The organism is Janthinobacterium sp. BCJ23, assembly GCF_059617945.1.
Genome location: NZ_JCAQAW010000005.1, coordinates 396,415 through 443,318, shown reverse-complemented (window position 1 = coordinate 443,318; position 46,904 = coordinate 396,415). Strand labels below are relative to the sequence as shown.

Genomic DNA, 46,904 nt, shown 5'->3' with positions numbered 1-46,904 from the left:
TTCGCCACTCGCCACCAGAGCAAGCTCCGTGCTGCCGTTCGACTTGCATGTGTAAGGCATGCCGCCAGCGTTCAATCTGAGCCAGGATCAAACTCTTCAGTTTAATCTCTGTTACTTTGCCGTTTTACCGGCACCATCATTGCTGATGGGTCGCTCACTCAAAAAACTGACAGGCCACTACTTTCGTAGCGCCTATTTCATTATTTCTTGTGAACATTTGATATTTTAAGTTTTACGACAATCCGAAGATCATCGCTGCACTTACATCAAATGCCCACACTTATCGACTGTTAATTGTTAAAGAACTGTATTCGGTACTGCTTTCGCGCTATCGACAAAGCGTTGTGTTTGTCAGCTGCGAAGAAGGAAGAGTATGAAGCATTTCGCTAAATCCGTCAACTCCTTCTTTTTACTGCATCGCCGTTTCCGGTGATCCTCAACTGCCGCATTTGATTGCGTCTCATTGGGGAGGCGAACTATAGCAAAGGGCCCCGGGAGTAGCAAGGCTTTTCCCGGGTATTTGCGGCCAACTGCTACAATTTCGCCCCCTCAGCGCAAATTCGCGTCCCACATAGAAGATTCACCATGAAACAACAAGCTCAAGGATCAGGCCTGACCCTGAAACGGGCTGGCTTTACCACTGGCTTCGGCGTACTCGCCGCCACCCTCGGTTCCGCAGTCGGTCTCGGCAACATCTGGAAGTTCCCCTATCTGACAGGCGCCAATGGCGGCGCCGGCTTCCTGCTCATCTATCTGCTCGCTACCTTATTAGTGGGACTGCCTGTGATGATCGCGGAAATCACTCTCGGACGTCGGGCCAAGGTCAATCCCATCTCGACCATGGAGCAGCTGGCACCGAAGGGCAAGCCCTGGTGGCTGGTCGGCGTCATCGGCATGATCGCCGCCTTCCTGATCGTCGCGTTCTATTCGGAAGTGGTGGGCTGGGTGTTCGCCTATATTGCCAAGGCCATCGATGGCTCCATTCTCAGCAGCGACAAACTGGTGACGGAAGCGGCCTTCGCCTCCCTGATCAGCAATCCCCTCCAATCGCTGTTGTGGCAATGGGGCGTGCTGCTGTTTATCGGCGGCATATTGATGCTGGGCGTAACCAAGGGTATCGAGGCGATCGCCAAGAAACTCATGCCGCTGCTGTTCCTGTTACTCCTCCTGCTCTGCGCGGTCAGCCTGTCGCTCGATAAGGCGGGCGAAGGCCTGGCATTCCTGTTCCGTCCTGATTTTTCCAAGCTGACAGCTTCCGTCGTGCTGACAGCCATGGGCCTGGCCTTCTTTAAATTGTCTGTCGGCATGGGCACGATGATGACCTACGGCAGCTATTTCCGCGACGACCAGAATATCCCCGTCACGACCTTGCGCGTGATGGCGGCCGACCTCGGTGTATCGATGCTGGCCGGCATCGCCATCTTCCCCGCCGTGTTCACATTTGGCTTCGCACCCAGTGCGGGACCGTCGCTGGTATTCATCACCATTCCCGCCGTGTTTTCGCAGATTCCCATGGGGCAAGTCCTGATGGTGGTGTTCTTCATCCTGGCCGCCGTCGCCGCCACGGGGGCGATGCTGTCGCTGATGGAAGTGCCCGTGGTGATTTTCCATGAACGCTTTGGCTGGACACGCACCAAGGCCACCATCGTGACCATGCTGCTGCTGGCCGTGCTCGGTTCCGTGTGCGCGCTGAGTAACAGCACTCTGGCGGACTTCAAGCTGTTTGATTTGAATATGTTTGATCTGTTCGACTTCGTCTCATCGAATATCTTCCTGCCCGTAGGCGGCATCGCGATTGCCTTGTTTACAGGCTGGGCCTGGGGCAAGCAGCATTTCATCGATGCGATCAGCAATCACGGCCAGTTGCAGAACAGGCAACTGGCACATGTGCTGCTGTTCCTGCTGCGCTTTATCTCGCCCGTCTTGATCCTGATCGTGATGCTGAAGGGTTTGAAAGTCTTTTAATCAGAGTACCCGGGTGTAGGTCTGGCGCACCAGCACCCGGTCGCCGCAATCGAAATGCCACCATTCGCTGTTGATGCCAAAGAAGCCCGCCTGGAACATGGCGTCGCGCAACAATCGGCGATTGTCCACTTGCTGCTCCGTAATTTCTCCCCTTTCCCGCATCACCAGTTCCAGTGCCGGATGCGAGCGCTCACTCAGGTCATCAAAACCCGTGCCCATGTCCAGTTCCTGCCCATCCGGGCCGACGATGGTGATGTCGAGCGCCATGCCGAACGAGTGGATCGAGCCACGCGATGGCTCGGCGATGTAGCCGAGCAACTCCGTTCCCTGCAGCGCATCCCATAGTTGCTGCTGCACCCGCTGCGGGCGCAGGGCGTCGAGCACCAGCAGATGATGATCGGGCCGCCGCTCGGCCAGCCACGCCACGGCTTTCTCCAGCGCCACTGCCGCATCGCGATGCAGCCAGGCGCAATCGATGGGGCTGTATAAGTCGCGGCCGACAAAATTGTCGGGCGTGGCATAGCGCAAGTCGACGGCGATGCCGGCGATGCTGCTCAGGTGGCGAAATTGCGGATCATTACTCACCGCTTCCAATTGCAGACTTGCAACAGACATCAGACTCCTCTTTCCAGGCAATTGCGCGCCGCCACGCCGATGCTGTCGGCCAGGCGCCGCGCGCCATGCGACAGCGGCGAATGGCTCGCCGTCAATAAATACAGTTGGATCGGTATCGTGGGCGCCCAGGGACGGCGCTGCAGCCGCTCGGGCGAGCCGGACGCGGCCGTAAACGGATCGACCACGGCCATGCCGGCGCCCGCTTCCACCAGCGAACGGGCGATTTGATAAGTTTGCACTACGGTGGAAAACACGGGGTGGATATCCTGCGCCTCGCAGGCGGCGATCACCAATTCGCCTAGCGGATCGTTGTCCGTATGGCCGATCAGCTCGCCGTTCAGGCCATGCGCCGTCAACGGGGTGCCGCAATCGGCCGCGCGCCAGGTGCCGGCCGGCGCGATCACCGTCATGACGCCCTGCGCGATCGGTTCGGCCACGATGCCCGGATGGCGCGGGTCTTGCAGCGACACGGCCAGGTCCGCTTCACCGAGGCGCAAGGTATTGACGATCTCTCCCGTGTGATGTGTGGCCAGCTGGCAACGCGTGTGGGGAAAGTCGCGCCGCCATTCCGTCATGGCGAACGGCAAGACGCTGATGGCAATCGTCGGCGTGGAGACCAGGCGGATGGTTTCCACCGCATGGCCCTTCAGGCTGGCCGCCAGGCGGCGGATGCCCAATAAATCGCGATTAAGCTTTTCTGTTTCTACAAACAAACGGTGCGCCTCGGGTTTCGGGTACAGCTTGCCCCGCACGCGCTCGAACAGCGGCATGCCCAGTTGCAATTCGCAATGCTGCAAGACCTTGGTCACGGCCGGCTGCGAGATATGCAGCACCTGGGCGGCGCCGCTGATGGTGCCAACTTGCATGATGGCGTGAAACACTTCGATATGACGCAGCCGCATGAGCTATTCCTTTACCTTGCCGTGGCCGCCTGGGCCGTCAACGTTCAGCATATAAGAAAAAGTCATGGGCTGGAACGGCTATGCTACTTTGCAACAACAGCTGGCACCGGCGTCGTCAATACTTCCAGCAGGGCCGCCGTTTCGCCGTCGGGTGTGCCGTCAAACAAGGTGTTGCGATATTTCATCTGGAAGGCGATCAGCACATTGCGCGTCGCCTCATCGAACACGCCCGTATTCGGCGTGGCATAGCCGTGCTGGGCCAGCTTTTTCTGGAACCAGACGGCGTCCGGTACTTGCTGCTCAAAAATGAGGCGCTGCGCAGCGACACGGTTCGCATCGGGCCAGACGATCAGGCCCGCATCGGCCAGCTGGCGCCATGGAAACAGCGGACCCGGGTCCTGCTTGCGCTGCGGCGCGATCTCGTTATGGCCGAGGATATTTTCCGGCGCGATGTTGTAGCGGGCCTGGATATCTTTCAACAGTGGAATCAACTCATCGATCTGTGCCTGGGGAAACGGATACCAGAGGCGGCCTTCCGGCGTGTCTTTGTAGCCGGGGTTGACGATTTCGATACCGATCGAGCTGACATTCAACTGTGTATAAGTCTTCCAGTTACTCACACCCGCGTGATTGGCCTGGCGCGATTCGTCGACCAGCACGTAAAACTTCGGCTTGTCCGTGTCCGTCAGCAAATAATGGCTGCTGACCACTTGTTCCGTCAGGATCTTGATCGAACGGGGCAGGTCGCTGACCGTGTAATGGATGACGATGAATTTCACGCGCGGGCTCTGGCTGCGCGCATTCAAACTATGGTCGAGGTGCGGCGCGGGCGTGGTACAGGCGGAAAGCAGGGCCACCAGCAGGGCGAGGGCGATTTTTTTCATGAAAGATCCGTGTTCGGGTTAATAAAATGTTCAGTATTGGCCTGTGTATTGACCGCCGCCTTGACGGCTATCCTGGCCGCCGCGTCATGTGGACGGGCAACTTTCTGTTCCATCGTCAACGATACAGGCAAAGCGGCGCGCATGGCTGACGCGATGGCCGGGTGCAACTGCGCCGCGCGGCCGGCCAGCACCACGGGACGCGGACCATGGCGCGATACCAGCGCCAGGGCCAGGCGCGCCAGTTCCTGTCCCGCGCGCTGCAAGATGTCCAGCGCCAACGGGTCGGCATCGGCACTGGCGGCCACGGCCAGCGCCAGCCGGCCGATGGCGCCCCGGTCCTGGCCATACATGAAGGCGCGCGACAATGACCAGTCGCTGCCGCCCAGTTGCGCAAACACGGCCTCGGCCATGGGCGACGCTTGCCAGCTGCCGGGCGCCTCGTCTTCGCGGCGCCAGATGTGGCGCAAAGCTTCGCGCGCGATCCAGTAACCGCCGCCGCCATCGTCGAGCAGCACGCCGCGACCGCCCGCGCGGTGAAACACGCCATCCGCATCGATCCAGGCCGCAATCGAGCCCGTGCCAGCGTAGACCAGATAGCCTTCGCCGGGTTCAAAACTGTCGCGATAGGCGATGTCGATATCATTGCCCAAGCGGACGTCGACGGCGTCCAGCGCCAGCAACTCCGCCAGCATGTGCGCCAGCGTCACATCGTCGCCGCCAAAGCCCGTCAAGCCAGCCACCACGGCGCGCGGCTGGCCAATGGCCAGCACAGCCTGAGACAATTTCGCAAACGTGGCGTGCACAGCTGCGCGGCCCGCATCGCTGCTCATTTGCAAGGCAGACAAGCCTTCCACGGCCCCGTCCGCCACGATGGCGCCATCCGCGCCGGCCAAAGCCCAGCGTGTTTGCGTGCCGCCCGCGTCGATGCCCAGCCCGAGTACGGCCATGTCAGTATTGATTGCAGGGAAGGAAATCATGGCATGAGTGTAAAGCCAAGCGGAGCTTGCAGGCATGAAAGCTTGCGCATGTTTCATGCCTGCAGGTTATGGATTGCCGGTAAACCGGCAAAATTACTTGGCGACGACCGTAAACGGTGCGCGCACGGTGACGCGGGGGCTTTCATTGCCGAGGCGGTCCACGGCGCTGACCACCACCGCATTGACTTTACCAATGGCATCGTCGACCAGGGTCAGTTCGCCTTGCACGCCCGTGACCACGGTAAAGCGCCAGTCTTCGCCGTAGCGGGCCCAGACCGCGTACTGCGCCACGGGTTTGCCGCCGCCCGCCGTCAATTTGATGTTCAGGCTGGTGGAATCGCGGCGCAGAGCCAGCACGGGCGTACCCGGTGCTTCCTTGCCCAGCCATGGCGTGGCGGGAATCAGGGCAGGGCTTTGATACACGCTCGCCTTGAGTTGCTCGCTGACACCCTTGCGGTTCTGCATCAGGGGCACCATGCTGAAATGCACTTGTCCATTCGCGCCGGGGCGCGTGCGCGTCACTTCGATCTGCTTGATGATCTCTTGCGGCGTGAAGGACTTGGCGGAATTGTCGATACGGCTCGTGTACAGGCCAGGCCAAACATGGCGGCCATACGGGTTTTGCGCCAGCCAGTAGTCGAGCAATACGCCAAACGCTTGCGGCGCCTGCGCCACGGGCCAGTACAGCTGCGGCGACAGATAATCGAGCCAGCCCTTGGCCAGCCACAATTCCGCATCCGCATACAATTTATCGTACTGGCTGAAGCCGACGATGCCGGCAGGGCGGCGGTCCGGGCGGCCGATGCCGAACGGGCTGATGCCGAAGCGCACCCAGCTCTTTTCACGGTGGATGCCTGTATATAAAGCTTCGATCAGCTGGTTGACGTTCTGGCGGCGCCAGGAAGGGCGGTCCAGCTGGCCGCCGGCCAGCAGATATTGCTGCCAGGAAGGCTCATCGGGAAACGGCAGTTCGCGCTTGGCGCCGCCATTGCCCGCGTCCAGCGCGGCTGTTTCGGCCCCCGCACCGGCGCCAGGCGCGTCGATCGGGTACGGATAAAAGTAATCGTCGATGTGCACGCCATCGATATCGTAGCGGCGCACCACGTCGAGCACCACGTCCGTCGTGTGCTTGGAGGCGGCGGCGTCGCCCGGATCCATCCACAGGTAGCGGCCGTATTGCTTGACGGATGCCGGGTTGGTGGAAGCGAAACTGTCGCGCGCCAGCGGCGACTTGGCCGTCGCGTGACGGGCCCGGTAGGGATTGAACCAGGCATGCAATTCCAGGCCGCGCGCATGCGCCTGGGCCACCCAGAAGGCCAGCGGGTCATACAGGGGCAATGGCGGCTGGCCTTGCTTGCCGGTCAGGTATTCCGACCACGGCTCCAGCTGCGACGGGTAAATCGTGTCGGCACTAGGGCGCACTTGCAGCACAATCGCGTTCAGATTCAGGGACTTGGCACGGTCGAGAATGGCCAGCGCTTCCGCTTGCTGCTTGGCGACCGGTAAATTGCTGCGGCTGGGCCAGTCGATATTGGCAACCGTCGAGACCCAGGCGGCGCGGAATTCGCGCGGCGCCGGCGGCGGCACTTCACCCGTGATGTGCTGCACGGGCGGCACGGCCGGCAAACCCGCTTCGCCCGGCGTCGCTGCGGAGGGGATCCTGGTGCTGGTACAGCTGCTGAGCAATGTGGCGGTGGCCAGCGCGGCCAATACGCCGGCGCTGGCGCTCAGGCGTTTTTTAAAAGTAGACAACAAAACAATTCCTTGCAGTGGTGAAGCGCAGGTCTATCGGTGCGGGCATTTTACTGTGCGCCCGCCATCCATGCGGGCGCACGGTTCAAAAGAATCAGGCCTCGGCCTTCTTGCCGAATTCGGGATCGATCTTGACCAGCGCAGCCATGATGAAAGCAGGAATGGTGGCGATGCAGACCCAGATAAAGAAGTGCTGGTAGCCGAGCATTTGCTGGATCCAGCCGCTGGCCATGCCCGGCAACATCATGCCCAGGGCCATGAAACCCGTGCAGATCGCGTAATGGGCCGTTTTATGCGCGCCATCGGAGACCATGATCATGTACAACATATAGGATGCGAAACCGAAGCCATAGCCAAATTGCTCTAACGCAATGCCACCGGCGATCACATAGATACTGCTGGGCAAGGCGCTGGCCAAGTAGACGAAGACCAAGTCGGGCAGGTGGACGGACAGCACCATGATCCACAAACAGCGTTTCAAGCCGAAGCGGGAAATGATGAATCCGCCCAGCAAACCGCCCAAGGTCAGGGCGATCACGCCGATGGTGCCATAGACGAGGCCCACCTGTTCCGTGCTGAGGCCCAGGCCGCCCTTGGCGACGGGGTCGAGCAGGAAAGGCGCGGCCAATTTGAGCAGTTGCGCTTCGCCGAGGCGGAACAGCAGCAAAAAGCCGAGGATGACGACAATGTCCTTTTTCTTGAAGAAGGAAGCAAAGGTGGCGACGAATTCTTGCAACGGGGAAACACCGGCGCCCTGGATGCTGGGGCGGTCATCTTTCGGTTTCGGCAAGACAAAATAGTGGTACAGGAAGAGGGCGATGAACAGGCCCGCCAGAATGGCGAACACGACGGACCAGGCCAGCTGCACATTGCCCGTCGCATGCGTCAGATAGCCGGCCAGATACACGAGGCCGCCCTGGCCAGCGATCATCGCCAGGCGGTAAAACGTGCTGCGCACGCCGACAAAGGCCGCCTGCTGGTGCTCTTCCAGGCCCAGCATATAAAAGCCATCAGCGGCGATGTCATGCGTGGCGGAACTGAAAGCCATCAGCCAGAAGATGGCCAGGCTGATCTGGAAGAAGTGCGGCAAGGAGGTCGTCAGGGCCACCAGCGCCAGCGCGGCGCCGATCACCAGCTGCAAGCCGACGATCCAGAAGCGCTTGGTGCGGTACATATCGATGAAGGGCGACCACAGCGGCTTGATGACCCACGGCAAGTACAACCAACTCGTATACAGCGCGATATCGGTATTACTGAAACCGTAGTTCTTGTACATGATCACGGACAAGGTCATGACCACTACATAGGGGATGCCCTGGCCGAAATACAGGGAAGGGATCCACAGCCACGGCTTATTTGCGCGCGCCGCGGCGGTTTGTTTCACTAGCTCCATACATCCTTCGTTGTCTCCCAGACAGAAGAATGCCGCGCCATCGGATCACGCCGCCAGTGCCGCCCGCACACTGCCGTTCGCGCCGGCCAACAATGCCTGTGCCTGGTTTGTGTTGATTTTTTTGATCAAGGCAACAATCGCCACCTTGACGTGATAGTGGCATTGCTCCAGCACGGTTCTGGCCTGCACTTCGCTGGCGCCGGTGGCGTGCATGGTCAGACGCACCGCCCGCCAGATCAGTTTGGCGTTGGTCGGCTTCAAGTCTACCATCAAGTTTCCGTAAGTTTTATGCAAACCGACCATCAGGGCGCTGGAAATCGTGTTCAGGGTGATTTTTTGCGCCGTGCCCGCTTTCAGGCGCGTGCTGCCGGATATGACTTCCGTACCCGTGTCGAGCACGATGCCGCATTGCGCCTCGTGCGCCACGGGGGCGTCCACATTATTGGCGATGCCTATCGTCAAGGCGCCCGCCTGGCGCGCGGCCAGCAAGGCGCCCAGCACATACGGCGTGGCGCCGGAAGCGGCCAGCAAGATCACCACGTCGTTGACGTGCGGCTGCAAGGCCAGTAAATCCGCCTCGCCTTGCTGCAAATCGTCTTCCGCGCCTTCCACAGCCGTAAACATGGCGCCCGCGCCGCCGGCCAGGATGGCGACGGCCCGCTCGGGCGGCCAGGAAAACGTGGGATTCAATTCAACGCTGTCGAGCACGCCCAGGCGTCCCGACGTGCCCGCACCCACGTACAGCAGCCGTCCACCGGCCGCGATGCGGGGCAGGGCGGCCGTGATGGCGGCGGCGATGTCGGGCGACGCCAGCCGTACGGCCTCGACGGCCCAGAACTGATCATCGACCAGCGCCGCCACCAGCTGCTCCACCGGATACAGGTCCAGATCCGGATGCCGCCGGCTCGGGGTTTCAGTTTTCAACATGATTTTAGAACATGGTTGAAGGTGAAACCAGTTTAATACCAACGAGCAATATCAGCCATGAAAGGTTGGCGGGCGGGCATAACGGGAGTTTATGGCTGGTGCAGGAACGGCGGGTACTACTTGTACTTCGATACGGTTCCGTTTGTGTCTATACTTGGGTTCGACGCCAACATCAACGACATCCCCATGATCGCTCGCCAATTGCTGTTCCTGTTTAGCGCCCTTGGCGCCATCAACGGCATTTTTCTGGCCGTCTATTTTTTCAGCCGCCGGCCTCGCTGCCTCGCCGGCTGCCTGCTCGGTGCATTGCTGCTGGCCGTCGGGGTGCGCACCGCCAAATCCGCCTTCCTCTTCTTCAACCCGGCGATCGCACTCGAATTCCGCCAACTGGGTCTGTCGGCCTGCCTGCTGATCGGTCCCTTGACCTATCTGTATGTGCGCGCTTTTCTGGCCGGGCTCGGACAATTGCCTGCTGGACAACAATGGCGATGGCATCTCGGCTTGTCCTGCCTGCTCATTGGCATTGGCGTTGCCTTTCCGTATGCCGCTTATCGTTCTGTGTGGAACCTGTCGAGTCATGCCATTCATGTGTTCTGGCTATGCTACCTACTGGCGGCCGCCCGGCTGCTCTGGCAAAGCCGCCGCGCATGGTGGAACGACGGACAGCGGATGGCGACCAGCAACGTGCTCCTGCTGAGCGTCTTTGCAGGCAGCTGTGTCATGCTGGCGGCGTACGCGAGCACGCCGTTCACGTCCTATATCGTCGGTGCCTTGTCGTTCACCTTCTCGCTGCATGTCGCGGTCATGGTTTTTCTGCTGAGAAAAGAAACCTCGACGCCTGCCGAGCCAAAACAGAAGTACCAGCATAGCCGCCTGACGCACGACGATGCGCTTGCCGTGCTCGCTGCGCTGGAACAACAGATGAGCGGGCAGAAATCCTATCTGAATCCGAATCTGACCCTGGCCCAACTGGCCAAGCGGGCCGGATGCACGCAGGCGCAGGTGTCGCAGGTACTCAATGACAAGCTGGGCAAGAGCTTCACTACCTACGTCAACGAATACCGTATCGCCGAGGCGAAACAGGTATTGACGGGCGAGCCACAACTGAACATGGATACCGTTGCCGAGCGCTGCGGGTTCAATTCCAGTTCCACCTTCTACTCGACCTTCAAGAAAGTGGCTGGGCAGACTCCCGCCAGCTTCCGGGCTCAATCCAGCCAGGCGGTCCCGGCCATTTCCGCATGAAACCGCTCCGGAATCGCCATTCCGGAGTCTGACATCCTGTTTGGCGACATCAAGTCCCCTGCGCTTCGATAAATTATCGACCACCAGCGATCTGAAATAGTCGTTGCTCCGATAAACGAAATTCTTCATGCAGGGTAAAACCATGATCCAGTTTTTAGTACGAACCGTACTCGCCTGTTGCCTGCTTGGCATCACCGCCGTCAGCACCGCCGCCACCGCGGACCAGGACGAACATGCCATCCAGGAAACCGTGCACTTGTATCTGCATGGCACCAGCTTCAATGTGCAGGGCGAGATCAACCAGGCCTTCCATGCCAGCGCCCGCCTTTACCTGGACGGCAAAGACGATACGGAATGGGAGTTGAGCGGTCCGGAATACGCCAAACTCTTTAGCGATGAGAAAAAAGGGCAATTCAATGGGCGCCACGGGCGGCTGATCAATGTAGAGGTGAACGGCAAGGTGGCCACGGCCAAGGCCGAGATCCACATTCCCCGACAAGGGGTCCGCTATGTGGATGTATTCCTTTTGAAAAAGATCGCCGGCAACTGGAAGATCGTCAGCAAGTCGGCCGATCGCGAGCCAGCCGCGCGGCACGCACGCAAGGTGTTGCTGGTCGTGTCGAATGTGCATCAATATCCCGGCACAAAAGTTAACGCAGGCAATAATTTCCCCGAGCTTGCCTATACCTATGATGCATTTCGCAAAGCAGGGTACGCGGTCGACTTCGTCAGTCCCGAGGGTGGCGCCGTTCCGTTGGAAATGATCGTCACGTCGGACGAGTTGCTCAAGAAGCATCTGTACGACAGTGATTTCATGTGGGCACTGGCCCATACCAAACCCGTCGCCGAGGTCAAGGCAGACGAGTATGCGGGCATGGCTTTCGTCGGCGGCGGCGCGGCCATCGTCGGCATCCCGGACAACAAGCCGCTGCAGGACATCGCCTTGCGTATCTACGAACAGCAAGGCGGGGTGATCGCGGCCATCTGCCATGGCACCGAGGGCATCAAGAACCTGAAGCTCAGCGACGGTACTTTCCTCATCCAGGGCAAGGTGCTCACCTCGTTCCCCGATGCGTTTCTCAACAAGGAATCGCCGATCTACAAGGCCTATCCCTTTTCGGCGGAAGGCAGCATCAAGCGCCAGGGCGGCATTTTCAGGCACGGCGCCAACGGACAGAGCCACGTCGAGGTCGATGGCCGGCTGGTGACCGGCATGAGCTGGGAGTCGTCCGTCGGCGTAGCGGAATCCATGATCCGCCTGATCGAGCAGTAAGTTTATGGGGCTCGGCGCATTTCCGCCACAAAGTCGTAATGGTCGCTGCGGCAATACGAATGCGTGAGTTCCACCGCTTCGCCCGTCTCCAGGTAGGCGATGCGCGTGATGAACAGCACGGCCTGGCCATCGGGGATGCCCAGTTGCTTGGCCAGCACGTCCGTCGCATTCATGGCGCGGATGTGCTGCAAGGCGCGCACGGGGGCCTTCTTGATGCTGCTCAAGTATTCATACAGCGAGTCGCCCATGGCGTCCGGGTCCGGCACCACGCTGAAGGGCAGCACGCTCACTTCATACGCCATCACCACATCGTCGGCCAGGCGCAAGCGCTCGAGGCGCGCCACTTTCGTGTTCTGCGCCAGGCCCAGGCTCAGCTGTTCATCGCTGCTGGCGATGACGACTTCGCGCTTGAGCCAGCGCGAGCCGGGGCGGTAGCCGCGCTGCTGCAGCTGCTCGGAAAAGCTCGACAGGTTCGACAGCGGCTGCTCGATGCGCGGAGCAATATAGTTGCCCGAACCACGGCGGCGCACGACGAGGCCTTGCTCGACGAGCTGGTCGATGGCCTTGCGGGCAGTCACGCGCGATACGTCGAGCAGTTCGGACAGGGTACGTTCGGATGGCAGGGCCTGGTCTACCTGGTAGCGGCCGTTGCGTACGTCATCGCTCAGCTTGCGGGCGATCTGCATATATAAAGGCGAATTGTCATTTAAATCGACCTTGAGTTCTACGCTGGTCTGGCTCATACAGTTCTCCTTGTCCTCCTAGTGTAATAGCGATGGCGCTTGTGCGTAGCCCGTCCACCCATGAATAAATGGAAAATGGCCATAAATAACGGTTATACACTTAAAAAAACAATGTTTTACCGTACGTATAGCTTTGCATTATAGATAAATAAGCAATTTTCATTGGCGTCGTGAAGCATCCCGCCCTATGCTGGCGATGCCTCCACTACGCCGTGAACAGGGAAACATGCACAATAAAATGACGGGTTTGCTGGGCTTGCTGCTGCTGGGCACGACCTGGAGCGCACTGGCCGCCCCGCCCGGTGGCGGCAACGACCAGCAGCGCGCGCTCGATGCCACGCTATCGGCCATCGTCGATGATCCGCTCCACCCGCTGGCCAGCCTGTCCGTGCTGGCCATACGCCACGGCAAGGTGTCGTATGAGCAACAATTTGGCTACCGGCACATCGGCGCCACGCCGGCGGACAGCTTGCCCGTGACGCCGGCCACCCTGTTCCGCATCGCCTCGGTTTCGAAGATGATGACCACCTTGGGCCTGATGCGGCTGGTCGAGCAGGGCAAGCTGAGCCTGGACCAGGATGTCGGCATCTATCTGGGCTTTTCCCTGCGCAACCCGCATTTCCCCCAACAAGCGTTGACCTTGCGCAGCCTGCTCAGCCATACCTCCTCGCTGCGCGACGCGGGCGGCTATGCCTGGGGGCCGGAACGCAGCCTGCGCGACGTGTTTACGGCCGGCGGCGACAGCATGTGGGACAAACAAACGGCGCCGGGCCGCTATTTCACGTACGCCAACCTGAACTGGGGCGTGATCGGCACCGTGATGGAAAAAGTCACGGGCGAGCGCTTCGACTTGCTGATGCGGCGCTTGCTGCTCGATCCCCTCGATGTGCGCGGCGGCTATCATCCGGCGGCATTTTCTACGGCAGACGTGGCGAACACGGCCACCCTGTACCGCAAGCGCACCTTGGACACGGAAACCTGGCAGCCGCAAGGGCCGTGGATCGCGCAAGCCGACGATTTTCATGCACGCCCGCCGTCTGGCCTGGCCAATTATGTGATCGGCAGCAATGCCACCGTCTTCAGTCCCACGGGCGGCTTGCGCATTTCCGCCGCGGGACTGGGCAAGGTCATGCAGATGCTGCTCGACGGTGGACGCTATCAACATCAGCAACTGTTGCAGCCGGCCAGCATCGCCCTGATGTTTGGCCGCCAATGGCAGCTGGCGCCCGATGGCGGCAATGGCGACAGCGAACGGGGGCTGTACCGCGCCTGGGGCCTGGGCAACCAGCAGTTCGATGCGGTGGCGGGGCAGGGCAACCATCTGGTCGAGGGCGCCAGCTTCATGGCCGTGGGCCATTTGGGCGACGCGTATGGGCTCGTCTCCGCCTTCGTGCTCGATTTCCAGAACAAAAACGGCATGGTGATGCTGGTGGGCGGCACGGGCAGCGATCCCGAACAGTACCCTGGCACGTATTCCGCCATGGGGCGCAGCGAGGAACGGATACTCACCACCCTATACCGTGGTGCGATGGACAACAATCAATCCTTGCATTGAAATGGTGCATTCCTGAAAGTTATGGCTGCACCATGATGTTTCATTGGCTGCGTCGGCGGCCAGCCTCTAAGCTCTTCCCGAATGCTCCCGCACCATGGGAGCGCAACGCAGCGAGGCAACATGCAGCAACAAGTCATCATCATCGGCGGCGGCGTCGTCGGTCTGACATCGGCCTGGTGGCTGGCCGAGGCCGGCTACAAGGTCACTTTACTGGAACGCAATGAACAGGTGGCGATCGCCGCCAGCTACCGCAACGGCGGCCAGCTCAGCTATCGTTATGTGGCACCGCTGGCGGACGCGGGCGTGCCTTTCAAGGCCCTGCAATGGCTGCTGCAGAAAGATGGCCCGCTGCGCTTCCGTCCCGAGGCCGACTGGCGCCAATGGCGCTGGATGGCCAGTTTCCTGCGCAATTGCAACAGCGCCAGCAACGCCCGCACGACGGCCAAACTGCTGCAACTGGGAGAATGGAGCCGCGCCGGCATGGCGCAACTGGAATTGACCGTGCCGCCGGAAGCGTATGCGCGCCGCGATGCGGGTAAACTCATCGTCTACCGCTCGCCCGCCATCTTCCAGCGTGCCGTGGCGCGGCCCGAATCGGAAGAGGCGCGTGTCGTCTTGTCGCCGCTGGAAGCCGTGCAGCGCGAACCGGCGCTGGCCGCCTTGCGGGGTTCCCTGGCGGGCGGCATCTTTACACAGGGCGAAGCGGTGGCCGATTGCCACGCCTTTTGCCTGGCGCTGGAAGCGCGCCTGCTGCAGCACCCGAATTGTTCGCTCTTGTTAAAAGGCGAGGCGCGCCGCCTCGTCACGCACAAGGGCAGGATCACGGGCGTCGACACCAGCCTGGGCCTGTTGCAAGCGGACCATTACGTGCTGGCGGCCGGCATCCAGAGCCGCGACCTGGCCGCCACGGCAGGCATTTACCTGCCCCTGTACCCGCTGAAGGGCTACAGCCTGACGGCGCCCATCCGCGCCCAGCACCGTGCGCCCGAGATCAGCATCACGGATTTCGAGCGCAAGGTACTGTATGCGCGCATTGGTGGCGACCTGCGCGTGGCCGCCATGGTCGACATGGTGGGCGCCGACAACAGTATCGACTGGGGCCGCATCGCCGGCCTGACGCGGCTGGCGCGCGAAGCCATGCCGCACGGCGCCGACTACGACCAAGCCACGGCCTGGGCCGGCCTGCGCCCCGCCACGCCGAACAGCGCGCCGCTGGTGGGCGCCAGCAAAGTGGCAAACTTGTGGCTGAACGTGGGCCATGGCCCGCTGGGCTTTACCTTTGCCGCCGGCACGGCGCGCATCCTGGCCGACCTGATGGCCGGCAAGGCGCCGCCGTTCGCGCTGGACTTCCTCGCGCCTCAAAAATAGGCGGACTGGCGGCAGCGGCGACCGGCGCCGCCGTTATGGCGGATAATTGCGGAACTTTTCCGTTCCCCTATTTGCCAGCGCATGCCCACACTCTCGACATCTGCCGCCTGCCCCTGTGGCGGCGCCTCCTACGCCAGCTGCTGCGGCCCGTATATCGCGGGCGACGCCTTGCCGCCGACGGCCGAAACGCTGATGCGTTCGCGCTACACGGCGTTTACCTTGCGCGACGAGCCGTATCTGCTTGCCACCTGGCATGCCAGCACCCGTCCCACCGACGCTTTATTTGCCGAAGAAGAAAAAGTCCACTGGCTGGGACTTGAGGTAAAATCTGCTTTACGTTTACGTCAACGTAAAGCAGTATCAGCAGATCAAGCCGAAGAGATACACCGCGACAGCGTCGAATTCGTGGCCCGCTACAAGGTCAACGGCCGCGCGCACCGCCTGCATGAAGTGAGCCGCTTCGTGCGCGAGGCGGACAAGAGCGGTGATGGCGCCCTGCGCTGGTTTTATCTCGACGGCAGTTTTCCCGAATAGCGCGACCCGAGAGACCGGGCGATAATAAAAAGGAACCGCAATGCCGCACATCGAAAGCAAACTCAATCCGCGCAGTGAAGATTTCAAGGCCAATGCCGCGGCCATGCAAGCCATCGTCGACGATTTGCGCGACAAGGTGGAAAAGATCGCGGCCGGCGGCGGCGAAGCGGCTGCCGCCAAGCACCTGGCGCGCGGCAAACTGCTGCCGCGCGACAGAGTGCAGATGCTGCTCGATCCCGGCACGCCCTTCCTCGAATTTTCCCAGATGGCGGCCTACGCCATGTACCAGGACGCCAAGGGCGTCGATGCGGCGCCCGCCGCCGGCATCATCACCGGCATCGGCAGGGTCTCGGGCCAGGAATGCGTCATCGTCTGTAACGACGCTACAGTCAAGGGCGGCACGTATTACCCGATGACGGTGAAAAAGCATTTGCGCGCCCAGGAAATCGCCGACCAGAACAACCTGCCGTGCATCTACCTGGTCGACTCGGGCGGCGCCAATCTGCCGAACCAGGACGACGTCTTCCCCGACCGCGACCATTTCGGCCGCATCTTCTACAATCAAGCGAATCTGTCGGCCAAGGGCATCCCGCAGATCGCCGTCGTGATGGGCTCTTGCACGGCCGGCGGCGCCTACGTGCCAGCCATGAGCGATGAATCGATCATCGTCAAGGAGCAGGGCACGATTTTCCTCGGCGGCCCGCCGCTGGTGAAAGCGGCCACCGGTGAAGTGGTGACGGCCGAAGACCTGGGCGGCGGCGACGTGCACACGCGCTTGTCCGGCGTGGTCGACCACCTGGCGCAGAACGATCTGCATGCGCTGTCGCTGGCGCGCACCATCGTCTCAAACCTGAACCGCACCAAGCCGCAGCAGATGGCGCTGCGCGAGTCCATCGAGCCGAAATACCCGACGCAGGAACTGTATGGCGTGATCCCCGTCGATACGCGCAAACCGTTCGACGTGAGGGAGGTGATCGCGCGCATCGTCGACGGCAGCGATTTCGACGAATTCAAGGCCCGCTACGGCACCACGCTGATCTGCGGCTTTGCGCATATCTATGGGGTCAAAGTCGGCATCATCGCCAACAACGGCATCTTGTTCTCGGAATCGGCGCTGAAAGGCACGCATTTCATCGAATTGTGCTGCCAGCGCAAGATCCCGCTGGTGTTTTTGCAAAATATCACGGGCTTCATGGTGGGCCGCAAATACGAAAACGAGGGCATCGCCCGCAACGGCGCCAAGATGGTGACGGCTGTCGCGACGGCCGCCGTGCCGAAATTCACGGTGATCATCGGCGGCAGCTTCGGCGCCGGCAACTACGGCATGTGCGGCCGCGCGTTTTCCCCGCGTTTCATGTGGATGTGGCCCAATGCGCGCATCTCCGTCATGGGCGGCGACCAGGCCGCTTCCGTGCTGGCGACGGTCAAGCGCGACGGCATCGAAGGCAAGGGCGGGCAGTGGAGCGCGGACGAGGAAGCGGCCTTCAAGCAGCCGATCAAGGATCAATACGAACACCAAGGCCACCCCTACTATGCCACCGCGCGCCTGTGGGACGATGGCGTGATCGACCCGGCCGACACCCGCATGGTACTGGGCCTGGGCCTGTCGGCCGCGCTCAACGCCGAGATTCCGGACACGAAGTTCGGCGTATTCCGCATGTAACGGGCAATAAGGAGAGAAGACCATGGAATTTGAAACCTTAAAGCTGGTCATCGAGGGCAATGTCGCCACCGTGACCCTGAACCGTCCCGACGTGCGCAATGCCTTCAACGAGACGACGATCGCCGAACTGGCGCGCGCCTTCGAGGGCCTGGGACGCAGCGACATGGTGCGCGCCATCGTCCTGGCGGCGAATGGCGCGGCCTTTTGCGCCGGTGCGGACCTGAACTGGATGAAGAAGATGGCAGGCTACACGCATGCCGAAAACCAGGCCGACGCGCTGCAGCTGGCGCAGATGCTGCGCACGATTTACCTGTGTCCCAAGCCCGTCGTGGCGAAGATCCAGGGCGACTGTTATGCGGGCGGCATGGGCCTGGTCGCCGCATGCGATATCATTCTGGCTGCGGAAGACGTGCATTTCTGCCTGAGCGAGGTGCGCCTGGGACTGATCCCGGCCACTATTTCACCGTATGTCATCAAGGCCATGGGCGAAAACGCGGCACGCCGCTATTTCCTGACCGCGGAGCGATTCTCCGCGCAAGAGGCGCTGCGCATCGGCTTTGCCCACGAGGTAGTCGAGGCAAGCGCGCTGGACGCGAAAACGGCCGAGGTGCTCAAAGCGCTGACGGGCAACAGCCCGCACGCTGTGGCGCAAGCGAAAACGCTGGTGCGCGAGATCGTCGGCCAGCCGGTCGACGACGCGCTGCTGGCCGACACGGCCGAGCGCATCGCGCAAATCCGCGCCTCGGAGCAGGGACGCGAAGGCGTGCAATCGTTCCTCGACAAGCGCAAGCCGAGTTGGCTCATGGGCTAGTTAATAGTCTAAAGCCCATGGTCTAAGAATATCATTGGAGCAGTTTTGAAAGCAGAAAAACAATCGGGCTGGGTCGAACGCAGTCTGCGCAGCGTGTGGCATCCGTGCACGCAAATGCAGCACCACGAGACTGTACCGCTCATCCCCGTCAGCCATGGCCGCGGCGCCTGGCTGTACGACCACGAAGGCCGACGCTACCTGGACGCCATCAGCTCCTGGTGGGTGAACCTGTTCGGCCATGCGAATCCGCGCATCAATGCGGAACTCAAGGACCAGCTGGACCGCCTCGAACACGCCATGCTGGCCGGCTTCACGCATGAACCGGTGATCGAGCTGTCAGAAAAACTCTCCGCATTAACTGGCGGCGTGCTTGGCCACAGCTTTTACGCGTCCGATGGTGCATCGGCCGTGGAAATCGCCCTGAAAATGAGTTTTCACGCATGGCGCAACAGCGGCAAGAGCGAAAAACAGGAATTCGTCTGCCTGAAAGGCAGCTACCACGGCGAAACCATCGGCGCCCTCGCCGTCACCGATGTCGCCCTGTTCAAGGATGCCTACGGCCCCCTGCTGCGCGCCACGCAGACGGTGATGTCGCCCGACTTTCGCCAGGCAGCCGAGGGCGAGACCGCCGAGGACGTGGCGCGCCGCGCGGCCGCCGAAATCGAGCAGCTGTTCCAGCAAAAAGCGGACAAGATCGCCGCCATCATCATCGAACCGCTGGTGCAGTGCGCGACCGGCATGGCCATGCACGACCCGCTGTACCTGTCCCTGGTGCGCGCCCTGTGCGACCGCCATCAAGTCCATTTGATCCTCGATGAAATCGCGGTCGGCTGCGGCCGCACGGGCACCTTCTTTGCGTGCGAGCAGGCCGGCATCTGGCCCGATTTCGTCTGTCTCTCCAAGGGCATCAGCGGCGGCTATCTGCCGCTGTCCCTCGTGATGACGCGCGAAGATATCTACCAGGCGTTCTACAGCACCGACGTGCGCCGCGGCTTTTTGCATTCGCATTCGTACACGGGCAACCCGCTGGCCTGCCGCGCCGCGCTGGCGACCCTGTCGATTTTCGAGGAAGACGATGTGCTGGCGGCCAACCACGCACGCGCTGAAAAAATCACGCGCGCCCTGGCGCCGCTGGCGCAGCACGAGCGCGTAAAACACTTCCGCCAGCAGGGCATGATCTGGGCCTTCGATGCGGTGGACGCTGCCCCGGATTTTTCGCGCCGCTTCTTCAGCACGGCGCTGGAACACGAACTGCTGATGCGCCCCATCGGTTCCACCGTCTACCTGATGCCGCCGTACATCCTCGACGACGAAGAAATCGCGGGCCTGGGCCAGCAGACGCTGGCCGTCTTCAACCATGTGATCGGGACCTGAGATGGAACTGATCGCGCGATTACAACAGCAGCTGCAAGGGCTGGAAGAGCGTAGCCTGATTCGCCGCCGCCGCACCGTCGACACGCCGTGCGCGCCGCGCCTGACGGTGGATGGGCGCGAGATGCTGGCCTTTTGCAGCAATGACTACCTGGGCCTGGCCGCGCATCCGCGCATCGTCGCCGCGCTGAAAGAGGGCGCCGACCTGTATGGCGCCGGCAGCGGCGCTTCGCACCTGATCAGTGGCCACAGCCGCGCCCACGCGCAGCTGGAAGAACGCCTGGCCGCTTTCGTGGGCGCCAACCTGGAACAAGCGCGTGCCCTGTATTTCTGTACAGGCTACATGGCGAATTTAGCTGTGCTGACGGCCCTGTCGGCCGGCGATCCGGACGCCGAGATTTTTTCGGAAGCGCTGAACCACGCCTCGCTGATTGACGGCACGCGCCTGGCCCGCGTCAAGACGCGCGTGTATCCGCACGCCGACCTCGATGCCCTGGCGGCCCTGCTGGCGGCCAGCACGGCACAGACGAAAATCGTCGTCACCGACAGCGTCTTCAGCATGGATGGCGACCTGGCGCCGCTGCCCGCGCTGCTGGCCCTGTGCGAGCGCTATGGCGCCTGGCTGGTGGTCGACGATGCGCACGGCTTCGGCGCGCTGGGAGCCGCTGGCCGTGGCGCGCTCGAACATTTCAATCTGCATTCGCCCTACCTCGTGTATGTGGGAACATTAGGAAAATCGGCTGGCGTGGGCGGCGCCTTTGTGTGCGCGCACGAAGCCGTGATCGACACCCTGATCCAGAAGGCGCGTCCTTACATCTTCACCACGGCGGCCCCGCCCGCGCTCGCGCATGCGCTGCTGGCCAGCCTGGACATCATCGCCGGGGAAGAAGGAAAACAACGCCGGGCTCACCTGGCGGCGCTGGTGGCGCAATGGAATGACGGCTTGCAGCTGCGGCGCTGGCAAGCCTTGCCATCGCTCTCCGCCATCCAGCCCGTCATCATCGGCGAGAATGCGGACATGCTGGCCGTCGCCGCCCAACTGTACCAGCAGGGACTGTGGGTCGGCGCGATCCGCCCGCCCACCGTGCCAGCTGGCACGGCGCGCCTGCGCGTGACCCTGTCGGCCGGCCACACGGCGCAGGAAGTGGCGCAATTGATCAATGCAGTCAACATCCTGGAAAGGACTCGCCATGAGCCTTGATGATCCTATCGTGGCGGACGTGCTGGCGGATCTGGCGCCGGCCGTGCAGCCTTCGCCGGCGGCCACCGGCCTGCCATCGCGCTTTGCCTGTTTCGTTACCGGCACCGACACGGAAATCGGCAAGACCCTGACCTCGTCGGCCCTGCTGCACGCGCTGGTCGCGCGCGGCGTGCGCGCCTGCGGCATGAAGCCAGTGGCCGCCGGCGCCGAAATGCGCGACGGCGAACTGCATAATGAAGACGCCGACAGCCTGATCGCCGCCGGCAACGTCACCATGCTGCGCAGCCTGACGACACCCTATATGCTGAAGGAACCGGCTGCACCGCACATTGCCGCCGCGCTCGAAGGCGTGAGCATCGAGTCCGTGCCGATCCTGGCCGCCTACCTGGAAATCGCCGCCGCCTCGGACGCTGTCGTGGTCGAAGGCGTGGGCGGTTTCCGCGTGCCGCTGTCCAGCGATTTCGATTCGGCCGACCTGGCGCAGCAGCTCGATTTGCCCGTGATCCTCGTCGTCGGCATGCGCCTGGGCTGCATCAGCCAGGCCTTGCTGACGGTGGAAGCCATCGAAGCGCGCGGCTTGACGGTGATCGGCTGGGTCGCCAACACCCTGGAAGTGGAAATGCGCTTCTTCGACGAAAATATCGATGCGCTGATCGAGCGCATCCCGGCACCGCTGCTGGGCAGGGTGCCGCGCCTGGCGCAGCCGAGCGCGGAAGCGGCGGCCGCATATCTCGATTTCACCGGCTTGCCCAACTGGCCGGCGCAGCAGAATTAAACCGAACACTTAACGTAGCTAAAAAATAGAAGCGAAGGAATCACCATGTCCGTAGTCCAAGAAGCAGCAAAAACCGTCGAACTGCACCGCCCCGCGGCGCGCATCACCCTGCCCGAAGCGGCCACCTGGCCCATCGATGATGTGCTGGCCCTGTTCGACTTGCCTTTCAATGACCTGATGTTCAAGGCCCAGCAAACCCACCGCGTCAACTTCCCCGACGGCGACGTGGAACTGGCGACCCTGTTGTCGATCAAGACGGGCGGCTGCGAGGAAGACTGCGGCTACTGCCCGCAGGCGGCCCGCTACGACACGGGTGTGGAAGCGAAAAAAATCCTCGACATCGACACGGTGCTCGACGCGGCCCGCCAGGCGAAAGCCAATGGCGCCACGCGCTTCTGCATGGGCGCCGCCTGGCGTGGCCCGAAAGACCGTGACATGGACAAAGTCGAAGAGATGGTCAGCAAAGTCAAAGCGCTGGGCCTGGAAACGTGCGCCACCCTGGGCATGCTGGAAGAGGGACAAGCGGACCGCCTGAAGAACGCGGGCCTGGACTTCTACAACCACAACCTCGATACGGCGCCCGAGTTCTACGACAACGTCATCTCCACGCGTGAATACCAGGACCGCCTGGATACCCTGGGCCGCGTGCGCGAAGCAGGCTTGAAAGTATGCTGCGGCGGCATCGTCGGCATGGGCGAGACGCGTCTGCAACGCGCGGGGCTGATCGCCCAGTTGGCCAATCTGAATCCGTATCCGGAATCGGTGCCCGTGAACCACCTGGTGCAGGTCGAAGGCACGCCGTTGTTTGGCCTGGAAGCGCTGGACCCGTTCGAATTCGTGCGCACGATCGCCGTGGCCCGCATCACCATGCCGAAAGCGCGCGTGCGCTTGTCGGCCGGCCGCCGCCAGATGGGCGAAGCCGTGCAAGCGATGTGCTTCCTGGCTGGCGCCAACTCGATCTTCTACGGCGACAAGCTGCTCACCACCGACAACCCGGAAGCGGAAGACGACCGCGTCTTGCTCGGCAAACTGGGCTTGCAGACGCGCGGCGCCATGCTTGAATCGGTACAGAAAGAGAAGTGCGGCTGCTGATGACAGCCTTGTCGGGTGACGCCGTGCCGGCTAACCCGATCTACGAATACCGCCTCACCATGCGTAGGTCGGCTTAGCGCAAAGCGCGTAAGCCGACACGCCAGCACACAACGTCCATAACAAGAGACAGCTGCCCCTTTTTGAGAGAATAGAGAGAGACCATGTTCACTAAAATCCTGATCGCCAACCGCGGCGAAATCGCTTGCCGTGTCGCCGCCACCGCGCGCCGCATGGGCATCCAGACCGTCGCCGTGTATTCGGAAGCGGACGCCAATGCCAAGCACGTCGCCGTGTGCGACGAAGCCGTATTGATCGGCCCCGCGCCGGCCAAGGAAAGCTATCTGTGCGGCGACAAGATCATCGCCGTGGCGCTGGCGACAGGTGCGCAGGCGATCCACCCAGGCTATGGTTTCCTGTCCGAGAACGCCGACTTTGCCGACGCCTGCCACGCTGCGGGCCTCGTCTTCATCGGCCCGCCGGCATCGGCCATGCGCGCCATGGGTTCCAAGTCGGCCGCCAAGTCGCTGATGGAAAAAGCCAATGTACCGCTGGTACCCGGCTACCACGGCGAAGAACAGGATGCGGACTTCCTGCACGGGCAGGCCGACAAGATCGGCTACCCCGTGCTGCTGAAAGCCTCGGCCGGTGGCGGCGGCAAGGGCATGAGAGTCATCGAGCATTCCGATGACTTCAAGGCCGCGCTGGCCTCGTGCAAGCGCGAAGCGATCAGCTCTTTCGGCGACGACAAGGTGCTGGCCGAGAAATACCTGTCGCGCCCGCGGCATATCGAAATCCAGGTGTTCGCCGATACACTCGGTAACTGCATTTATTTGTTCGAGCGCGATTGTTCGGTGCAGCGCCGTCACCAAAAGGTGCTGGAAGAAGCCCCGGCGCCGGGCATGCCAGCCGAACGCCGCGCCGCCATGGGCGAAGCGGCCGTCGCCGCCGCCAAGGCCGTCGGCTACGTCGGTGCGGGCACGGTGGAATTCATCGCCAACCAGGATGGCTCGTTCTACTTCATGGAGATGAACACGCGCCTGCAGGTCGAGCACCCGGTGACAGAAATGATCACCGGCACGGACCTGGTGGAATGGCAGTTGCGCGTCGCCTTTGGCGAACCGCTGCCGAAAAAACAGAGCGAATTGACGATCCACGGCCACGCCATCGAAGCGCGCATCTATGCGGAAAATCCGGAGAAGGGCTTTTTGCCATCGATCGGCACCCTGCGCCACATGCAGTCGCCATCGGCCGTCACGTTCGAACTCGGTGGCACGGTGGTGCCGGCGTCCGTGCGCATCGATTCGGGCGTGCGCGAAGGCGACGCGATCTCGCCATTCTATGATCCGATGATCGCCAAGCTGATCGTCTGGGGCGCGGACCGCCGCGAAGCGCTGGCGCGCATGGCGCAGGCACTGGCCGACTACCAGATCGTGGGCCTGGCCAGCAATATCGCCTTTTTGAAACGCCTCGTTGAAGGCCAGGCATTCAGCTCTGCCGATCTCGACACGGGCCTCATCGAGCGCAATCAGGCATCGCTGTTCCCCGCCTTGCAAGCGGCGCCCGACACGGCCCTGGCGCTGGCGTCCGTCGCCCTGCTGCTGGAAGAAAAAGCGGCGGCCGAAACGCAATCGGCCAACCGCGCCGACCCGTGGGGCAATGCCCTGGGCTGGCGTCTGAACAGCACCCTGGGTCGCAGCCTGTCGTTCGCCGATGAATTCACCTTGGCTGGCGAGGGCAAGGCCTACGCGGCACGCGTTGCCTACAAGACGGATGGCTGGCTGTTCAACGGCCATCCCTTGAGCCTGACGGCGCACACAGGCAACGAACTGCACATCAAGCTCGGCGAGCGTGCCGTGCATGGCACCGTGCTGCGCGACGGCGAACAGTTCCACGTATTTACCAACGGCTTGCACTACACCCTGCACTACAACGATCCGATGGCGCATGCGGGCGAAGTGGAAGCGGAGGGCGGGCGCCTGACGGCGCCGATGCCGGGCAAGGTCGTCGCCGTACTGGTGAACAAGGGCCAGGACGTCAAGAAGGGCGAGCCTCTGGTCATCATGGAAGCGATGAAGATGGAACACACGATCGCCGCGCCGCACGACGGCCTGGTGGAAGACGTGCTGTATGCGGTCGGCGACCAGGTGGCCGATGGCGCACCGCTGCTGGCCTTCAAGGCAGCCGCATAGAGGTAAGCACATGCGCATCCTGTTACAACGTTCGGACGGCAAGGAAGCGGCGTGGATCAGCGACTTCCGCGACTTGCTGCCCGAAGCCGACATTTTCTTCTGGCGCGAAGGCGAAGCGGTTGAACCATGCGACTATGCCGTCGTGTGGCAGCCGCCCGCCGCCATGCTGCCCGAGCTGGCCCACGTCAAAGCCATCTTCAACACGGGCGCCGGCGTCGACGCGCTGTTGAAGTTTGGCGACGCGCTGCCCGCCCACGTTCCACTGGTCCGTCTCGATGACGCGGGCATGGGCGTGCAGATGGCCGAATATGTGAGCCACGCCGTGCTGCGCCACTTCCGCCGTTTCGACGATTACGAGGCGCAGGGCCGCGCCGGCATCTGGCAGCCGCTGCCTGCGTTCGACAAGGCGGACTTTCCTATCGGCGTGCTGGGCATGGGCGTGCTGGGCACGCGCGTGCTCGAAGCGCTGGCGCAGTTCGAGTTCCCGCTGCGTGGATGGAGCCGCAGCCCAAAACATGCCGATGGCGTGGCGTGCTTTGCGGGCGAAGAGGGGCTCGAAGCATTTTTGCGCGGCACGCGCGTGCTCGTGTGCATGCTGCCGCTCACGCCAGAGACGCACAACCTGCTCGACCGCGCACGCCTGTCGATGCTGCTGCCGGGCGCCTACGTCGTCAACGTGGCGCGCGGCGCGCATATCGCCGAACCGGATTTGCTGACGCTGATCCGCTCCGGGCATATCGCGGGCGCGACCCTGGACGTGTTCCGCAACGAGCCGCTGCCGCAGCAGCACCCGTTCTGGCAAGAACCCCGCATCACCATCACGCCGCATATTTCGGCCGCCACCCTGCGCCGCGAAAGCGTGGCGCAGATCGCCGCCAAGATGCGCCGCCTGCAAGCCGGAGACTCTGTCGCCGGCATCGTCAACCGTTTGCAAGGATATTGAGATGAACCCTACTACCAGTCTGCCCAAGCAGGTCAAGATCGTCGAAGTGGGTCCGCGCGACGGCCTGCAAAACGAAAAGGAAACCATCAGCGCCGCCGTCAAGATCGAACTGGTCGACCGCCTGACGCAGGCCGGCTTCGTCAACATCGAGGCGGCGTCCTTCGTCTCGCCGAAATGGGTGCCGCAGATGGCCACCAGCGCGGAAGTGATGGACAAGATCGCGCGCCGCGCCGGCACGATTTATTCGGCGCTGACGCCAAACATGCAAGGCTTTGACGCAGCGCTGGCGGCGAAGGCCGATGAAGTGGTGATCTTCGGTTCCGCGTCCGAAGCGTTCTCGCAAAAGAACATCAATTGCTCGATCGCCGAATCGATCGCCCGCTTCGAAGGCGTGGCGAAAGCGGCCAAGGAACACGGCCTGCGCCTGCGCGGCAGCATCAGCTGCGCCTTCGGCTGCCCCTACCAGGGAGACGTGCCGCTGGACGCCGTGGCCGACGTGGTGGGCCGCATGCGCGACCTCGGTTGCGACGAGATCGACATCGCCGACACCATCGGCGTGGCCACGCCGCGCAAGACGCAGGCGGTGATGGAGCGCGCGATTGCCGCCTTCCATGTGGGCGGGCTGTCCGGCCACTTCCACGACACCTACGGCCAGGCGCTGGCGAATATCTACGCCAGCCTGGAAACGGGCATCGCGATCTATCACTCGTCCGTCTCGGGCCTGGGCGGCTGCCCGTACGCCAAGGGCGCCACCGGCAACGTGGCCACCGAGGATGTGCTGTACATGATGCAGGGGCTGGGCATCGCCACCGGCATCGACCTGGACCTGGTGGTGGACGCTGGGCAGTTCATCTCGCAGCAGCTGGGCCGCAAGGGTTCGAGCCGTGCGGGCAATGCGATCGCGGCGAAGCGCGCAGGCTGAAATTTGGGGTCAGACCCTCAATGCCGCTGGCGTCAAGCTCAGTGCCAACACATCCGGGGGTCTGACCCCGGCAGTGAAGACTCCTGCAGTGTGAATGCAGTGCTCCGTACAGGCGAAAAAAAACCCAAGAGCCTAAACTCTTGGGTTTTTTTCTACAAATTTGGTCGGAGTACAAGGATTCGAACCTTGGACCCCCTGGTCCCAAACCAGGTGCGCTACCGGGCTGCGCCACACTCCGAAGACCAAGATAATACAGGCCGTATCGACTTCGGTCAAGGGTCAGGTGAAACTCTCTGTAAATTATTTACGCGCGGCACTGAGACCCATGTATTTTTCAACATGCCGGAAATATGCGACACTGGCTTGGCAAGTTTTCCCGATCAGACATGAAGGCGACGACGGCAATGGAGTTCAGGATAGAAAGAAGCGGCGGCGGCCAGCCCATGCCGAGCCGCCGCGGCATCGTGCTGGGCATCGCCGTGTCCTTGCTGCTGCATGGCGCATTGATCACTCTGTGGCGCCATGTGCAGCCAGCCGCGCCACCGGACACGGCCCCGCGCGTGGAGTCGATCGCCGTGTGGATACGTCCGCTGGCCGCCAAGCCGCCCCCGCCGCCCGTCGAAGTCGTCAAGCCGAAGCGCGAACCAAAACCCATCAGCAAGCCGAAACTCGCCACGACCCGGGAAACGCCGGCGGCGCCCACGGCGCCAACATCGAGCCCGCAATCCGTCACGGTCGTGCCGGCATCACCGGCCACGCCGGCGGCCAGTCCCGATACCGTCAGGCAAGAAACGCCGGAAACGCCAAAGTTCGACATGGAAGCGGCCAGGAAAACGGCGCGCAAGATGGCCGGCGAGCGCGATCCATCCAAGGTGGGTACGGCCGTGGGGCAAATCCCCGACAAGCCGCTGCAAACGGAAACCCAGCTGGCGCGCGACATTGCGCAGGGCAAGCGCGGCGATTGCCGCACCGCCTATTCAGGCGCAGGCTTGCTGGCCCCCGTGTTGATGTTGTTGGACAAGAAGGATAGCGGCTGCAAGTGGTGAGGGTTGACTTGACTATACCCATATTGGGTACTAACATACCCAATATGGGTATTTATGCAGACACATTGTTTTCCAAGACACAGCAGCGCGTGCTGGCCTTGCTCTTTGGCCAGGCACAACGTTCTTTCTATGCGAATGAAATCATTGCCTTCGCGGCTATCGGCTCCGGCGCCGTGCAACGCGAGCTGGCCAAGCTGGTGAAATCGGCCCTGGTCACGGTGAAAAAAGTAGGCAACCAGAAGCATTACCAGGCAAATCACGATGCGCCGATATTCGATGAGCTGCGCAGCATCGTACTGAAAACCTTCGGCGTGGCAGATGTGCTGCGCGTCGCGCTGCAGCCGCATTGGCAGGAAATCGACTTGGCTTTCGTGTACGGTTCGATGGCCAAGGGCACGGAACAGGCGCACAGCGATATCGACCTGATGCTGATTGGCAGCATGGCGTCGAACGCCCAGTTGCTGGAAGCACTGCAGCCAGCACAGCAGCAGCTGGGGCGCAGCATCAACCCGACCTTGTACACGCCAGAAGAATGGCGGCAAAGAATAGACGAGGGCAAGTTGTTCGTCGTGCGCGTCCTCGAACAGCCCAAGATTTTTGTCAAAGGGGGCGACGATGAATTTATCAAGCTTGCAGGCGCTGGCGAATCTGACGCGCATCGGCCAGCTCAAGGCTGAGCCACCCGACGCACGCGAACGGGCCGGCTTACTGCGCTCGGCCAGCGTGCGCCTGCACGATGCCAGGCAAGTGATACTGTCGCTGGAAAGCCGCTTCGATCTGGCGTATAACGCGGCGCATGCGGCCGCCTTGTCTGCACTGCGTCAACATGGTTATCGCAGCGATAACCGCTATCTGGTCTTTCAAAGCCTGGAACACACGCTGGGGTTCACGCCACAGCAGTGGCTGCTGTTAAACCAGGCGCACAAGAAGCGCAACCTGGCCGAATATGAGGGCGAACTGGATGTCACGGCAGGCTTTGTCGATGAACTGATCGAACATGTGGAACGGTTACTCGCGGCGGCAAAGGTACTGGATGTCCCGCCGCCATTGTAACTTCCTTATTCCTGCCCCTTCAACTGCAACGCCCGCTCATACAGGGCATTCTTCTTGCGGCCCGTGATCTGCGCCGTCAGATTCGCTGCCTGCTTGACGCTGCATTCGGCCAGCAGGATATTGAGGATGCGCTCCGCTTCCACGTCTTCCGCGTCCTGCGCTTGCGTCGCGCCTTCGAGCAGGACGACGAATTCTCCCTTTTCGCGGTGCGCGTCAGCACGTATCCACGCTTCCGCCTCGGACAGGGGGCAGCGGTGGATTTCCTCGAACAGTTTCGTCAGTTCGCGCGCGAACACCACCTGGCGCGTCGGTTCGAACGCTTCCACCAAGGCCGTGGCGCAATCGAGGATGCGGTGCGGCGCCTCATAGAACACCATGGTGGCCGTCACGCCGCGCAGGCTGTGCAGCATGTTTTCGCGCTGCTTGGCTTTCGCGGGCAGGAAGCCGACAAAGTAGAACTGGTCGTTCAACAGGCCGCTGGCGGAAATGGCGGTGATCGCCGCCGACGGGCCGGGCAGGGGCAGCACGCGCAAGCCGGCCGCGCGCACGGCATCGACGATGCGCGCGCCCGGGTCGGACACGGCGGGCGTGCCGGCGTCGGAAACGAGGGCGATGCGCTCGCCGGCGTGCAGGCGGGCGATCAGGGTCTGCGCCACTTCGCGTTCGTTATGTTGATGCGCCGCAATCAGGGGCTTGTTCAAGCCAAAGCGCGTCAGCAGGTGCGCCGTGTTGCGCGTATCTTCACAGGCGACGGCGTCGGCAAGGCTCAGCAGATGCAGCGCGCGAAGGCTGATATCGGTCACATTACCGATCGGCGTGGCCACTATATACAATGTTGCGATAGGATAGACCTGGTGCGCCGCCTCTGTCATGATGGGCAGGCTGGCGATGGAACTGATTTCTTGTACGGTCATTTTGGAGGTTAAATGCTTGCTAATAGTGTGAAGTTACTGCTTGTTTGTGCCGCGACCGGCATGCTGAGCGCTTGCAGCACGCCTTGCGACGCGCCCGGGCAATTGTGCGCGCCTATTGAATCTAACACAAGGGCGCTGCCGCCACCGAAGCCGCTGCCACCGCCCGTGCCGCCCAAGCCGCCCGCGCCCGAACCGGTGACGTTTGCCGTGGCCGTACCCGATATTACCGCCTACGACGGCAATGGCGCGCCGCTGGCGCCCATCAATACCAAGCCGGCGACCGGCACGCCGCAGGACATGCCGGCCGCCACAGCGCCGGCGTCGTCGGACGGCAAGGTCCACCACATCGGCCTGCTGCTACCGCTGCGCTCCGCTTCCCTGGGCCCGGCCGCCGAACTGCTGCGCGCCGGTTTCATGGCCGCGTATGAGCGCGACCGCAGCGGCTTTGAAGTGACGGTGATCGACACGGGCGACGGCAGCAGCGACGTGCTGAACAAGTTTGCGCAAGCACAGGAAGAACAGGACATCGTCGTCGGGCCTTTGTCGCGCTCGGCCGTCACGGCCGTGGCGAACAGCGACCTGGTACGCAAGCCGACGATCGCCCTGAACCACCCCGACAACCGCGGCGAGGCGCGCCTGCCGGCCAAGCTGCTGGTGATGGGCTTGTCGATCGAGGCGGAAGCGCGCCAGGTCGCCGCCTGGGCCGCCAGCGAACAGCCGGGCGCCAGCGCACTGGTCCTGTCGGCCGGCTCGCCCTCGCAGCGCCGCATCAGCGCCGCCTTCAAGCAGGAATGGCTGCGCCAGGGCGGCAAGATCGAGACGATGGACTTGACGGCCACGAATGGCTACCTGAGCGATGCCGAGCTGGTGCAGCTGCGCGCGCGCCTGGCCGCCACGCCGCCGGGCCTGCTGTTTGCCGCGCTCGACGCCGACCAGGCGCGCCAGCTGCGCGTGGCCATCGGCAGCGATCTGCCCCTGTATGGCACCTCGTCCTTGAATCCCGGCGCCGGGCGCGGCGCCAGCGGCCCCGAGCTCGACGGCGCGCGCTTGCTGGACCTGCCATGGCAAGTGCAGCGCGAGCATCCGCAAGTCATGGTGTATCCGCAGCCGCCGCAACCGGCCGACGCCCGCCTGACGGCCGACATGGAACGCCTGTACGCGCTGGGCATCGATGCCTTCCGCGTGGCGCGCGAAGTGGCGCTGCGGCCGAACGCGCCATTTACCCTTGATGGCGTGACGGGCCGCCTGGCCGTGCGCTTCGAGAACGATCAAAGCGTATTCGAACGCACGGAACAGGCCGCCACCTATCAGCAGGGCGTGCTGGGCACCTGGCCACCGGCCGCGCCGGCGCCTGCCGCCGTACCGCCGGCCCAATAAGGACACGCCATGCCACCCCTGCCTTTCCAGAATAAACAGGCACGGGGACGGCAAGGGGAAGACGATGCGCTCGCGTATCTGCTGCTGCAAGGCCTGGTGCTGCTGGAGCGTAACTATCTGTGCAAGGGGGGCGAGCTGGACCTGATCATGCGCGATGGCGCATCGGTCGTCTTCGTCGAAGTGCGGCTACGCAGCAGTGCAGCCTTCGGCGGCGCCCTGGCCAGCATCACGCCAGCCAAGCAGCGGCGCATGACGGTGGCCGCGCAAACCTGGCTGCTGGGGCAAAAGACCGTGCCGCCGTGCCGTTTTGACGCGCTGGCCATCGATGGCGGGCGCATCAGCTGGCTAAAGAACATCCTCGATATGTAAGCATTTTTAACAGTGCTTGTCCGCCATGCCGCGCGCCTGCACTATAATCGGCAGACTATGAATAATCAACGCATCCTCTCGCACTTCCACGAAAGTGCCGAACTCAAGATCCAGGCCGCCACCGTACTGGCGCAACCCATTGCGCAGGCGATCGACCTGATGTTTTATGCATTGTCCAACGGCAACAAGATTCTCGCCTGCGGCAACGGCGGTTCCGCCGCCGACTGCCAGCATTTCGCAGCCGAGCTGGTGGGGCGCTTCGAACGCGAGCGCTTTCCGCTGCCGGCCCTGGCGCTGACGACGGATACGTCGATCCTGACGGCCGTGGCCAACGACTACAGCTACCGCGAGATCTTCTCGAAGCAGGTGCAGGCCTTCGGCCAGGCCGGCGACATCTTGCTGGCCATTTCCACGTCGGGCAATTCGGCCAACGTGATGGCCGCCGTGGAAGCGGCGCTCGAGCGCGAAATGCGCGTCGTGGCGCTGACGGGCAAGGACGGCGGCGCCATCGGCAAGATGCTGACGGACGCCGACGTGCATATCTGCGTGCCGGCCGAGCGCACGGCGCGCATCCAGGAAGTCCACCTGACCACCATACATTGCATCTGCGACGGCATCGACGTCGCGCTATTCGGAGGAGACGTGAATGACTAAATTCGGTACTGGCCCAGGCTGGAAACGCGTACAACGCCCGCTGGCCACCGCACTGCTGTGCGGCGCCATGCTCACCTCGCTCACCGGCTGCATCGAATTGATGGTCGGCGGCGCGGTGATGGGCGGCGTTGCCGCAGCGGACCGCCGCACCCTGGGCGCCCAGACCGAAGACAAGTCGATCGCCGTCAAAGGCGAGTCGCGCATCCCCTCGATCACCGGCGACGTGGGCCATGTGAACGTCACCAGCTTCAACCGCCGCGTCCTGCTGACGGGCGAAGTGCGCGACGAGGCGATGAAAAATGCCGTCGAGCGCGAAGTGCGCAATATCGAAGGCGTGGAATCGGTGGCCAATGAATTGATCATCGCCGGTCCGGCCAGCTACACCTCGCGCTCGAACGACGCGCTGATCACCACCAAGGTCAAGGCCAGCCTGGTCGACATGAAAACCATCTCGGCCGCCTCGTTCAAGGTCGTCACGGAAAACGCCACCGTCTTCCTGATGGGCCGGGTCACCCAGCGCGAAGGCACGGTCGCGGCCGACGTGGCGCGCGGCGTGGGCGGCGTGCAGAAAGTAGTCAAGCTGTTCGACTACATTTCGGAATCGGAACTGAAGCAGTTGCAGCCCGATCCGGCGCCAGCACGCACCACCAGCACTGGCGACACGGCGCAGCAATAAACGCCTCCTCCGTTTGACCTACGGCTTTGATGCGGCGATATGGCTATAATGGCCCATCGCCGCGCTTTTCAAGTAAAAACCATGTCAACTTTGCCATCCGCAAGCAAGTCCTGGGTCAAGCCAGCCCTGATCGCCGTCTTCGTGGCGGGCGTGGCCGCCGCCGCTTATCTGTCGCTCAATGACAAGCAAAGCGCACCGGACGTGACCTTCCACGGCATCCATGGCGAAAAAATCACGTCGGCCAGCCTGCGCGGCAAGGTCGTGATGGTCAATTTCTGGGCCACCTCGTGCACCACCTGCGTGGCGGAAATGCCGGACATGGTCGACACCTACAACAAGTACAAGGGGCAGGGACTGGAATTCGTGGCCGTGGCCATGAAATACGATCCGGCCAACTACGTGCTGAACTTCGCCGAAACGCGCCAGCTGCCGTTCAAGGTGGCGCTCGACGTGACGGGCGAGGCGGCCAAGGCCTATGGCGACGTGGCCCTCACGCCCACCACCTTCGTGCTCGACAAGCAGGGCAAGATCCTCAAGCGCTACGTGGGCAAGCCGGAATTCGCCGAACTGCACAAGCTGCTGGAAACCGCCATCGCCGGTTAAGGCTCGGCACCGCACAAAACCTTGTTGCCAAGTGTTATCAACCTGTTATAACCTTCCCAGGCGTGATCCCACTCCCCTTGTGAAGGCCAGCCGTGCCCCTAGCCGCTCAATCGCTCGACCCGCAGCAACTGAAAACCTGGCTGCTCGCCACCGGCAACAAGGACGCCTCCGCGTTCCGCCAGCTATATAACTCCACCTCATCGAAACTGTTTGGCTTCGCGCTGCGTATATTGCATAAGCAAGAGCTCGCAGAAGAAGCCTTGCAAGAGGGTTTCGTCGCCATCTGGAACAACGCCGCCACATATCAAAGCCATCTGGCGGCGCCGATGACCTGGATGGCCACCATCGTGCGCAACAAGGCGTTCGATGTGCTGCGGCGCAGCGACGATACCGTGGAAATCGATGCCGAACAGTTTGATAGCGAAGTCATGAATGCACTCCGAGACCCCCAGGCCACGCCGATCGAATCACTGCAACTGAGCGGTGACGCCAAGGCGCTGGCGTTTTGCATGTCCGCCTTGGAAGGGCTGCACCGGCAGGTGGTCGCCCTGGCGTTCTATCATGACCTGTCGCACAGCGAAGTGGCGCAGCAGATGTCGCTGCCGATCGGCACCGTGAAGACCTGGATACGCCGCAGCCTGGAACGGCTGCGCACGTGTCTGGCGAAACGGGAGGCATCATGAATATCCGCGGCAATGACACCCTGCGCCAGAAACTGGCGTCCGAATACGTGCTCGGCACCTTGAAAGGCGGCGCGCGGCGGCGCTTCGAAGGCTGGCTGCACAATGACGCCGACTTGCGCAATATCACGGCCGAATGGCGCCAGCGCCTGGAACCGATGGCCGAATTTGCCACGCCCGTGGCGCCGCCCAAGCGCGTGTGGCAGCAGATCGAGCAGCGCCTGCACCTGAAGCAGCAGGGCGGCTGGTCCTTGTTCCGCGATTCCCTGTCGTTCTGGCGTTCGCTGGGCATGGCCTCGAGCGCCATCGCAGCGCTGTTGGTCATCGTCGTGGCCACGCGCGTGATGGACGCGCCGCAAATCAGCTATGTGGCCAGCCTGACGGACGAGAAAGCGCAAACGGCCCTGCTGTTGACGGCCGACAGCCGCCACGGCGCGCTCGAGGTGCGCATGGTGGGCAACGCACCCGTGCCGAGCGATAAGGATCTGGAACTGTGGGCCGTGCCGAAGAGCGGCAACCCGCGCTCCCTGGGTTTGCTGGCCGACAAGGGCAACGTGAAACTGGCCTTGTCCCAGCGCGCCATCGGCAGCGACGTGGCCTTGCTGGCCGTTACCCTGGAGCCGAAAGGCGGTTCGCCGGATCCGAATGGGCCGACGGGACCAATCTTGTACAAGGGTAACTGGGTGAAAATCTAACCCGAAGGCAAAAATCCGGGGTCAGTCCCTTCGGGATCGGAATTTGCCCCATTGGGACAAATTCCCCCGCCGGGTCTGACCCCAGCAGTTGATTTAGGGTGTCGGTTTATTTGGGATATAAAATCATCTGCGTGCAGCGGAACAAGGCAATCGTATTGCCCGTTTCCTTGCTTTTCACCACAGCATCCCACACTTGCGTGTTGCGGCCCTTGTGCTCGACCTTGGCCGTGCAGGTGAGCGTGCCTTCGCGGGCCGTGCCCAGGTGGTTCGATTTCAATTCGATGGTCGTGAAATTGCTGGCGCCTTCAGGCAGGTTGACGATGCAGCCATAGCCGGAAGCCGTGTCAGCCAGGGTCACCACGCTGCCCGCGTGCAGGTAGCCGTTCGGCGCCAGCAAATGCGGCAGCACGGGCAATTCCGCCGTCAACTGGCCGTCGCCCACTTCCGTGATGACGATGCCCAGGTGGCCGGGCAGGCGGCCCGTGCCGCGTTCATTCAACATTGCTACGGTGATCTCGGGATTGCTCATGCTGGTCCTTGTGCGGGTGAGTCGGGGATACGCCGGAAAATACTATGATGATAGCAACTTTCCCGGCAACGGTCTGGCGACCGCTTATTTCCGGCCGCGCCGCCGTTTCCACCACACCAATGTCCCTGTCAGCATGAACAGCAGCGGCATCAGGCCAAAGGCGGTAATAAAACTGCGCCCGGCCACGCCAAACGCCTGGCCCGAGTGCAGGGGGAATTGCCAGCCCAGGAAGACGTCGCCGGCCGGTGCCCGCAAGGGATCGCGTATGCGCAGGGGCAAGCCGCTGCGCGCGTCGAGGGTGATGCGCGTGGCACCGTCGCCCTCGGCGATTTCGCCAGGCTGGCGCACGCGCACGTCATACGGCTGGTCCTTTTTCGCCGGCAGCACGATGCGCGACACGCGTGCCTGCGGATACAGCTGCTGCGCGGCGGCCATGGCCTGGCCCGCATCGAGCAGGTCGCCATCCTGCCGCAGATTTTTCAGTTTGGCCTTGTCCGGCGCCGTCGAGACGAGCTCCACCAGCGGCACGATCAGCTGCGGCAAATTGAAATAGATACCGGAAAAAGCGAGCACGGCCAGTACGGGCGCGGCAAAAAAGCCCGCCGCCTTGTGCAGGGTGTAATTGAAGCGGGGCCAGGAACCGCCATGCGACACCGTCAGCGCGCGCTTGATCGCCGTCCACTGCAGGCGCGGCCACCACAGATAGATGCCGCTCAAGGCCATCAGCAGCAACATCACGCCCGAGATACCCGTAATGGTTTTACCCACTTCGCCCGACAATAAATAACGGTGCAGATGAAACATGCCCGACATCAGCAGCGGGCGCGTGAGGCCGAAACGCCCCCAGTCGCGCTCGCCTTTGACTTGCAGGGTGTAGGGGTCGACCATCACCTGGCGCACGATGGCCTGGCTGAAAGGCGACGGTTTGCCGGCTTGCCGGTACGAGGCCACGTACACGTCGCGCGCATCGGCGGGCGGATTGAGCTGGGCCGGCTTGCCGTAAGCGGGGTCGGCCGCGAGCCCATCGACCACCGCTTGCACCGTGCGCGGCGTCACCTGGAACACCTGGCCGGGCGCGGGCGTGCTCGCCTGCAACAGGGTCGGATTCAGGTATGCGTCGAGCTCCGGCATCCAGGCGATGGCGGAACCCGTCAAGCCCAGCAGGACGAACAGGGCGCCGAACCACAGGCCCACATACAGGTGCAGCTTAGCGAACAACCACTTGATCGGGCGTTTGGACATGGGGAGGCGACTCGGGGAAATTTGGGCTGCAGAACGATAGCATGAAAGCTCCGCACTGAAAATCATGCGCAGGCAGGAAACGGCAAACGCAACAACACGCTCATGGGAACATTGAAATCAGGTGGAAACGAGCGTTTTGGCACCATCATCGAGCGCATCGGCATCGCGGGTAACTGTTGCACGGCATACACTTTCCCCTATACTTCATCGAAAGGAAAACCATGACCACCTCCCGTTTGCTTGCCATCACGCTGGGTCTCGCTGTGCACCTGGGCGCCCACGCCGCCGACTTTACCGTCACCAGCACCGACATCGCGCCGGGCCAGACCCTGGCGCCGGCGCAAGTATTCCAGGGCTTCGGCTGCACGGGCGGCAACCTGTCGCCGCAATTGTCATGGCACGGCGCGCCGGCCGGCACCAAAAGCTACGCCGTCACCCTGTACGACCCGGACGCGCCCACGGGCAGCGGCTGGTGGCACTGGAGCGTGTTCAATGTGCCTGCCAGCACCACTTCCTTGCCGGGCGGCGCCACGGCCAGCACCCTGCCGGCGGGCGCCATGCAAGGACGCAACGATTACGGCGACAGCGCCTACGGCGGCGCCTGCCCGCCACCGGGCGACAAGGCGCACCGTTACCAGATCACCGTGTGGGCATTGAGCGTGGACAAGTTGCCGCTGGACCAGCACGCCAGCGGCGCCATGCTCGGCTACATGCTCAACGCCAACGCGCTGGGCAAGGCGCAGCTGACGGGACTGTATGGCCGATGAGATCGACGCGGTGGCCCTGAGCGAACTGCGCATCGCCCACGGCACCATCGAGGCGCGCCGCGCGCAAACCCTGCGCCGCGTGCCCGTCTTTCAGAGCGCCCTGTGCCGCGTGCGGCAGGGAACGAAGCTGCTGGAATGGGGCGCTCGCCAGGCCCGCGCCGGCACGCACGACGTGGTGCTGATGCCGGCGGGACAGGAATTGGGCGTGGCCAACCTGCCCGGCGCGCAAGGCTACCGGGCCGAAGTGCTGAGTTTTTCACCGGCCCTGATCGCCCGTTTCCGCGCGCGCCATGGCGGCCTCGTCGATACCCAGCTGCGCCAGGCGGCCACGGCCAGCCTGTGCGTGCCGCTCGACGTGCATGCGGCACTGGCCTGGGACCAGCTGATGGCCAGCCTGGCGAGTAGCGCACCGCCCGCGCTGCTGGCGCACCAGGCGGAAGGCTTGCTGCTGGCCCTGGCACTGGGCGGCCATTGCGGGCCGCTGCTGCTGGACCGCCGTGATCCGCTGGCTGCGCGCGTGCAGCAAGTGCTGCTGCTGGACCCGGGCGCCGACTGGAGCGTGGCCAAAGTCGCCAGCCATCTGCACCTGGGCGCGTCCACCCTGCGCCGCCAACTGGCCCTGGAGCAACGCCACTTCCGCGCCATCCTGGAAGACGTACGGCTGGGACTGGCCTTGCAGGAATTGCAATCTGGCATCTTACCCATCGGCGACATCGCGGCCGCCTGCGGCTATGCCTCGCCCTCGCGCTTCGCGGCCCGTTTCCGCCAGCACTACGGCCTGTCGCCGCGCGCACTGCGCGCCACCCTGTAGCTCCCTCTAGCGCAAATCACGCAACAAGCGCTGACAACGGGGCGATTTTCTTGCTACTATGCGCCCATGTCTTCCCGCCAGCCCACCCGCAAGCTTGCTCATCACGGTGCCACCGCCCTCGCGCGCACGCCGTGGCGGCTGTGCGTGGCGCTGTTCAGTGCGCTGGCCCTCGTGTTCCTGCTGTCGACGGCCGCCTCGCACCTGCACAAGACCACCTTTGATGCGGAAGAGTGCGCGCTGTGCGCCACGGCCATCGACAAGGTGGCCGACATCGCCGTGCCGCCGGCCATCACCGAGCCACCCGCCCAGTTACTGCCGTACCGCTTGCTGGCCATCGCGCCCGCCACCCTGGCGCCCGTCGCCGCCCTCATCCTGCCGCCCGTGCGCGGCCCGCCTGCCGCCTCACTGTAGTTCCCACGCTGTTTTTCCTTTTTCAGGCTGCCCCTAGTCGCGCGTTCATGCGCGCCGGGCCGCCTGGCGTTGACTATTTTGAGGTTCATCATGCAACACACACCACGCCTGAGCGCGCTGTCGCTCGCCCTTGCCAGTCTGTTTACCGTTTCCGCCCATGCCGCCGAGCCTGCCGAGGCCAGTGCCGATACCGCACCGCAAGACATGCAAAAGGTGGAAGTCACGTCCGCCCACCTGAAAAGCGCCCGCATCGAGCTGTCACCGAAAGTCGGCACCACCATCTACAGCATCGACAGCCACATGGTCGACATGCTGGGCCAGGGCGACAACACGCCATTCAATGAAGTGCTGCTGCGTCTGCCGGGCGTGTCGCAGGATTCGAAGGGCTCCGGCGCCCTGCACGTGCGCGACGACCATGCCAACGTGCAATACCGCATCAATGGCGTGCAACTGCCGGAAAGCATCACCGGCTTCGGCCAGTCGATCGACACGCGCTTGATCGACAAGACGGATTTCATGACGGGCGCCTTGCCGGCCCAGTTCGGCCTGCGCACGGCGGGCATTGTCGATATTGAAACGAAAGAGGGTGGCATGACACCAGGTGGGCGCATCGGCATCATGGTCGGCAGCCACGACCACGTGGAGCCGAGTGCCGAATTTTTTGGCAGCGTGGGCAAGTTCAATTACTACCTGTCCGGCAGCTACCTCGGTAACTCCCTGGGCGTGGAAAACCCGCAAGACACGCGCAGCGCCCTGCACGACAAGACGCGCCAGAACAAATCGTTCGGCAGCCTGTCGTATTTCCTCGATGACAACACGCGCCTGGGTACCATGTTCGGCACGTATAACGGCCGCTTCCAGATCCCGAACAACCCGAACCAGGCACCGGCCTTCTCGCTCGATGGCCACAGCGATGCGCAGGCGGGCACAGCCACGTTACCGTCGTCGCAACTCAATGAAAACCAGCGCGAAGTGAACCGCTTCCTCGTGTTGTCGCTGCAAAAAAGCCTGGGCGACGTCAATTACCAGGTCTCGGCCTTCCACCAGTATTCGGAGCTGCACTTCACGCCGGACTCCATCGGCGACCTGATCTACAACGGCGTGGCTTCGGACTCGCGCCGCGCGAACAGCGCTTCCGGTGCCCAGTTCGACATCAGCTACAAATTGCACCAGGACCACACTGTGCGCGCGGGCCTGGCCTACACGCGCCAGAAGACGACGAGCGACAACACGGTGGCCGTCTTCCCGGCAATCGACGGCGCGCAAACGTCCACCACACCGATCACGGTGCTGGACAACAGCGGCAAGACGGGCACCCTGGCCAGTTTTTACCTGCAGGATGAATGGCATATCAGCAAGCCTTTGACCCTGAACTATGGCGCCCGTTTCGACAAAGTGTCGGCCTACACGAGCGAACAGCAATGGAGCCCGCGCGTCAACCTGGCGTATCAGCTGGCGCCGGGCACGGCCCTGCACGCCGGCTATTCGCGCTACTTCACGCCGCCGCCGCAGGAACTGGCGGCCCAGGGCAGCATCGACCTGTATGCGAACACGACAAATGCGCCGGAAATCGGCCAGTCGGACAACGTCAAGGCCGAACGCACGCATTACTACGATGTGGGCATCAGCCACCAGGTCAATTCGAAACTGACCGTGACGGCCGATGTGTACTATAAAAAGATCAACAACCTGCTCGACGAAGGCCAGTTCGGCCAGGCATTGATTTTGACGCCGTTCAACTATGCGGACGGCTACGCCAAGGGCCTGGAGTTATCGGCCATCTACAGCGAGAAAAACTGGGGCCTGTTCCTCAACGCCAGCACGCAAAAGGCGCAGGGGCGCAACATCAATTCGGGCCAGGCGCTGTTTGGCGCCGATGAGTTGAACTACATCAGCCAACACTATGTCTACCTCGATCATGACCAGAAATACACCTTGTCGGGTGGTGGACACTATCACTTTGGCGATTCGCAAGTAAGCGCTGACTTCCTCTACGGCAGCGGCCTGCGCATGACCCCGGACGGCGGCGCGCCGAATTCCGGCCATTTGCCAAGTTACTTCACCGTCAACACGGCGCTCACGCACACGTGGAAGAACACGCCGCTCGGCAAGGTGGAAGGACGTTTGGCCCTGATCAACCTGTTCGACAAATCGTATCTGCTGCGCGACGGTTCCGGCGTGGGCGTGGGAGCGCCGCAGTACGGCGCCCGCCGCAGTTTCTACGCAGGCCTCTCAACCAGCTTTTAACCGTTACGCGCGAAGACAGCGGCAGGGAGCAACGCCTGCCGCTGTCGGTTGCCGTACTATTTCATGACTTATCCCCAGATGATGGGCGCCTGGCCATGCACCTGCAAATAGGCGTTGGCCTGGCTGAATGGCTTGCTGCCAAAGAAACCTTTGCTGGCCGACAATGGCGAGGGATGCGGCGCCGCCAGCACCAGGTGTTTGCCGGGATCGATCAGGGTGCGCTTGGCTTGCGCATAGCCGCCCCACAGGATGAACACGAGATGCTCGCGCTCGGCGGACAGGTAGCGGATGGCGCTGTCCGTCAATTTCTCCCACCCTTTGCCCGCGTGCGAACCGGCCGCCCCCGCGCGCACCGTCAGCACGCTGTTGAGCAGGAATACGCCTTGCTCGGCCCAGTCAGACAAATCCGTGCGCGTGCGCGCCACGCCCATGTCGCTGTGCAATTCCTTGAAGATATTTTGCAGGCTAGGCTGCGGCGGCGTGCCATCGGGAATCGAGAAGCACAGCCCCATGGCCGCACCGGGCGTGTGATACGGATCTTGCCCCAGGATCACGACCTTGACTTGCTCGAACGGCGTCAGGTCGAACGCGCGGAAGATCGTTTTACCCGGCGGAAAACACGGCCCCGCCGCATACTCTTGCTTCACGAAGGCGGCCAGGCGTTCCCAGTAAGGCTGGGCAAACTCGCCCTCCAGCCGCACCTTCCACGATGCGTCGATGCGTACGTCCATGCGTCACCTCATAGCTTATCCGTCAACCATGCTTTTTCAGCATGCCAGTATAGGACGCTCAGCCGCATGAGGTGGGCACGATACGAACAGGCAAAAAAAAAACCGCCCGGCTAAAGCGGACGGTTTTTGATACAACTCAAGTGCTTAGAAATTCAGCGCTGATTCCACGCCGGCGCTGTGCGCCTGTTCATCCGCGTGGTACGAGCTGCGCACCATGGCGCCGACGGCGGCGTGGGTGAAGCCCATCTTGTACGCTTCTTCTTCGAACATCTTGAAGACGTCCGGGTGCACGTAGCGGCGCACGGGCAAGTGGCTGTTCGATGGCGCCAGGTACTGGCCGATGGTCAGCATGTCGATGTCGTGCTCGCGCATGTCGCGCATGACTTGCAGGATTTCCTCGTCCGTCTCGCCCAGGCCCACCATGATGCCGGACTTGGTTTTCACGTCCGGATACATGGCCTTGAAGTCTTTCAGCAGCTTCAGCGAGTGCATGTAATCGGAACCGGGACGCGCTTCCTTGTACAGGCGCGGCGCCGTTTCCAGGTTGTGGTTCATGACATCAGGCAAGCCATCCTTGAACAACAGCAACGCTTTTTCCAGGCGGCCGCGGAAGTCCGGCACCAGCACTTCGATGCGGGTGTTCGGCGACAGGGCACGCGTTTGCTGGATGCACTCGACGAAATGGCCGGCGCCGCCGTCGCGCAAGTCATCGCGGTCGACGGAGGTGATGACGACGTAGTTCAAACGCAGCTTGGCGATGGTTTTCGACAAGTTGGCCGGCTCTTCCTTGTCCAGCGGATCCGGACGGCCGTGGCCGACGTCGCAGAACGGGCAGCGGCGCGTGCACTTGTCGCCCATGATCATGAAGGTGGCCGTGCCCTTGCCAAAGCACTCGCCGATGTTCGGGCAGCTGGCTTCCTCGCACACCGTGACGAGTTTGTTTTCGCGCAGGATGTCCTTGATTTCATAGAAACGGGTCGAGGCCGACGCGGCCTTGACGCGGATCCAGTCCGGCTTTTTCAGGCGCTCGACTTGCTCGATCGGAATGATCTTGATCGGGATGCGCGACGTCTTGCTGGCGCCTTTTTGCTTTTCGCTCGGGTTGTAGGCGGGAGCGGCGGGGGCGGTGCTGGAAATGGTCTCAGAAGTCATGGCTGCAAGCCCTTAACGGGCATGTTGGTTTGTTTGCTCAGGCATCCGCTGCCTGAGGCGCGCCTGCGGCGCTGTTTGCTTCGCTTACATCGAGTAATACGGTCAATTCATGGGCCAGGGCCCGCTGCACTTCGGCCAGCGGCGCCACCACGCCCATGCTGCGCATGTCCACCGTCTTCAGTCCGGAATAGCCGCAAGGGTTAATCCAGGAAAACGGCGCCAGGTCCATCGCCACGTTGAGCGATACGCCATGGTAGGTGCAGCCGTTGCCGCGCACTTTCAAGCCCAGCGCGGCGATCTTCGCACCCTTGTCTGGTCCGCCGGCAATATAGATGCCAGGCGCGCCATCGATGCGCTCGCCAGCGAGATTATACGCCGCCAGCACGTTGATGATGGCTTGCTCGATTTTATGCACGAACTGGCGCGCATACAGCTTGCCGCCCGGCTTGTTGCGGCGCAAGTCCATCAGCAGGTAAATCACCACCTGGCCGGGGCCGTGGAACGTCACTTCGCCGCCACGGTCCGTCTGCACCACGGGAATCGCGTCCGCTCCGGCCAGCAGATGGCCGCGGTCGGCCGCCAGGCCCAACGTAAACACGGGCGGATGCTCGACGATCCACAGTTCGTCGCGCGTGTCCGTCGTGCGCGCGTCGGTAAAGGTGCGCATGGCGGCAAAGGTGGGCTCGTAATCGACGCGGCCCAGCTCGCGGATCAGCGCCGTTTCGGTGCGGGTGGTGGTCATGACAGATTCTGTAATCAGCTGCCGGCGCCCTGCGGACGCTGCGGCGAAGCCGTGATTATAAGCCAGGCGGCCGTTTCATTCAGCCGTGGGCTCCGGCAACAGCAGCAATCTGCCCAATTTTTGTGCAGCGTGGCGTACCTGGGCCAGGCTCAAGGCCGTATAACCGAGCAGCACGGCCGGTGCCAGCCTGGCGCCATGGCAAAAGTCGCCGAGCGGCTGCAGCGCCAGCCCTTCCTGCGCGGCGCGCGCGCAAAACACCCGTTCATCGCTGTCTGGCGGCAGCCACAGCACGCAATGGAAACCCGCCTGCTGTCCCGTGATCGTGTAGCGGCTGGGCGCGGTCTGCTCGAGACAGGCCAGCAACAGGTCGCGCCGCTCCTTGTAGGCCAGGCGCGCCTGGCGCAAGTGGCGCACGAAGGCGCCTTCCTCCATCCAGGCGGCCAGCGCCAGCTGTTCCGTCACGCCCACGGAGCGGCCCGTCAACTGCACGATGCGCAGCAGTTGCGGGCGCAAAGCGGGCGGCAGCACCATGAAGCCCACGCGCAGGCCGGCAAACAAGGTTTTATTAAAACTGCCACAGTAAATCACGCGCTGGTACTGGTCCAGCGCCTTCAGGGCCGCCAGCGGCGCGCTGTGGTAATTGAATTCGCTGTCGTAATCGTCTTCCACCACCCAGGCGCCATTGTCGTTCGCCCATTCCAGCAAGGCCAGGCGGCGCGTGACGGACATGGTCACGCCCAGCGGCGACTGGTGCGCCGGCGTCACGTAGGCGAGGCAGGCATCCGCGTGCGCGGCCAGGGCGGCGCAATCGATGCCTTCGGCGTCGACGGCAATGTCCACGGGCACGGCGCCCGCGAGCGCGAACAGGGCGCGCGCGGCCGGGTAGCCCGGATCTTCCAGGCAGACTTTATCGCCGTCGCGCACGATGCCGCGCGCCAGCAAGTCGATCGCGTGGCGGATACCGGTCGTGACGACGATATCTTGCGGGTCGCAGCGGATGCCGCGGTACTTGGCGAGGAAGTCGGCGATCTGCTGGCGTAGCTGGGGCAGGCCGGCCGGCTCGGCGCTGCACAGCTGCTCCGGCGTGACGGCGGCCAGTGCCCGCGTGGCGCATTTGGACCAGGCGGCCATGGGAAACAGGCTGGCGTCGGCGCGCCGCGCAACAAACGGCAAGCCGTCGCGCACGCCCGTGTCCGAAGCGGGAGCCGGCGCCACAGCCAGCGTGGCCGGAGCGGCATCGCCAAAGCCTGCCATCAAGAAACGTTCCGGCACCACGGCGCACACGCGCGTGCCGGAGCCGGGCACACGGGTCACATACGCTTCCGCGTGCAAGCGGTCGAACACGGTTTCGATGGTGCCGCGCGACAACTCCCACCGTTCGGCCAGGGTGCGGCTGGACGGCAAACGGCTGCCCGCCGGCAGCATCTTCGTCAGGATGGCCGAGCGCAGCGCTTCATACGCGCCATCCTGCTTGTTGACGCCCTCCTTGTCGAGCCAGCTGGTCGGGCGAGGCAAGTCCAGGGCGTGCGGTGATTTTCCTCGCGGCATGATAATCGTCCAAGTGGTCCAATGAGTTTTCTGATGAGTGGCACTTCGCATTACACCACAACCATCCTACTCTCACCGTTCCGGTGCGCCAGGGGGGCGCACGCTTGAAGGGATCGTATAAACAATGCAGAAACAAATCGCTGTATGGGCCTGGGGCGGCATCGTGCTGCTGCTGGTCTGCCTGTCGCGCATCAGCATCGACATCTATTTGCCTTCGCTGCCGGCCATGGCCGATGCCCTGCATGCCAGCGATGCGCAGTTGCAATTGACCTTGAGCCTGTTCATGGCCGGCTCGGCCGCCTCGATGCTCGCTTGCGGGCCGCTGGCCGACCGCTACGGACGCCGCCCCGTGCTGCTGGCCGGCACGGGCATTTTTGTACTCGCCAGCATCGTCTGCACGGTGACCACCGACGTCCACGTGCTGATCGCCGCGCGCGTGCTGCAGGCGTTCGGCGGCTGCAGCGGCACCATCATCGGCCGGGTCATGGTGCGCGACCGCTTCGATCCCGCCACGCAGGCGCGCATGCTGGGGAAAATCTCGGTGGTGATGGGCTTGTCGCCTATCCTCGCGCCGCTGGCCGGCAGCGTGCTCGACGCGGCATTCGGCTGGCGCGCCGTGTTTGGCGTGCTGTGCCTGCTGGGGGCGCTGTCGCTGGGGCTGATCGCCGCGTATGTGCCGGAAACCAGGCCGGCCAGCGTCGTACCACAAGGACATACCCTGGCGCTGTACCGCCGCCTGCTGGGCGATGCGTATTTCCTGCGCTATGCGCTGGCCATCGGCTGCGTGTATTGCACGTATTTCCCGTTCATCGCGGAATCGTCCGTGCTGTTGCAAAGAGGCATGCATCTGTCGCCGCACGCATATGCGCTGGTGTTCGCGCTGACGGTCAGCGGCTATATCGCGGGCTCGAGCCTGTTCCGCGCCCTGGGACCGCGCCTGGGCGCCGATTACATGCTGGGCGTGGCGGTGCTGATCAATGTGGCGGGCGCGGCCAGCCTGTTGCTGGCGGGTACGTTGGCACCGCGGCACGTGGCGTCGCTGGTGGCGCCCATGCTGCTGGTGATGGTGTCGGTGGGCATGGCCATTCCCGCCTGCCAGCTGGCCGTGCTGCAGCCGTATGGCGACCAGGCGGGCAGCGCCTCGGGCCTGTTCTTCTTCGTGCAGATGCTCATCACGGCCGCTTGCGGCGCCGTCATCGCCGCCATCACGGACGGCAGCGAAAAGCCGCTGCTGTGGGTGACGGCGGCGGCCAGCGCGGCCTTTGCCCTCGTGTGGCGGCTGACTAAGCCAGTTGCGGCGGCGGCACCTGCGCCAGCCACTGCTGCACGCTAGCGCGCTGCCACTGGGCCAGCGCATAGTCGCGCAGGGCAGGGGGCACGGGCTCGCCGCTCTTGATCAAACGCAACAGCATCAGGGCCAGGTCCGTATCGGCGATGCTCCAGGCGCCAGCCAGGTAGTCACCGTGCACAAGTTCGCCTGCGATCTGCAGCAGCTTGGCGGCCGCGGCCTGCGCCGCCGGCGACAGCGGCGCATGGTCCGCGCGGGGCGGGTGGAAC

Annotated in this window: 46 protein-coding genes, 1 tRNA gene and 1 rRNA gene (1 of these 48 running past the window's edge); 30 read left to right on the top strand and 18 right to left on the bottom strand. The window is 62.9% G+C overall.

Going from position 1 to position 46,904, the window contains the following annotated elements; translation table 11 throughout:
* A 16S ribosomal RNA gene (locus AC54AG_RS18970) occupies positions 1-103 on the bottom strand; the annotation flags it as partial.
* A gap of 482 nt (positions 104-585) precedes the next feature.
* Here AC54AG_RS18970 and AC54AG_RS18965 point away from each other — a divergent pair.
* Positions 586-1,965 carry a sodium-dependent transporter gene (locus AC54AG_RS18965; protein WP_496631276.1) on the top strand — a complete coding sequence of 460 codons (1,380 nt, stop codon included), beginning with the start codon at positions 586-588 and terminating at the stop codon, positions 1,963-1,965.
* On the opposite strand, the gene AC54AG_RS18960 is transcribed toward AC54AG_RS18965, so the two are convergent.
* The 7 genes from AC54AG_RS18960 to AC54AG_RS18930 form a co-directional block, all read right to left on the bottom strand.
* Positions 1,966-2,580: a M15 family metallopeptidase gene (locus tag AC54AG_RS18960; RefSeq protein ID WP_070303132.1), complete on the bottom strand. Its 615-nt coding sequence runs from the start codon at positions 2,578-2,580 to the stop codon at positions 1,966-1,968. It abuts the gene before it with no gap.
* A complete protein-coding gene (locus AC54AG_RS18955; RefSeq protein ID WP_034752410.1) occupies positions 2,580-3,482 on the bottom strand; it encodes a LysR family transcriptional regulator in 903 nt (300 codons plus the stop codon). Before AC54AG_RS18955 ends, AC54AG_RS18960 begins: the two co-directional genes overlap by 1 nt.
* An 83-nt stretch (positions 3,483-3,565) precedes the next feature.
* Positions 3,566-4,366, bottom strand: coding sequence for an N-acetylmuramoyl-L-alanine amidase (locus tag AC54AG_RS18950; protein WP_496631275.1), 801 nt, complete (start codon positions 4,364-4,366; stop codon positions 3,566-3,568).
* Positions 4,363-5,313, bottom strand: coding sequence for an N-acetylglucosamine kinase (locus tag AC54AG_RS18945; RefSeq protein ID WP_496631274.1), 951 nt, complete (start codon positions 5,311-5,313; stop codon positions 4,363-4,365). The genes AC54AG_RS18950 and AC54AG_RS18945 overlap by 4 nt, the downstream gene beginning before the upstream one ends.
* A gap of 123 nt (positions 5,314-5,436) precedes the next feature.
* On the bottom strand, positions 5,437-7,098 hold the full coding sequence (locus AC54AG_RS18940; RefSeq protein WP_496631273.1) for a glycoside hydrolase family 10-like protein: 1,662 nt from the start codon (positions 7,096-7,098) through the stop codon (positions 5,437-5,439).
* 91 nt (positions 7,099-7,189) lie between these two features.
* The gene (locus AC54AG_RS18935; RefSeq protein WP_072456197.1) at positions 7,190-8,488 is read right to left on the bottom strand and encodes an MFS transporter; all 1,299 of its coding nucleotides are present in this window, start codon (positions 8,486-8,488) and stop codon (positions 7,190-7,192) included.
* Between the two features lie 45 nt (positions 8,489-8,533).
* On the bottom strand, positions 8,534-9,415 hold the full coding sequence (locus tag AC54AG_RS18930) for an N-acetylmuramic acid 6-phosphate etherase (protein ID WP_034752419.1): 882 nt from the start codon (positions 9,413-9,415) through the stop codon (positions 8,534-8,536).
* Positions 9,416-9,601: 186 nt separating this feature from the next.
* On the opposite strand from AC54AG_RS18930, the gene AC54AG_RS18925 reads away from it, so the two are divergent.
* Together AC54AG_RS18925 and AC54AG_RS18920 are read left to right on the top strand one after the other, a co-directional pair.
* Positions 9,602-10,660 carry a helix-turn-helix transcriptional regulator gene (locus tag AC54AG_RS18925; protein WP_496631272.1) on the top strand — a complete coding sequence of 353 codons (1,059 nt, stop codon included), beginning with the start codon at positions 9,602-9,604 and terminating at the stop codon, positions 10,658-10,660.
* 127 nt (positions 10,661-10,787) lie between these two features.
* Positions 10,788-11,933 (top strand): nuclear transport factor 2 family protein, encoded by a 1,146-nt coding sequence (locus tag AC54AG_RS18920; protein ID WP_496631271.1) that lies wholly within the window; start codon positions 10,788-10,790, stop codon positions 11,931-11,933.
* A 2-nt stretch (positions 11,934-11,935) separates the two neighbouring features.
* On the opposite strand, the gene AC54AG_RS18915 is transcribed toward AC54AG_RS18920, so the two are convergent.
* Positions 11,936-12,676, bottom strand: coding sequence for a GntR family transcriptional regulator (locus AC54AG_RS18915; RefSeq protein WP_034752424.1), 741 nt, complete (start codon positions 12,674-12,676; stop codon positions 11,936-11,938).
* Between the two features lie 226 nt (positions 12,677-12,902).
* Here AC54AG_RS18915 and AC54AG_RS18910 point away from each other — a divergent pair, with 226 nt between their 5' ends.
* The 12 genes from AC54AG_RS18910 to AC54AG_RS18855 all read left to right on the top strand — a co-directional run bounded on the left by AC54AG_RS18910 (position 12,903) and on the right by AC54AG_RS18855 (position 27,100).
* A complete protein-coding gene (locus AC54AG_RS18910) occupies positions 12,903-14,231 on the top strand; it encodes a serine hydrolase domain-containing protein (RefSeq protein ID WP_496631270.1) in 1,329 nt (442 codons plus the stop codon).
* 81 nt (positions 14,232-14,312) lie between these two features.
* Positions 14,313-15,599: a D-amino acid dehydrogenase gene (locus tag AC54AG_RS18905; protein ID WP_496631269.1), complete on the top strand. Its 1,287-nt coding sequence runs from the start codon at positions 14,313-14,315 to the stop codon at positions 15,597-15,599.
* 81 nt (positions 15,600-15,680) lie between these two features.
* The gene (locus tag AC54AG_RS18900; protein WP_319991909.1) at positions 15,681-16,133 is read left to right on the top strand and encodes a YchJ family protein; all 453 of its coding nucleotides are present in this window, start codon (positions 15,681-15,683) and stop codon (positions 16,131-16,133) included.
* A 40-nt stretch (positions 16,134-16,173) separates the two neighbouring features.
* Positions 16,174-17,796 carry a carboxyl transferase domain-containing protein gene (locus AC54AG_RS18895; protein ID WP_496631268.1) on the top strand — a complete coding sequence of 541 codons (1,623 nt, stop codon included), beginning with the start codon at positions 16,174-16,176 and terminating at the stop codon, positions 17,794-17,796.
* Positions 17,797-17,818: 22 nt separating this feature from the next.
* Positions 17,819-18,607: an enoyl-CoA hydratase/isomerase family protein gene (locus AC54AG_RS18890; RefSeq protein ID WP_035823218.1), complete on the top strand. Its 789-nt coding sequence runs from the start codon at positions 17,819-17,821 to the stop codon at positions 18,605-18,607.
* Between the two features lie 45 nt (positions 18,608-18,652).
* Entirely contained in the window at positions 18,653-19,981 is a 1,329-nt protein-coding gene (gene bioA / locus AC54AG_RS18885) for an adenosylmethionine--8-amino-7-oxononanoate transaminase (RefSeq protein WP_496631267.1), read from the top strand.
* A 1-nt stretch (position 19,982) separates the two neighbouring features.
* The gene (bioF, locus tag AC54AG_RS18880; protein WP_496631266.1) at positions 19,983-21,179 is read left to right on the top strand and encodes an 8-amino-7-oxononanoate synthase; all 1,197 of its coding nucleotides are present in this window, start codon (positions 19,983-19,985) and stop codon (positions 21,177-21,179) included.
* The gene (bioD, locus tag AC54AG_RS18875; RefSeq protein ID WP_496631265.1) at positions 21,169-21,954 is read left to right on the top strand and encodes a dethiobiotin synthase; all 786 of its coding nucleotides are present in this window, start codon (positions 21,169-21,171) and stop codon (positions 21,952-21,954) included. The genes bioF and bioD overlap by 11 nt, the downstream gene beginning before the upstream one ends.
* A 45-nt stretch (positions 21,955-21,999) precedes the next feature.
* Positions 22,000-23,046, top strand: coding sequence for a biotin synthase BioB (gene bioB / locus AC54AG_RS18870; RefSeq protein ID WP_034752449.1), 1,047 nt, complete (start codon positions 22,000-22,002; stop codon positions 23,044-23,046).
* Between the two features lie 161 nt (positions 23,047-23,207).
* Entirely contained in the window at positions 23,208-25,235 is a 2,028-nt protein-coding gene (locus AC54AG_RS18865) for an acetyl/propionyl/methylcrotonyl-CoA carboxylase subunit alpha (protein ID WP_496631264.1), read from the top strand.
* Between the two features lie 10 nt (positions 25,236-25,245).
* Positions 25,246-26,178: a 2-hydroxyacid dehydrogenase gene (locus AC54AG_RS18860; protein WP_496631263.1), complete on the top strand. Its 933-nt coding sequence runs from the start codon at positions 25,246-25,248 to the stop codon at positions 26,176-26,178.
* A gap of 1 nt (position 26,179) precedes the next feature.
* A complete protein-coding gene (locus AC54AG_RS18855) occupies positions 26,180-27,100 on the top strand; it encodes a hydroxymethylglutaryl-CoA lyase (protein ID WP_496631262.1) in 921 nt (306 codons plus the stop codon).
* A gap of 161 nt (positions 27,101-27,261) precedes the next feature.
* On the opposite strand, the gene AC54AG_RS18850 is transcribed toward AC54AG_RS18855, so the two are convergent.
* Positions 27,262-27,338, bottom strand: a tRNA-Pro gene (locus AC54AG_RS18850).
* Positions 27,339-27,543: 205 nt separating this feature from the next.
* On the opposite strand from AC54AG_RS18850, the gene AC54AG_RS18845 reads away from it, so the two are divergent.
* From AC54AG_RS18845 to AC54AG_RS18835, 3 genes are all read left to right on the top strand, one after another.
* Positions 27,544-28,146 carry a hypothetical protein gene (locus AC54AG_RS18845; RefSeq protein ID WP_338680190.1) on the top strand — a complete coding sequence of 201 codons (603 nt, stop codon included), beginning with the start codon at positions 27,544-27,546 and terminating at the stop codon, positions 28,144-28,146.
* Between the two features lie 65 nt (positions 28,147-28,211).
* Positions 28,212-28,823 (top strand): nucleotidyltransferase domain-containing protein, encoded by a 612-nt coding sequence (locus AC54AG_RS18840; protein ID WP_496631261.1) that lies wholly within the window; start codon positions 28,212-28,214, stop codon positions 28,821-28,823.
* The gene (locus AC54AG_RS18835; RefSeq protein WP_496631260.1) at positions 28,762-29,199 is read left to right on the top strand and encodes a hypothetical protein; all 438 of its coding nucleotides are present in this window, start codon (positions 28,762-28,764) and stop codon (positions 29,197-29,199) included. Before AC54AG_RS18840 ends, AC54AG_RS18835 begins: the two co-directional genes overlap by 62 nt.
* A 5-nt stretch (positions 29,200-29,204) precedes the next feature.
* Here the strand turns inward: AC54AG_RS18835 and rsmI are convergent, their stop codons facing one another.
* Positions 29,205-30,113: a 16S rRNA (cytidine(1402)-2'-O)-methyltransferase gene (rsmI, locus tag AC54AG_RS18830; protein ID WP_070303149.1), complete on the bottom strand. Its 909-nt coding sequence runs from the start codon at positions 30,111-30,113 to the stop codon at positions 29,205-29,207.
* A 165-nt stretch (positions 30,114-30,278) separates the two neighbouring features.
* Here rsmI and AC54AG_RS18825 point away from each other — a divergent pair, with 165 nt between their 5' ends.
* From AC54AG_RS18825 to AC54AG_RS18795, 7 genes are all read left to right on the top strand, one after another.
* Positions 30,279-31,490, top strand: a complete 1,212-nt coding sequence (locus AC54AG_RS18825) for a penicillin-binding protein activator (protein ID WP_496631259.1) — start codon at positions 30,279-30,281, stop codon at positions 31,488-31,490.
* A gap of 9 nt (positions 31,491-31,499) precedes the next feature.
* Positions 31,500-31,859: a YraN family protein gene (locus AC54AG_RS18820; RefSeq protein ID WP_058049121.1), complete on the top strand. Its 360-nt coding sequence runs from the start codon at positions 31,500-31,502 to the stop codon at positions 31,857-31,859.
* A gap of 57 nt (positions 31,860-31,916) precedes the next feature.
* Complete coding sequence (locus AC54AG_RS18815; protein ID WP_034752465.1) at positions 31,917-32,513, top strand: phosphoheptose isomerase; 597 nt, start codon at positions 31,917-31,919, stop codon at positions 32,511-32,513.
* The gene (locus AC54AG_RS18810) at positions 32,506-33,189 is read left to right on the top strand and encodes a BON domain-containing protein (protein ID WP_034752466.1); all 684 of its coding nucleotides are present in this window, start codon (positions 32,506-32,508) and stop codon (positions 33,187-33,189) included. Before AC54AG_RS18815 ends, AC54AG_RS18810 begins: the two co-directional genes overlap by 8 nt.
* Positions 33,190-33,270: 81 nt before the next feature.
* Positions 33,271-33,792, top strand: a complete 522-nt coding sequence (locus AC54AG_RS18805) for a peroxiredoxin family protein (protein WP_496631258.1) — start codon at positions 33,271-33,273, stop codon at positions 33,790-33,792.
* A gap of 92 nt (positions 33,793-33,884) precedes the next feature.
* Entirely contained in the window at positions 33,885-34,475 is a 591-nt protein-coding gene (locus tag AC54AG_RS18800) for a sigma-70 family RNA polymerase sigma factor (protein ID WP_070303152.1), read from the top strand.
* On the top strand, positions 34,472-35,167 hold the full coding sequence (locus tag AC54AG_RS18795) for an anti-sigma factor (protein ID WP_496631257.1): 696 nt from the start codon (positions 34,472-34,474) through the stop codon (positions 35,165-35,167). The genes AC54AG_RS18800 and AC54AG_RS18795 overlap by 4 nt, the downstream gene beginning before the upstream one ends.
* Before the next feature lie 106 nt (positions 35,168-35,273).
* On the opposite strand, the gene AC54AG_RS18790 is transcribed toward AC54AG_RS18795, so the two are convergent.
* Entirely contained in the window at positions 35,274-35,696 is a 423-nt protein-coding gene (locus AC54AG_RS18790; RefSeq protein WP_496631256.1) for a PaaI family thioesterase, read from the bottom strand.
* An 84-nt stretch (positions 35,697-35,780) separates the two neighbouring features.
* Positions 35,781-36,938, bottom strand: coding sequence for a PepSY-associated TM helix domain-containing protein (locus tag AC54AG_RS18785; RefSeq protein WP_496631255.1), 1,158 nt, complete (start codon positions 36,936-36,938; stop codon positions 35,781-35,783).
* Positions 36,939-37,159: 221 nt separating this feature from the next.
* Here AC54AG_RS18785 and AC54AG_RS18780 point away from each other — a divergent pair, with 221 nt between their 5' ends.
* The 4 genes from AC54AG_RS18780 to AC54AG_RS18765 all read left to right on the top strand — a co-directional run bounded on the left by AC54AG_RS18780 (position 37,160) and on the right by AC54AG_RS18765 (position 41,174).
* Positions 37,160-37,705, top strand: coding sequence for a YbhB/YbcL family Raf kinase inhibitor-like protein (locus AC54AG_RS18780; RefSeq protein ID WP_496631254.1), 546 nt, complete (start codon positions 37,160-37,162; stop codon positions 37,703-37,705).
* On the top strand, positions 37,695-38,516 hold the full coding sequence (locus AC54AG_RS18775; protein WP_496631253.1) for a helix-turn-helix transcriptional regulator: 822 nt from the start codon (positions 37,695-37,697) through the stop codon (positions 38,514-38,516). Before AC54AG_RS18780 ends, AC54AG_RS18775 begins: the two co-directional genes overlap by 11 nt.
* 66 nt (positions 38,517-38,582) lie before the next feature.
* On the top strand, positions 38,583-38,927 hold the full coding sequence (locus tag AC54AG_RS18770) for a hypothetical protein (protein WP_496631252.1): 345 nt from the start codon (positions 38,583-38,585) through the stop codon (positions 38,925-38,927).
* Positions 38,928-39,017: 90 nt separating this feature from the next.
* Positions 39,018-41,174 carry a TonB-dependent receptor gene (locus AC54AG_RS18765; RefSeq protein ID WP_496631251.1) on the top strand — a complete coding sequence of 719 codons (2,157 nt, stop codon included), beginning with the start codon at positions 39,018-39,020 and terminating at the stop codon, positions 41,172-41,174.
* Positions 41,175-41,242: 68 nt separating this feature from the next.
* On the opposite strand, the gene AC54AG_RS18760 is transcribed toward AC54AG_RS18765, so the two are convergent.
* The 4 genes from AC54AG_RS18760 to pdxR all read right to left on the bottom strand — a co-directional run bounded on the left by AC54AG_RS18760 (position 41,243) and on the right by pdxR (position 45,347).
* Entirely contained in the window at positions 41,243-41,905 is a 663-nt protein-coding gene (locus AC54AG_RS18760; RefSeq protein WP_496631250.1) for a uracil-DNA glycosylase, read from the bottom strand.
* Between the two features lie 144 nt (positions 41,906-42,049).
* Complete coding sequence (gene lipA, locus AC54AG_RS18755; protein ID WP_034752483.1) at positions 42,050-43,057, bottom strand: lipoyl synthase; 1,008 nt, start codon at positions 43,055-43,057, stop codon at positions 42,050-42,052.
* Between the two features lie 37 nt (positions 43,058-43,094).
* Complete coding sequence (lipB, locus tag AC54AG_RS18750; RefSeq protein WP_034752485.1) at positions 43,095-43,799, bottom strand: lipoyl(octanoyl) transferase LipB; 705 nt, start codon at positions 43,797-43,799, stop codon at positions 43,095-43,097.
* Positions 43,800-43,874: 75 nt separating this feature from the next.
* On the bottom strand, positions 43,875-45,347 hold the full coding sequence (gene pdxR / locus AC54AG_RS18745; RefSeq protein ID WP_496631249.1) for a MocR-like pyridoxine biosynthesis transcription factor PdxR: 1,473 nt from the start codon (positions 45,345-45,347) through the stop codon (positions 43,875-43,877).
* Positions 45,348-45,471: 124 nt separating this feature from the next.
* Here pdxR and AC54AG_RS18740 point away from each other — a divergent pair, with 124 nt between their 5' ends.
* Positions 45,472-46,680, top strand: coding sequence for a multidrug effflux MFS transporter (locus AC54AG_RS18740; RefSeq protein ID WP_496631248.1), 1,209 nt, complete (start codon positions 45,472-45,474; stop codon positions 46,678-46,680).
* Here AC54AG_RS18740 and yfcF read toward each other — a convergent pair.
* Positions 46,631-46,904 carry the end of a glutathione transferase gene (gene yfcF / locus AC54AG_RS18735; RefSeq protein ID WP_496631247.1) on the bottom strand. Its footprint extends 365 nt past the window's final position, so 274 of the gene's 639 nt are visible here — the last part of the coding sequence; the start codon falls outside the window, past its right edge; its stop codon occupies positions 46,631-46,633. The genes AC54AG_RS18740 and yfcF overlap by 50 nt on opposite strands.

Excerpts from the sequence above, each read along its gene's own strand:
- AC54AG_RS18740 (WP_496631248.1), top strand. The coding sequence starts at position 45,472 with ATGCAGAAACAAATCGCTGTATGGGCCTGGGGCGGCATCGTGCTGCTG.
- bioB (WP_034752449.1), top strand. The coding sequence starts at position 22,000 with ATGTCCGTAGTCCAAGAAGCAGCAAAAACCGTCGAACTGCACCGCCCC.
- AC54AG_RS18820 (WP_058049121.1), top strand. The coding sequence starts at position 31,500 with ATGCCACCCCTGCCTTTCCAGAATAAACAGGCACGGGGACGGCAAGGG.
- pdxR (WP_496631249.1), bottom strand. The coding sequence starts at position 45,347 with ATGCCGCGAGGAAAATCACCGCACGCCCTGGACTTGCCTCGCCCGACC.
- AC54AG_RS18960 (WP_070303132.1), bottom strand. The coding sequence starts at position 2,580 with ATGTCTGTTGCAAGTCTGCAATTGGAAGCGGTGAGTAATGATCCGCAA.
- AC54AG_RS18810 (WP_034752466.1), top strand. The coding sequence starts at position 32,506 with ATGACTAAATTCGGTACTGGCCCAGGCTGGAAACGCGTACAACGCCCG.
- AC54AG_RS18900 (WP_319991909.1), top strand. The coding sequence starts at position 15,681 with ATGCCCACACTCTCGACATCTGCCGCCTGCCCCTGTGGCGGCGCCTCC.
- AC54AG_RS18845 (WP_338680190.1), top strand. The coding sequence starts at position 27,544 with ATGCCGAGCCGCCGCGGCATCGTGCTGGGCATCGCCGTGTCCTTGCTG.
- AC54AG_RS18770 (WP_496631252.1), top strand. The coding sequence starts at position 38,583 with ATGTCTTCCCGCCAGCCCACCCGCAAGCTTGCTCATCACGGTGCCACC.
- AC54AG_RS18935 (WP_072456197.1), bottom strand. The coding sequence starts at position 8,488 with ATGGAGCTAGTGAAACAAACCGCCGCGGCGCGCGCAAATAAGCCGTGG.
- bioD (WP_496631265.1), top strand. The coding sequence starts at position 21,169 with ATGAGCCTTGATGATCCTATCGTGGCGGACGTGCTGGCGGATCTGGCG.
- AC54AG_RS18945 (WP_496631274.1), bottom strand. The coding sequence starts at position 5,313 with ATGGCCGTACTCGGGCTGGGCATCGACGCGGGCGGCACGCAAACACGC.
- AC54AG_RS18780 (WP_496631254.1), top strand. The coding sequence starts at position 37,160 with ATGACCACCTCCCGTTTGCTTGCCATCACGCTGGGTCTCGCTGTGCAC.
- AC54AG_RS18795 (WP_496631257.1), top strand. The coding sequence starts at position 34,472 with ATGAATATCCGCGGCAATGACACCCTGCGCCAGAAACTGGCGTCCGAA.
- AC54AG_RS18890 (WP_035823218.1), top strand. The coding sequence starts at position 17,819 with ATGGAATTTGAAACCTTAAAGCTGGTCATCGAGGGCAATGTCGCCACC.
- rsmI (WP_070303149.1), bottom strand. The coding sequence starts at position 30,113 with ATGACCGTACAAGAAATCAGTTCCATCGCCAGCCTGCCCATCATGACA.
- bioF (WP_496631266.1), top strand. The coding sequence starts at position 19,983 with ATGGAACTGATCGCGCGATTACAACAGCAGCTGCAAGGGCTGGAAGAG.
- AC54AG_RS18790 (WP_496631256.1), bottom strand. The coding sequence starts at position 35,696 with ATGAGCAATCCCGAGATCACCGTAGCAATGTTGAATGAACGCGGCACG.
- AC54AG_RS18865 (WP_496631264.1), top strand. The coding sequence starts at position 23,208 with ATGTTCACTAAAATCCTGATCGCCAACCGCGGCGAAATCGCTTGCCGT.
- AC54AG_RS18925 (WP_496631272.1), top strand. The coding sequence starts at position 9,602 with ATGATCGCTCGCCAATTGCTGTTCCTGTTTAGCGCCCTTGGCGCCATC.
- AC54AG_RS18895 (WP_496631268.1), top strand. The coding sequence starts at position 16,174 with ATGCCGCACATCGAAAGCAAACTCAATCCGCGCAGTGAAGATTTCAAG.
- AC54AG_RS18835 (WP_496631260.1), top strand. The coding sequence starts at position 28,762 with ATGAATTTATCAAGCTTGCAGGCGCTGGCGAATCTGACGCGCATCGGC.
- AC54AG_RS18955 (WP_034752410.1), bottom strand. The coding sequence starts at position 3,482 with ATGCGGCTGCGTCATATCGAAGTGTTTCACGCCATCATGCAAGTTGGC.
- AC54AG_RS18905 (WP_496631269.1), top strand. The coding sequence starts at position 14,313 with ATGCTCCCGCACCATGGGAGCGCAACGCAGCGAGGCAACATGCAGCAA.
- AC54AG_RS18930 (WP_034752419.1), bottom strand. The coding sequence starts at position 9,415 with ATGTTGAAAACTGAAACCCCGAGCCGGCGGCATCCGGATCTGGACCTG.
- AC54AG_RS18920 (WP_496631271.1), top strand. The coding sequence starts at position 10,788 with ATGCAGGGTAAAACCATGATCCAGTTTTTAGTACGAACCGTACTCGCC.
- AC54AG_RS18965 (WP_496631276.1), top strand. The coding sequence starts at position 586 with ATGAAACAACAAGCTCAAGGATCAGGCCTGACCCTGAAACGGGCTGGC.
- AC54AG_RS18785 (WP_496631255.1), bottom strand. The coding sequence starts at position 36,938 with ATGTCCAAACGCCCGATCAAGTGGTTGTTCGCTAAGCTGCACCTGTAT.
- AC54AG_RS18760 (WP_496631250.1), bottom strand. The coding sequence starts at position 41,905 with ATGGACGTACGCATCGACGCATCGTGGAAGGTGCGGCTGGAGGGCGAG.
- AC54AG_RS18950 (WP_496631275.1), bottom strand. The coding sequence starts at position 4,366 with ATGAAAAAAATCGCCCTCGCCCTGCTGGTGGCCCTGCTTTCCGCCTGT.
- AC54AG_RS18775 (WP_496631253.1), top strand. The coding sequence starts at position 37,695 with ATGGCCGATGAGATCGACGCGGTGGCCCTGAGCGAACTGCGCATCGCC.
- AC54AG_RS18855 (WP_496631262.1), top strand. The coding sequence starts at position 26,180 with ATGAACCCTACTACCAGTCTGCCCAAGCAGGTCAAGATCGTCGAAGTG.
- AC54AG_RS18805 (WP_496631258.1), top strand. The coding sequence starts at position 33,271 with ATGTCAACTTTGCCATCCGCAAGCAAGTCCTGGGTCAAGCCAGCCCTG.
- AC54AG_RS18765 (WP_496631251.1), top strand. The coding sequence starts at position 39,018 with ATGCAACACACACCACGCCTGAGCGCGCTGTCGCTCGCCCTTGCCAGT.
- AC54AG_RS18910 (WP_496631270.1), top strand. The coding sequence starts at position 12,903 with ATGCACAATAAAATGACGGGTTTGCTGGGCTTGCTGCTGCTGGGCACG.
- AC54AG_RS18860 (WP_496631263.1), top strand. The coding sequence starts at position 25,246 with ATGCGCATCCTGTTACAACGTTCGGACGGCAAGGAAGCGGCGTGGATC.
- lipB (WP_034752485.1), bottom strand. The coding sequence starts at position 43,799 with ATGACCACCACCCGCACCGAAACGGCGCTGATCCGCGAGCTGGGCCGC.
- AC54AG_RS18915 (WP_034752424.1), bottom strand. The coding sequence starts at position 12,676 with ATGAGCCAGACCAGCGTAGAACTCAAGGTCGATTTAAATGACAATTCG.
- AC54AG_RS18815 (WP_034752465.1), top strand. The coding sequence starts at position 31,917 with ATGAATAATCAACGCATCCTCTCGCACTTCCACGAAAGTGCCGAACTC.
- lipA (WP_034752483.1), bottom strand. The coding sequence starts at position 43,057 with ATGACTTCTGAGACCATTTCCAGCACCGCCCCCGCCGCTCCCGCCTAC.